Origin of the sequence: Pseudomonas sp. PD9R, assembly GCF_019200975.1 — a bacterium.
Classification (GTDB): Bacteria; Pseudomonadota; Gammaproteobacteria; order Pseudomonadales; family Pseudomonadaceae; genus Aquipseudomonas.
On record NZ_JAHTMR010000023.1, the window covers coordinates 1 to 55,820 of the forward strand.

General features: G+C 58.4%; 54 protein-coding genes and 1 riboswitch (1 of these 55 running past the window's edge). Of the genes, 40 read left to right on the top strand and 14 right to left on the bottom strand.

From position 1 onward, the window contains the following. Positions 1 to 44 precede the first annotated feature (44 nt). On the bottom strand, positions 45 to 1,820 hold the full coding sequence (gcl, locus tag KUF73_RS28370) for a glyoxylate carboligase (protein WP_218441273.1): 1,776 nt from the start codon (positions 1,818 to 1,820) through the stop codon (positions 45 to 47). Between the two features lie 268 nt (positions 1,821 to 2,088). Here gcl and KUF73_RS28375 point away from each other — a divergent pair, with 268 nt between their 5' ends. Further along, a complete protein-coding gene (locus KUF73_RS28375) occupies positions 2,089 to 2,529 on the top strand; it encodes a heme-binding protein (RefSeq protein ID WP_218441274.1) in 441 nt (146 codons plus the stop codon). Between the two features lie 208 nt (positions 2,530 to 2,737). Then, entirely contained in the window at positions 2,738 to 3,196 is a 459-nt protein-coding gene (locus tag KUF73_RS28380) for a transposase (protein ID WP_218441275.1), read from the top strand. 100 nt (positions 3,197 to 3,296) lie between these two features. Here the strand turns inward: KUF73_RS28380 and KUF73_RS28385 are convergent, their stop codons facing one another. Beyond that, positions 3,297 to 3,905, bottom strand: coding sequence for a TetR/AcrR family transcriptional regulator (locus KUF73_RS28385; RefSeq protein ID WP_218441276.1), 609 nt, complete (start codon positions 3,903 to 3,905; stop codon positions 3,297 to 3,299). Positions 3,906 to 4,039: 134 nt separating this feature from the next. Between KUF73_RS28385 and KUF73_RS28390 the strand changes: the two genes are divergently transcribed. Next, entirely contained in the window at positions 4,040 to 4,954 is a 915-nt protein-coding gene (locus KUF73_RS28390) for a DUF808 domain-containing protein (RefSeq protein ID WP_218441277.1), read from the top strand. Positions 4,955 to 5,109: 155 nt separating this feature from the next. On the opposite strand, the gene KUF73_RS28395 is transcribed toward KUF73_RS28390, so the two are convergent. Next, complete coding sequence (locus tag KUF73_RS28395; RefSeq protein WP_218441278.1) at positions 5,110 to 5,898, bottom strand: VacJ family lipoprotein; 789 nt, start codon at positions 5,896 to 5,898, stop codon at positions 5,110 to 5,112. Beyond that, positions 5,891 to 7,189: a serine/threonine protein kinase gene (locus tag KUF73_RS28400; RefSeq protein ID WP_218441279.1), complete on the bottom strand. Its 1,299-nt coding sequence runs from the start codon at positions 7,187 to 7,189 to the stop codon at positions 5,891 to 5,893. The genes KUF73_RS28395 and KUF73_RS28400 overlap by 8 nt, the downstream gene beginning before the upstream one ends. Before the next feature lie 223 nt (positions 7,190 to 7,412). Here KUF73_RS28400 and KUF73_RS28405 point away from each other — a divergent pair, with 223 nt between their 5' ends. After that, positions 7,413 to 7,781, top strand: a complete 369-nt coding sequence (locus tag KUF73_RS28405) for a hypothetical protein (protein WP_218441280.1) — start codon at positions 7,413 to 7,415, stop codon at positions 7,779 to 7,781. A 91-nt stretch (positions 7,782 to 7,872) separates the two neighbouring features. On the opposite strand, the gene KUF73_RS28410 is transcribed toward KUF73_RS28405, so the two are convergent. Continuing rightward, complete coding sequence (locus tag KUF73_RS28410) at positions 7,873 to 9,468, bottom strand: beta (1-6) glucans synthase (RefSeq protein WP_218441281.1); 1,596 nt, start codon at positions 9,466 to 9,468, stop codon at positions 7,873 to 7,875. A 300-nt stretch (positions 9,469 to 9,768) separates the two neighbouring features. Between KUF73_RS28410 and KUF73_RS28415 the strand changes: the two genes are divergently transcribed. From KUF73_RS28415 to KUF73_RS28425, 3 genes are all read left to right on the top strand, one after another. Next, positions 9,769 to 10,620 carry a glycine betaine ABC transporter substrate-binding protein gene (locus tag KUF73_RS28415; RefSeq protein WP_218441282.1) on the top strand — a complete coding sequence of 284 codons (852 nt, stop codon included), beginning with the start codon at positions 9,769 to 9,771 and terminating at the stop codon, positions 10,618 to 10,620. A gap of 253 nt (positions 10,621 to 10,873) precedes the next feature. Beyond that, entirely contained in the window at positions 10,874 to 11,185 is a 312-nt protein-coding gene (locus KUF73_RS28420) for a DUF485 domain-containing protein (RefSeq protein ID WP_201189677.1), read from the top strand. Continuing rightward, a complete protein-coding gene (locus tag KUF73_RS28425) occupies positions 11,182 to 12,840 on the top strand; it encodes a cation acetate symporter (RefSeq protein ID WP_218441283.1) in 1,659 nt (552 codons plus the stop codon). Before KUF73_RS28420 ends, KUF73_RS28425 begins: the two co-directional genes overlap by 4 nt. Before the next feature lie 249 nt (positions 12,841 to 13,089). Here the strand turns inward: KUF73_RS28425 and gltA are convergent, their stop codons facing one another. Then, positions 13,090 to 14,379, bottom strand: a complete 1,290-nt coding sequence (gene gltA, locus KUF73_RS28430; protein WP_201194923.1) for a citrate synthase — start codon at positions 14,377 to 14,379, stop codon at positions 13,090 to 13,092. A gap of 363 nt (positions 14,380 to 14,742) precedes the next feature. Between gltA and sdhC the strand changes: the two genes are divergently transcribed. The 12 genes from sdhC to KUF73_RS28490 all read left to right on the top strand — a co-directional run bounded on the left by sdhC (position 14,743) and on the right by KUF73_RS28490 (position 29,210). Next, complete coding sequence (sdhC, locus tag KUF73_RS28435) at positions 14,743 to 15,117, top strand: succinate dehydrogenase, cytochrome b556 subunit (RefSeq protein WP_017127965.1); 375 nt, start codon at positions 14,743 to 14,745, stop codon at positions 15,115 to 15,117. Further along, positions 15,111 to 15,479: a succinate dehydrogenase, hydrophobic membrane anchor protein gene (sdhD, locus tag KUF73_RS28440; RefSeq protein WP_218441284.1), complete on the top strand. Its 369-nt coding sequence runs from the start codon at positions 15,111 to 15,113 to the stop codon at positions 15,477 to 15,479. Before sdhC ends, sdhD begins: the two co-directional genes overlap by 7 nt. A gap of 3 nt (positions 15,480 to 15,482) precedes the next feature. Then, positions 15,483 to 17,255, top strand: a complete 1,773-nt coding sequence (sdhA, locus tag KUF73_RS28445; protein ID WP_218441285.1) for a succinate dehydrogenase flavoprotein subunit — start codon at positions 15,483 to 15,485, stop codon at positions 17,253 to 17,255. An 11-nt stretch (positions 17,256 to 17,266) separates the two neighbouring features. Beyond that, complete coding sequence (locus KUF73_RS28450) at positions 17,267 to 17,971, top strand: succinate dehydrogenase iron-sulfur subunit (RefSeq protein ID WP_008063297.1); 705 nt, start codon at positions 17,267 to 17,269, stop codon at positions 17,969 to 17,971. Between the two features lie 262 nt (positions 17,972 to 18,233). Next, positions 18,234 to 21,065: a 2-oxoglutarate dehydrogenase E1 component gene (locus KUF73_RS28455; RefSeq protein WP_218441286.1), complete on the top strand. Its 2,832-nt coding sequence runs from the start codon at positions 18,234 to 18,236 to the stop codon at positions 21,063 to 21,065. Between the two features lie 42 nt (positions 21,066 to 21,107). Beyond that, a complete protein-coding gene (gene odhB / locus KUF73_RS28460) occupies positions 21,108 to 22,328 on the top strand; it encodes a 2-oxoglutarate dehydrogenase complex dihydrolipoyllysine-residue succinyltransferase (protein WP_218441287.1) in 1,221 nt (406 codons plus the stop codon). 106 nt (positions 22,329 to 22,434) lie between these two features. After that, a complete protein-coding gene (gene lpdA / locus KUF73_RS28465; protein ID WP_218441288.1) occupies positions 22,435 to 23,871 on the top strand; it encodes a dihydrolipoyl dehydrogenase in 1,437 nt (478 codons plus the stop codon). A 196-nt stretch (positions 23,872 to 24,067) separates the two neighbouring features. Continuing rightward, positions 24,068 to 25,234, top strand: coding sequence for an ADP-forming succinate--CoA ligase subunit beta (sucC, locus tag KUF73_RS28470; protein ID WP_008148602.1), 1,167 nt, complete (start codon positions 24,068 to 24,070; stop codon positions 25,232 to 25,234). Then, positions 25,234 to 26,115, top strand: a complete 882-nt coding sequence (gene sucD, locus KUF73_RS28475) for a succinate--CoA ligase subunit alpha (RefSeq protein ID WP_128608023.1) — start codon at positions 25,234 to 25,236, stop codon at positions 26,113 to 26,115. The genes sucC and sucD overlap by 1 nt, the downstream gene beginning before the upstream one ends. Positions 26,116 to 26,496: 381 nt before the next feature. Beyond that, positions 26,497 to 27,810, top strand: coding sequence for a branched-chain amino acid transport system II carrier protein (brnQ, locus tag KUF73_RS28480; protein WP_218441289.1), 1,314 nt, complete (start codon positions 26,497 to 26,499; stop codon positions 27,808 to 27,810). A 261-nt stretch (positions 27,811 to 28,071) separates the two neighbouring features. Further along, positions 28,072 to 28,809 (top strand): DUF599 domain-containing protein, encoded by a 738-nt coding sequence (locus KUF73_RS28485; RefSeq protein ID WP_218441290.1) that lies wholly within the window; start codon positions 28,072 to 28,074, stop codon positions 28,807 to 28,809. Then, on the top strand, positions 28,809 to 29,210 hold the full coding sequence (locus KUF73_RS28490) for an MAPEG family protein (protein WP_218441291.1): 402 nt from the start codon (positions 28,809 to 28,811) through the stop codon (positions 29,208 to 29,210). The genes KUF73_RS28485 and KUF73_RS28490 overlap by 1 nt, the downstream gene beginning before the upstream one ends. Positions 29,211 to 29,289: 79 nt before the next feature. Here the strand turns inward: KUF73_RS28490 and KUF73_RS28495 are convergent, their stop codons facing one another. After that, complete coding sequence (locus KUF73_RS28495; RefSeq protein ID WP_218441292.1) at positions 29,290 to 29,526, bottom strand: hypothetical protein; 237 nt, start codon at positions 29,524 to 29,526, stop codon at positions 29,290 to 29,292. A gap of 160 nt (positions 29,527 to 29,686) precedes the next feature. On the opposite strand from KUF73_RS28495, the gene KUF73_RS28500 reads away from it, so the two are divergent. The 4 genes from KUF73_RS28500 to KUF73_RS28515 all read left to right on the top strand — a co-directional run bounded on the left by KUF73_RS28500 (position 29,687) and on the right by KUF73_RS28515 (position 33,393). Further along, on the top strand, positions 29,687 to 30,163 hold the full coding sequence (locus KUF73_RS28500; RefSeq protein ID WP_218441293.1) for a PaaI family thioesterase: 477 nt from the start codon (positions 29,687 to 29,689) through the stop codon (positions 30,161 to 30,163). Next, positions 30,160 to 30,612 carry a PaaI family thioesterase gene (locus KUF73_RS28505; RefSeq protein WP_218441294.1) on the top strand — a complete coding sequence of 151 codons (453 nt, stop codon included), beginning with the start codon at positions 30,160 to 30,162 and terminating at the stop codon, positions 30,610 to 30,612. Before KUF73_RS28500 ends, KUF73_RS28505 begins: the two co-directional genes overlap by 4 nt. Before the next feature lie 80 nt (positions 30,613 to 30,692). After that, the gene (gene htpG, locus KUF73_RS28510) at positions 30,693 to 32,597 is read left to right on the top strand and encodes a molecular chaperone HtpG (protein WP_218441295.1); all 1,905 of its coding nucleotides are present in this window, start codon (positions 30,693 to 30,695) and stop codon (positions 32,595 to 32,597) included. Between the two features lie 67 nt (positions 32,598 to 32,664). After that, complete coding sequence (locus tag KUF73_RS28515; protein WP_218441296.1) at positions 32,665 to 33,393, top strand: dienelactone hydrolase family protein; 729 nt, start codon at positions 32,665 to 32,667, stop codon at positions 33,391 to 33,393. Positions 33,394 to 33,509: 116 nt separating this feature from the next. On the opposite strand, the gene KUF73_RS28520 is transcribed toward KUF73_RS28515, so the two are convergent. Together KUF73_RS28520 and KUF73_RS28525 are read right to left on the bottom strand one after the other, a co-directional pair. After that, positions 33,510 to 34,370, bottom strand: a complete 861-nt coding sequence (locus tag KUF73_RS28520; RefSeq protein WP_218441297.1) for a pirin family protein — start codon at positions 34,368 to 34,370, stop codon at positions 33,510 to 33,512. 62 nt (positions 34,371 to 34,432) lie between these two features. Next, positions 34,433 to 34,849, bottom strand: a complete 417-nt coding sequence (locus tag KUF73_RS28525) for an OsmC family protein (RefSeq protein WP_218441298.1) — start codon at positions 34,847 to 34,849, stop codon at positions 34,433 to 34,435. Positions 34,850 to 35,037: 188 nt separating this feature from the next. Here KUF73_RS28525 and KUF73_RS28530 point away from each other — a divergent pair, with 188 nt between their 5' ends. Then, on the top strand, positions 35,038 to 36,663 hold the full coding sequence (locus KUF73_RS28530) for a methyl-accepting chemotaxis protein (protein ID WP_218441299.1): 1,626 nt from the start codon (positions 35,038 to 35,040) through the stop codon (positions 36,661 to 36,663). Positions 36,664 to 36,792: 129 nt separating this feature from the next. On the opposite strand, the gene KUF73_RS28535 is transcribed toward KUF73_RS28530, so the two are convergent. Genes KUF73_RS28535 through purM form a run of 3 tightly spaced genes read right to left on the bottom strand, consistent with a single transcriptional unit; the run spans position 36,793 to position 39,223 of the window. Then, a complete protein-coding gene (locus KUF73_RS28535) occupies positions 36,793 to 37,506 on the bottom strand; it encodes a DUF3108 domain-containing protein (RefSeq protein WP_218441300.1) in 714 nt (237 codons plus the stop codon). A gap of 8 nt (positions 37,507 to 37,514) precedes the next feature. After that, entirely contained in the window at positions 37,515 to 38,165 is a 651-nt protein-coding gene (gene purN / locus KUF73_RS28540) for a phosphoribosylglycinamide formyltransferase (protein WP_218441301.1), read from the bottom strand. Then, positions 38,165 to 39,223 (bottom strand): phosphoribosylformylglycinamidine cyclo-ligase, encoded by a 1,059-nt coding sequence (gene purM / locus KUF73_RS28545; protein WP_218441302.1) that lies wholly within the window; start codon positions 39,221 to 39,223, stop codon positions 38,165 to 38,167. The genes purN and purM overlap by 1 nt, the downstream gene beginning before the upstream one ends. 384 nt (positions 39,224 to 39,607) lie before the next feature. Between purM and KUF73_RS28550 the strand changes: the two genes are divergently transcribed. The 6 genes from KUF73_RS28550 (at position 39,608) to KUF73_RS28575 (ending at position 44,947) form a co-directional block, all read left to right on the top strand. Then, complete coding sequence (locus tag KUF73_RS28550; protein ID WP_218441303.1) at positions 39,608 to 40,675, top strand: DUF2066 domain-containing protein; 1,068 nt, start codon at positions 39,608 to 39,610, stop codon at positions 40,673 to 40,675. A 37-nt stretch (positions 40,676 to 40,712) separates the two neighbouring features. Next, positions 40,713 to 41,786, top strand: a complete 1,074-nt coding sequence (locus KUF73_RS28555) for an AI-2E family transporter (protein ID WP_218441304.1) — start codon at positions 40,713 to 40,715, stop codon at positions 41,784 to 41,786. Between the two features lie 197 nt (positions 41,787 to 41,983). After that, positions 41,984 to 42,688, top strand: coding sequence for a DnaA regulatory inactivator Hda (gene hda, locus KUF73_RS28560; RefSeq protein WP_218441305.1), 705 nt, complete (start codon positions 41,984 to 41,986; stop codon positions 42,686 to 42,688). Between the two features lie 227 nt (positions 42,689 to 42,915). Continuing rightward, the gene (locus KUF73_RS28565) at positions 42,916 to 43,563 is read left to right on the top strand and encodes a C40 family peptidase (protein ID WP_218441306.1); all 648 of its coding nucleotides are present in this window, start codon (positions 42,916 to 42,918) and stop codon (positions 43,561 to 43,563) included. A 166-nt stretch (positions 43,564 to 43,729) separates the two neighbouring features. Beyond that, on the top strand, positions 43,730 to 44,266 hold the full coding sequence (locus KUF73_RS28570) for a C40 family peptidase (RefSeq protein ID WP_218441307.1): 537 nt from the start codon (positions 43,730 to 43,732) through the stop codon (positions 44,264 to 44,266). Positions 44,267 to 44,284: 18 nt separating this feature from the next. Then, complete coding sequence (locus KUF73_RS28575) at positions 44,285 to 44,947, top strand: class I SAM-dependent methyltransferase (RefSeq protein WP_218441308.1); 663 nt, start codon at positions 44,285 to 44,287, stop codon at positions 44,945 to 44,947. Between the two features lie 74 nt (positions 44,948 to 45,021). Here the strand turns inward: KUF73_RS28575 and KUF73_RS28580 are convergent, their stop codons facing one another. After that, positions 45,022 to 46,335, bottom strand: coding sequence for a sorbosone dehydrogenase family protein (locus KUF73_RS28580; RefSeq protein ID WP_218441309.1), 1,314 nt, complete (start codon positions 46,333 to 46,335; stop codon positions 45,022 to 45,024). Between the two features lie 68 nt (positions 46,336 to 46,403). After that, positions 46,404 to 46,988, bottom strand: a complete 585-nt coding sequence (locus KUF73_RS28585; RefSeq protein WP_218441310.1) for a hypothetical protein — start codon at positions 46,986 to 46,988, stop codon at positions 46,404 to 46,406. A 152-nt stretch (positions 46,989 to 47,140) separates the two neighbouring features. Beyond that, positions 47,141 to 47,370, top strand: a riboswitch (cobalamin riboswitch). Between the two features lie 80 nt (positions 47,371 to 47,450). Here KUF73_RS28585 and cobO point away from each other — a divergent pair. The 10 genes from cobO to KUF73_RS28635 all read left to right on the top strand — a co-directional run. Continuing rightward, positions 47,451 to 48,062, top strand: a complete 612-nt coding sequence (cobO, locus tag KUF73_RS28590; RefSeq protein ID WP_077048685.1) for a cob(I)yrinic acid a,c-diamide adenosyltransferase — start codon at positions 47,451 to 47,453, stop codon at positions 48,060 to 48,062. 10 nt (positions 48,063 to 48,072) lie between these two features. Then, positions 48,073 to 49,455 carry a cobyrinate a,c-diamide synthase gene (locus KUF73_RS28595; RefSeq protein ID WP_218441311.1) on the top strand — a complete coding sequence of 461 codons (1,383 nt, stop codon included), beginning with the start codon at positions 48,073 to 48,075 and terminating at the stop codon, positions 49,453 to 49,455. Continuing rightward, complete coding sequence (gene bluB / locus KUF73_RS28600; RefSeq protein ID WP_218441312.1) at positions 49,452 to 50,102, top strand: 5,6-dimethylbenzimidazole synthase; 651 nt, start codon at positions 49,452 to 49,454, stop codon at positions 50,100 to 50,102. The genes KUF73_RS28595 and bluB overlap by 4 nt, the downstream gene beginning before the upstream one ends. Next, positions 50,099 to 51,007 carry an adenosylcobinamide-phosphate synthase CbiB gene (gene cbiB, locus KUF73_RS28605; RefSeq protein WP_218441313.1) on the top strand — a complete coding sequence of 303 codons (909 nt, stop codon included), beginning with the start codon at positions 50,099 to 50,101 and terminating at the stop codon, positions 51,005 to 51,007. The genes bluB and cbiB overlap by 4 nt, the downstream gene beginning before the upstream one ends. Next, positions 51,000 to 51,989: a threonine-phosphate decarboxylase CobD gene (gene cobD / locus KUF73_RS28610; protein WP_218441314.1), complete on the top strand. Its 990-nt coding sequence runs from the start codon at positions 51,000 to 51,002 to the stop codon at positions 51,987 to 51,989. The genes cbiB and cobD overlap by 8 nt, the downstream gene beginning before the upstream one ends. Beyond that, the gene (locus tag KUF73_RS28615; RefSeq protein ID WP_218441315.1) at positions 51,989 to 53,440 is read left to right on the top strand and encodes a cobyric acid synthase; all 1,452 of its coding nucleotides are present in this window, start codon (positions 51,989 to 51,991) and stop codon (positions 53,438 to 53,440) included. The genes cobD and KUF73_RS28615 overlap by 1 nt, the downstream gene beginning before the upstream one ends. A gap of 148 nt (positions 53,441 to 53,588) precedes the next feature. Further along, a complete protein-coding gene (gene cobU, locus KUF73_RS28620; protein WP_218441316.1) occupies positions 53,589 to 54,110 on the top strand; it encodes a bifunctional adenosylcobinamide kinase/adenosylcobinamide-phosphate guanylyltransferase in 522 nt (173 codons plus the stop codon). Next, positions 54,107 to 55,162 carry a nicotinate-nucleotide--dimethylbenzimidazole phosphoribosyltransferase gene (gene cobT, locus KUF73_RS28625; protein WP_218441317.1) on the top strand — a complete coding sequence of 352 codons (1,056 nt, stop codon included), beginning with the start codon at positions 54,107 to 54,109 and terminating at the stop codon, positions 55,160 to 55,162. The genes cobU and cobT overlap by 4 nt, the downstream gene beginning before the upstream one ends. Further along, a complete protein-coding gene (gene cobC, locus KUF73_RS28630) occupies positions 55,159 to 55,734 on the top strand; it encodes an alpha-ribazole phosphatase family protein (RefSeq protein WP_218441318.1) in 576 nt (191 codons plus the stop codon). The genes cobT and cobC overlap by 4 nt, the downstream gene beginning before the upstream one ends. 2 nt (positions 55,735 to 55,736) lie before the next feature. Continuing rightward, positions 55,737 to 55,820, top strand: the 5' end (the start) of a protein-coding gene (locus KUF73_RS28635; protein WP_218441319.1) for an adenosylcobinamide-GDP ribazoletransferase. 648 nt of this gene lie beyond the right edge of the window; the window shows 84 of its 732 coding nt (coding positions 1–84); it begins with the start codon at positions 55,737 to 55,739; its stop codon lies beyond the right edge, outside the window.

Sequence of the window (55,820 nt, forward strand, 5' to 3'; positions counted from 1 at the left end):
ATCGCAGCCTCCGGCAGCTCCTACATGGGCTCAACAATAGTGGATCAATCGAGCAACGAAATCGCAGTCGGTGCGTCGTTGCCGACCAGCGCCAGGTCTTCGAATTCGTTGACGGCGTTGATCTCGGTGCCCATGGAAATATTGGTCACGCGCTCCAGGATAATTTCGACGATCACCGGAACCTTGAACTCTTCGATCAGCTCCTGTGCCTTGCGCAGCGCAGGTTGGATCTCGGACGGTTCGAACACACGCAGTGCTTTACAGCCCAGGCCTTCGGCCACTGCGACGTGATCGACACCGTAACCGTTGAGTTCCGGCGCGTTCAGGTTATCGAAGGACAGCTGCACGCAGTAGTCCATATCGAAACCGCGCTGTGCCTGACGGATCAGACCCAGGTACGAGTTGTTTACCACAACATGGATGTACGGCAGCTTGAACTGCGCGCCTACCGCCAACTCTTCGATCATGAACTGGAAATCATAGTCGCCCGACAGTGCGACGACCTTGCGGTTCGGGTCAGCCTTGACCACACCCAACGCCGCCGGAATGGTCCAGCCCAGCGGACCCGCTTGACCGCAGTTGATCCAGTGACGCGGTTTGTAGACGTGCAGGAACTGCGCGCCGGCAATCTGCGACAGACCGATGGTGCTGACGTAGCAAGTGTCCTTGCCGAACACCTGGTTCATCTCTTCGTAAACGCGCTGCGGCTTGACCGGCACGTTGTCGAAGTGAGTCTTGCGCTGCAAGCTGGCTTTGCGCTGCTGGCAGTCCTGCAACCAGGCGCTGCGGTTTTTCAGCTTGCCGGCGGCTTGCCATTCGCGAGCGACTTCGATGAACACGGTCAGCGCGGCAGCGGCGTCGGAAACGATGCCCAGGTCCGGAGTGAACACACGGCCGATCTGGGTCGGTTCGATATCAACGTGGATGAACTTGCGGCCTTCGGTATAGACATCAACCGAACCGGTGTGGCGGTTAGCCCAACGGTTACCGACGCCCAATACCACGTCGGATTTCAGCATCGTCGCGTTGCCGTAACGGTGCGAAGTCTGCAAGCCCACCATGCCGACCATCAGCGGGTGATCGTCCGGGATGGTGCCCCAGCCCATCAGGGTCGGGATGACCGGGATACCGGTCAACTCGGCGAACTCCACCAGCAACTCGCTGGCGTCGGCGTTGATGATGCCACCGCCGGCGACCAACAGTGGGCGCTCGGCCTGATCCAGCATCGCCAGGGCTTTTTCTGCCTGAACGCGGGTGGCGCTCGGCTTGGCCAATGGCAGTGGCTGGTAGGCGTCGATGTCGAATTCGATTTCGGCCATCTGCACGTCGAACGGCAGGTCGATCAGTACCGGGCCTGGACGGCCGGAGCGCATTTCATAAAAAGCTTTCTGGAACGCGTACGGCACTTGGCCTGGTTCCATGACGGTGGTCGACCATTTGGTCACTGGCTTGACGATGGTGGTGATGTCGACAGCCTGGAAGTCTTCCTTGTGCATACGGGCGCGGGGTGCCTGGCCGGTGATGCAAAGGATCGGGATCGAGTCGGCCGATGCGCTGTAGAGCCCGGTGACCATGTCAGTACCGGCAGGGCCGGAAGTGCCGATGCACACGCCGATGTTGCCGGCCTTGGTGCGGGTGTAACCCTCGGCCATGTGCGACGCGCCTTCAACGTGGCGAGCAAGGACGTGATCGATGCCGCCGACCTTTTGCAGGGCGGAGTACAGCGGGTTGATGGCGGCACCCGGGATGCCAAAAGCGGTATCAACCCCTTCACGGCGCATCACCAGAACGGCGGCTTCGATTGCTCTCATTTTGCTCATGGTTTTGTGCCTCTTTACGTTTTGTAATTGTATACAAGTGGCTTTGCGCTGAGTGTATTCACGGTGGACGGCGCAGGTCAATCCATTTTCTCAAGCGGTCGTTTCATTCGTCGGAAGCCCAATATACTGTGGCTTTTCGTCGCATGTGGCGCTTTTCGATAATTATTGTATACAAAAAAATAATTCATTGTGTTCTATTTGTTGCATCGGGCTGCGGCGCAAGCGCGCAGCTCACCGGCTTTCCGAAAAACAAAATGAGGACGGCACCATGAGCGCTTTAACCTTGAAAGTCGCAGTCAACCTGGTCAACGAGGCCATCACCGCAGGGCGGGCAATTTCCGCCGCGCCCCTGACTATCGCGGTACTGGATGCCGGCGGGCATCTGATCACCCTGCAACGCGAAGACGGCGCCAGCCTGCTACGCCCGCAAATCGCCATTGGCAAAGCCTGGGGCGCCATCGCGCTGGGTAAAGGCTCACGCCTGCTGGCGCTGGACGCACAACAACGACCGGCGTTTATTGCCGCATTGAACAGCCTGGGGCAGGGCAGTGTCGTGCCGGCACCGGGTGGTGTGCTGGTCCGGGATCAGGCGGGCAACTTGCTGGGGGCGGTTGGGATCAGCGGCGATTTGTCGGATGTTGATGAGCAGTGTGCGATCAATGCGATTGAGGCGTTGGGGTTGCGGGCGGATGCGGGGGTGGCGGCTTGATCTTCGGTGACTGATTAACCGCTATCGCGAGCAGGCTCACTCCTACAGGATTCGTGGCTAGACAAAAATTGTCTGCATATCCGAAATCCCTGTAGGAGTGAGCCTGCTCGCGATAGCTATCTTCCAGACACATCCAGCCAACAGTTTGCCCCGTCACTTGAATCCACAGAACTAGCCTTCTCATGACCTGATCATTGGAGGCAAAGGAATGCCGGATTTACCCACTGCGCACCGATTGCGAATCGGGCACCATACCGAAGCAAATCGAATTTATCTGTTAACCACCAACACCCTTCACAGGGCACCGGTTTTCAAAGATTTTTTCTTGGGCAGACTGGTTGTCGATCAATTTCGAAATGCACAGAGTCTAGGACTGGCGAACTCCCTGGCCTGGGTCGTCATGCCAGATCATTTTCATTGGTTGATTGAGTTGCAGAAGGGATCTTTGAGTGAGCTTATGCAAAAGACCAAGTCGATGAGTACCAAAGCGGTAAAACAGGCTAATGGTCGAGGCACGAGTCTCTGGCAGCGAGGCTTTCACGACCGGGCACTGCGGCGGGAGGAGGATTTGGTGAAAGTGGCGCGGTATGTGGTGGCCAATCCAATGCGGGCTGGCTTAGTAGAAAAGCTTGGCGACTATCCGCTGTGGGATGCCGTTTGGGTTTGAGCTGGAACCGTGTCGTCCCCATCGCGAGCAGGCTCACTCCTACAAGGAAACGCATTCCATATGTAGGAGCGAGCCTGCTCGCGATGGCCGCACCTGCGTTTTACTGGTCGGGCTCACACCCCTTGAGCACCAACCGGATAATCGTCTGCGCCGCCGCTTCGTAATCGTCTTCATCCAGCTTGGCCTTGCCGGTGATGGCGGTGATTTGCCAATCGAAGTCGGCGTAGGTCTGGGTGGCGGCCCAGATGCTGAACATCAGGTGGTTGGGGTCGATCGGGGCGATCTCGCCGCGGTCGATCCAGGTCTGGATGCACTCGATGTTGTGCTTGGCCTGGCTGTTGAGCTGTTCGACCAGATCTGGGCTCAGGTGTGGGGCGCCGTGCATGATTTCGCTGGCGAACACCTTGGACGCGAATGGCAGGTCTCGGGAAATGCGGATCTTCGAACGAATGTAGCCACTCAGTACTTCGCTGGGCACACCGTCCGGGTTGAACGGGGTCGAAGCCTGAAGGATCGGCTCGATGATGCTTTCCAGGACCTCGCGATAGAGGTTTTCCTTGGATTTGAAGTAATAGTAGACGTTGGGCTTGGGCAATCCCGCCTTGGCTGCGATATCGCTGGTTTTGGTCGCAGCGAAGCCCTTGTCGGCAAACTCTTCACTGGCGGCACGCAGGATCAGTTGTTTGTTGCGCTCGCGGATTGTGCTCATAAACCAGGTGGTTCCTTGCCTGTTCTGGCGGTTGCGCATGGTAGCACCGGGCTTCAGCGGCGCTCAAGAATGCTCCGCGCGGAGCACGGCCGCGCTATGCTGCGCGCCATTCATTCATTAAGGAAACGTGATTCATGGCAGGAAGCAGTTTGCTGGTACTGATCGACGACATCGCCGCCGTGCTGGACGATGTGGCGCTGATGACCAAAATGGCCGCCAAGAAGACCGCCGGGGTACTGGGCGACGATCTGGCGCTCAATGCCCAGCAGGTCAGCGGCGTGCGCGCCGAGCGCGAAATCCCTGTGGTATGGGCGGTCGCCAAGGGTTCGTTTATCAACAAACTGATCCTGGTGCCGTCGGCGTTGGCCATCAGTGCGTTCATTCCCTGGCTGGTCACACCGTTGTTGATGGTGGGTGGCGCTTACCTGTGTTTTGAAGGGTTCGAAAAACTCGCCCACAAATTCCTGCACAGCAAAGTCGAGGACCACGCCGAACATGCCGAGCGGGTCGAGGCAGTAGCGGACCCGGCAGTCGATCTGGTGGCGTTCGAAAAGGACAAAATCAAGGGAGCGATCCGCACCGACTTTATTCTTTCGGCGGAAATCATCGCCATCACACTCGGCACCGTGGCTGGCGCTACGCTGACCCAGCAAGTGATCGTGCTTTCGGGCATTGCCGTTGTGATGACCATCGGCGTTTATGGATTGGTGGCGGGCATCGTCAAACTCGATGACTTGGGCCTGTGGCTGACCCAAAAGCCAGGGCAAATAGCGAAAAGCATCGGCGGCGGGATTCTGCGGGCGGCACCGTACATGATGAAAAGCCTGTCGGTGATCGGCACCGCGGCAATGTTTCTGGTCGGTGGCGGGATTCTCACTCACGGGATTCCGATGGTGCATCACTGGATTGAGGGTGTAAGTCAGGGGGCCGGCGGACTCTCGTGGCTCTTGTCAAGCCTGCTCAATGCGGTGGCGGGGATTGTGGCGGGGGCGGTGGTGTTGGCGGGTGTTATGGCCGTCAGCAAAATCTGGAAAGCGCTGAAAGGCTGAAAAGATCGCAGCCTGCGGTAGCGCCTACCTGTTTCGGGCCTGCCGCCGCACTGTAGGAGCTGCCGAACGCAGCGATCTTGGCGATGTATGCCAACCAACAAATGAAAAGGCCATTCGACTCGCATCGAATGGCCTTTTTTTCATTGCTGTCGGATTTACTCGGCGATCTGCAACTTACGCGACTCGGTGTACACGTAACGCACCTTCTCGTACTCGAACGGTGAGTTCAGCTGGCCGTAACGGAAACTGGTCTGGTAGCGCTTGTCGATGCCGCGCAGGACCCAGATTTCCGGATGGTTTTCGCTGACCTGGGCAACGTTCAGGAAGTTGATCGCCGACTCGGCACTGAAATCCACCACCAGGCCACCGGTATCGCGGATGTTCGACGGACCGAGGATCGGCAACACAAAGTAGGCGCCACCCGGAACACCGTAGAAGCCGAGGGTCTGGCCAAAGTCTTCGTTCTGGCGTGGCAGGCCCATGGCGGTCGCCGGGTCCCACAGGCCGGCGATGCCGATGGTGGTGTTGAGCAGCAGGCGCGCAGTGGTATCCAGTGAACGCTGGCCCTTGAACTGCAGCAGGCTGTTCAACAGGTTCGGTACATCACCCAGATTGTTGAAGAAGTTGCTGACACCGGTGCGCAAGAAGCTCGGGGTGACGTAGCGGTAGCCATTGACCACTGGCAGGAACACCCATTGGTCGAACCGATAGTTGAAGTGGTAAACGCGACGGTTCCACTCTTCCAGCGGGTCGTAGACGTTCAGTGCGCTGAGCGTTGAGCGCTCGAACTCGCGTTGGTCCATCCCCGGGTTGATCTTGAGTTTGCTCAGTGGCTCCTTGAAGCCGTCACTGTCGACCACGACAGGCGCATTGGCTTTGCTGTTGTCGGCATTGGCGACGGTTGCACAGAGTAACGCGGCGATAAGCAGGAGGTATTTAGCCACGGAAGAACTCCAGCATGGCGTCGCTGTTGACGCGGTAGTTAAGGTTGCCGCAATGGCCGCCGAACGGATAAACGGTCAAGCGATCACCGAAGGTCTTGCGCAGGAAACCGAGGTCGCCCGGGCCGAGAATGACGTCGTCGGCGTTGTGCATGACGGCGATTTTCGGGCTGTCGTGCAGGTAGTCTTTCAGCGCATACAAACTCACCTGGTCAATCAGTTGCAGCAAGCTGCCGCCATCGGTGCGGGCGCGCCACATCGGGATCACCTGTTCGGTGATGTAGCAGTCGAAATCGCATTGCAGCGCACGTTTGAGGAACGGCGTGAGGCTGGTGCCCTCAGTGATCGGGTACTTCGGCGGCGTGATCAGGCCGCGGCGGTTGATCAGGTCCGAGGTGAAGGCGATGTCGGCAGCGGAGAAGCGGAACGACGTGCCGATCAGCATGGCCATCTGTTCGTTGGTCAGGTGCTGCTTGGACTGCTGGAAGTCGTAGAGCAAGGCATCGTTGAGGTCGATGTAGCCCTTTTGCTGGAAGTAGCGGGTCAGTTTGTTGAGCACCAACTCATAGAAGGTGGTGGTGTTGTTGATGCCCTTGACCTCCGTTTGTACAAGCTTGTCGAGGTTGGTGATCGAGGTGTAGAGGTTGACTGGCGGGTTGAGCAGCAGGACTTTCTTGAAGTTGAAGCTGCGACGGGTTTCGTCCAGGTGCGCGACGAAGGCTGCATCGAGTGCGCCCAGGCTGTAGCCGGTCAGGTAGTAATCGGTAACAGGCACGCTGGGGTTTTGCGCGCGCACGGCCTGCATCACACGGTACATGTCTTCCGCGTCTTCCTTGGTGATGCCCGGCGTAGCGAAGCGTGAAGCGGCGCTGATGAAGTCGAAGCTGGTGGGCGACGACAGTTGCACCACATGGTAACCGGCCTTGTAGTAGAGCTTTTTCAGGTATTCGTTGAGGCTGCTGTCATAGCGTGCGCCGGTGCCGGCGATCAGGAAGATCAATGGTGCGGCTTTATCTTGTGTGGCGATGCGATAGGTGAGCTTCTTCACTGCCCAGAAATTGTCCGGCAGGTTGAATGCCCGCTCCGGCCGCAAAGTGATGCTGCGGTCCGACTGATGGATGTCATCGTCCAGCGGCAACTCCGGACGCAAATCCGGTGGTGTCGTGGCAATGGTTGCCTCGAACGGGTTGGTCAAGGGATAGCCATAGCTGGCGGCGTCGATATCGACCGCCAGTGCGGACGCACTCAAGATAAGGCCGCCAAACAGGGCGGCGAAGCGCAACGAACGGAGCATGACTAAATCCCTTAGAAAAGGTGCCGAATGAAATACGCAGGCTATGACCACCCGATTTGCGCCAAAGTGCCATGCATCGGCACCAAACAGGCTTAATTTCGAAGTAATAGTAGCTGGACGATACACTTTGCAGCGATTGAATGACCAGTTAACAGTTGTTAGCGCTTGCGAAAGCCTGTTAGGCGATTAAGCTGGCCGCCGTTTTTGCATATTGGAGTGCTTCATGTCCCGCCGACTGCCCGTGGTTCTGCTGCTTGTTTTGCTGCCTTTATGGCTGGCCGCCAGTTATGGCGCGCGTTATGGCTTCATGGAGGATGTGCAATGGGTCGGCATCTGCGTGGATGAGGCGAGCCGCTGGGAATGCCAGGTCCGTTCGAATCTGGGCCTGATGATTCACTTCGCTGTATTGGGCTGGGGGGCGGTGGCTGCTGCCGTGATCGGCTTTGTGTTGCCGGGGCGGGCAGGGTGGTGGCTGGCGGTGCTGGCGCTGGTGCTCGGGTTTCCGGCGCTGGCGTTGTACAACACGACGTTGGCGGTGTTTGCGGTGGTGATAGCGGGGCTGCGGTTGGTCCGAGAAAACCGCACCGCCTGAAAAAAGATCGCAGCCTGCGGCAGCTTCTACATGGTTCGAATTTTCATGTAGGAGCTGCCGAAGGCTGCGATCTCTTGAACTTGCTCTTTTTTCAGCCCTTGCGAACCCGCAAACTGCGCCACAACGCTGCAACCATCAACACACTCACCAGCGCCCAACCCCAGGCCTGCTGGTTCTGCAAACCTTCGCGGTACAGTTGCGGCGCAATGCCGGCGCCGATGATGAAGGCCAGCAGGGCGATTTCCCGGCGCGGCACGCTCACCGGGCGGCATAGATAGACCAGTGCCGGAACGATGAACGCGACGCTAGGGAAGCTGCGATAGCGCGGGTCGAACACCATCTCCAGCATCATCACTGTTGCCGCGAACCCGGCCCCAGCCAACAACCAGCCAGCACGACGCTCCAGCGCATTGAACGCCGATCTACGCCAGCCATGGCGAGGGCTCAATGTCAGTGCAGCGTGAGCCAGCACCAGCAGATTCAACGCTGTCAGCAAAGCAACCCACAGCCATTCACTGGCAAATCGGGTGGTGATCCGTGCCAGATCGCCCCACGCGCCAATCGAGCAAGCAGCGAGGGCCGCCAACAGCGGCAGGACCAGCGCCGCGCGAGTGGTGCGTACTTGACCGCCAAGGATCAGCGTGCCGAGGAAGATCAAGCCACCCACCACCAGCCACTGCGACCAGTACGGCACGTTGGACACCGGCCCGGCCAGCACGCCTTTGTCCTGACGGTCGGCATCGAACAGCCCCCAATAACCACCGACCGCACCCTCACTGGCGCGTTTCCACGGTTGGTCGAAGGCTTCAATCAGGTTGTAGTGCCAGCCATGCTGCTCGGCCATCGCGACAAAACCACGAATGAATTTGGCTTCGTTGACGCGGCTCGGTAGCGCGGTTACTCGCTGGCGACCTTCGCTAGGCCAGCCGGTTTCGCCAATCATCACGTCTTTAGGGGCGAACATTTTGCCAAATGACTCACGCACTGCAGCTACCTGCAGCAGGGCAACGTCAATGTTCGAAGGGTGATCTTCCCAGTATGGCAATAAGTGGATAGTGATGAAGTCCACTGCCGGGGCGACATCCGGGTGCTTCTGCCAGAATTCCCAGACGTCGGCATAAGTGACAGGCTGTTTGACCTGGCTTTTGACCTTATCAATGAGCTTCACCAGCTGCGCGCCGGTAACTTCCTTGCGCAGCAGGGTTTCGTTGCCAACGATCACCGAGGTCACCACATCCGGGTTGGCATTGGCCGAAGCGATGAGCAGGTCGATTTCCTTGGCGGTATCTACCGGGTTGCTGTTGACCCAGGCGCCAATCATCATTTTCAACCCGTGCTTGCGCGCGAGGTCGGGCAACGCTTCGAGGCCGGTCATGGAATAGGTGCGGATACATTCGAAGCGGGTCGCGAGCAGTGCTAGGTCGGCGTCCATGCGCTCGGGGCGCAACTTGAACGGCTGGTCGAACGGCGATTGATCCTTGTCGAACGGCGTATAGGACGCGCATTGCAGCTTGTGCGACGCGCTGGCCACGTCCGGCAGGATCACCGGTTTGCCGAGGCCGTACCAGAAGCCGCAGAGCGCAAAAATCCCTAGCAGGCAGGCGAATAGATAAGCAAAAAAAGGAAAGCGGGATGTCGCGGGCATGGTCAGGCCGTCTGGGAGCAAAGCGGCGCATGTTACCTGCATTTGCCACGTGCTTGGTGGCCTGCATGATTTTGACATGCAAAGTTCGGGCGGATTGCCCGGAGCATTGGCTGTGCTCGGGATTAATGGCGTTGTGATGTCGTTTCTCGATGCCTTGAGGTCGCTGATAGAGCAGGTCGCACTGTGCGTCAGGTTGATTATCGGAGGCGTCAGTACCCTCGTTGATAATCGCGCTGATGATCGAACGAGTTCGCGGTGGGCGTGATGAGGGCGCTGTGCACCATAACAATACGTTGACGCGACTCGGCATCCGTCGAGCGCAGCACTTTCGGGGAAGTAACGATGAAGATGCGACGACTTTTAGGCGCAAGTGCCGCTCTGGTACTTGCGATTGGCTCCACATTCGCCAATGCCGAGAGCAAGACCCTGAGCATCGGTTACGTTGACGGCTGGTCCGACAGCGTCGCGACTACTCACGTCGCGGCTGAGGTGATCAAGCAGAAACTCGGTTATGACGTGAAGCTGCAAGCCGTCGCGACCGGGATCATGTGGCAGGGCGTGGCCACCGGCAAACTTGACGCCATGCTGTCGGCCTGGCTGCCGGTGACTCACGGTGAATATTGGGCCAAGAACAAAGATCAGGTCGTCGACTACGGCCCGAACTTCAAGGACGCGAAAATCGGCCTGATCGTGCCGGAGTACGTAAAAGCCAAGTCGCTTGAGGATCTGAAGACCGACGAGAGCTTTAAAAACCGCATTGTTGGTATCGACGCCGGTTCAGGCGTGATGCTCAAAACCGAGCAGGCGATCAAGGATTACGACCTGACCGGATATCAACTCAAAGCCAGTTCCGGCGCCGGCATGATTGCCGAACTGACCCGAGCCGAGAAGAAAAACGAATCCATTGCCGTAACCGGTTGGGTGCCACACTGGATGTTCGCCAAGTGGAAACTGCGTTTCCTGGATGACCCGAAAGGCGTATATGGCGCGGCAGAAACCGTTAACAGCATTGGCAGCAAAGAACTGGCAACTAAAGCACCGGAAGTGGCCAAGTTCCTGAAGAACTTCCAGTGGGCTTCGAAAGACGAAATCGGTGAAGTCATGCTGGCGATTCAAGATGGTGCCAAGCCAGAAGCAGCAGCGAAGGATTGGGTGGCCAAACACCCTGAGCGCGTAGCTGAGTGGACCAAATAATCTGAGTTCAGGCCTGCATGCCCTGTAGGAGTTGCCGCAGGCTGCGATCTTTTGATTTGGCTTTCAAAGCGAAGATCAAGAGATCGCAGCCTGCTGCAGCTCCTACAGTCATGTTTAAGGTGGGGAAACTGTTTCCTGCTGATTATTGGCGAAAACGTCATGTCGTTCTAATACTAAGGTCGTCTGGAACCTGTCCTTGAGCCGCATAGAGTGAGTACGTTCCAACTAAATCTGTGCTGCGAGGATAAAAACAATGAACGACAGCATTTACCTCTCGATTCAAAACAGCCCGCGATTCAAGGAGCTGGTTAGCAAGAGAGAACGATTCGCCTGGATTCTTTCGGCGATCATGCTAGGGCTTTACTCCGGATTCATCCTTTTGATTGCTTACGGGCCGCATGTACTGGGGGCGAAAATCAGCCCTGAGTCATCGATTACCTGGGGCATACCCATCGGAGTCGGGCTGATTCTTTCGGCCTTCGTCCTGACCGGTATTTACGTACGACGCGCCAATGGCGAATTCGACGACCTGAACAATGCGATTCTCAAGGAGGCTCAGCAATGATCCGGCGTCTAATGGCTCTATTGAGCATTGCAGCCTTTGCACCTGGCGCCTGGGCAGCTGAAGCCCTGACCGGCGAAGTGCACAAACAACCGCTCAACGTTGCCGCGATCCTGATGTTTGTGGTGTTCGTCGGTGCGACCCTTTGCATTACCTATTGGGCTTCCAAGCGCAACAAGTCGGCGGCCGACTACTATGCGGCAGGCGGCAAAATCACCGGTTTCCAGAATGGCTTGGCAATTGCTGGTGACTACATGTCGGCGGCGTCTTTCCTGGGTATTTCCGCGCTGGTGTTCACCTCCGGCTACGATGGTCTGATCTACTCGATCGGCTTCCTGGTGGGCTGGCCGATCATTCTGTTCCTGATCGCCGAACGTCTGCGTAACCTGGGTAAATACACCTTTGCCGACGTGGCGTCGTATCGCCTTGGGCAAACCCAGATCCGTTCGCTGTCCGCCTGCGGTTCGCTGGTGGTGGTAGCGTTCTACCTGATCGCGCAAATGGTCGGTGCCGGCAAGCTTATCCAGCTGTTGTTTGGTCTCGATTACCATGTTGCGGTGATTCTGGTCGGTATCCTGATGTGCATGTACGTGCTGTTCGGCGGCATGCTGGCGACCACTTGGGTGCAAATCATCAAGGCTGTCCTGTTGCTGTCCGGTGCTTCCTTCATGGCGCTGATGGTGATGAAGCACGTGAACTTCGACTTCAACATGCTGTTCTCCGAGGCGATCAAGGTTCACCCTAAAGGTGAAGCGATCATGAGCCCGGGTGGCTTGGTTAAAGATCCTGTCTCGGCGTTCTCCCTCGGCCTGGCACTGATGTTCGGTACCGCTGGCCTGCCACACATCCTGATGCGCTTCTTCACCGTGAGTGATGCGAAAGAAGCTCGTAAGAGCGTGCTGTACGCAACCGGCTTCATTGGCTACTTCTACATCCTGACCTTCATCATCGGCTTCGGCGCGATTCTGCTGGTCAGCACCAATCCGGCCTTCAAAGATGCGGCTGGCGCGCTGTTGGGCGGTAACAACATGGCGGCGGTGCACCTGGCTAACGCAGTGGGTGGCAGTATTTTCCTCGGCTTCATCTCGGCGGTGGCGTTCGCGACCATTCTGGCAGTGGTTGCCGGTCTGACCCTGGCCGGCGCTTCGGCGGTGTCTCACGACCTGTACGCCAGCGTGATCAAGAAGGGCAAGGCCAACGAGAAGGATGAGATCCGCGTTTCGAAAATCACCACCATCGCTCTGGCAGTGCTGGCGATCGGTCTGGGTATTCTCTTCGAAAGCCAGAACATCGCGTTCATGGTGGGCCTGGCGTTCTCCATCGCGGCGAGCTGCAACTTCCCGGTCCTGCTGCTCTCCATGTACTGGAAGAAGCTGACCACCCGCGGTGCAATGATCGGCGGCTGGATGGGGCTGATCAGTGCGGTGGGCTTGATGGTGCTTGGTCCGACCATTTGGGTGCAGATCCTGCACCATGAGAAGGCGATCTTCCCGTATGAGTACCCGGCGCTGTTCTCGATGATCATTGCCTTTATCGGGATCTGGTTCTTCTCGATCACCGACAAGTCGACTGCAGCTGACAATGAGCGGGCGCTGTTCTTCCCGCAATTCGTTCGTTCGCAGACTGGTTTGGGCGCGAGTGGTGCTGTTTCGCACTAACGGTAGTTAGAGCTGCAAGTTGTAAGCTGCGAGATAATGCCCCGGTCGAGAGATCGGGGCATTTTTGTTTGGCTGCGTTAAACGGAAGATCAAAGGATCGCAGCCTTCGGCAGCTCCTACATGAGATCGCATTGCAACTGAACTGACCCCCAAATGTTGGACGATCTTTTGATCTTGCAAACAAAAACGGCCTCTATCTAAATAGAGGCCGTTTCCAGTGCAACTTAAGACGTTATCGCAAGACAGGTCTTACTTGCGGTCTTCCAGCTTGGTGATGTCACGCGACTCGTAGCCGGTGTACAGCTGGCGCGGGCGGCCAATCTTGTAAGGGCTGGAGAGCATTTCTTTCCAGTGGGAGATCCAGCCGACGGTCCGCGCCAGGGCGAAGATCACGGTGAACATGCTGGTTGGAATGCCGATCGCCTTGAGGATGATCCCCGAGTAGAAGTCGACGTTCGGGTACAACGAGCGTTCGATGAAGTACGGGTCGGTCAGGGCGATCTCTTCCAGGCGCATGGCCAGTTCGAGTTGTGGATCGTTCTTGATGCCCAGTTCTTTCAATACTTCGTCGCAGGTCTTCTTCATGACGGTAGCGCGAGGGTCGCGGTTTTTGTAAACACGGTGACCGAAGCCCATCAGCTTGAACGGATCGTTCTTGTCTTTGGCCTTGGCGATGTACTTGTCGATGTTGGAAACATCGCCAATTTCATCGAGCATGGTCAGGACGGCTTCGTTGGCGCCGCCGTGGGCAGGGCCCCACAGTGCAGCGATACCGGCGGCGATACAGGCGAACGGGTTGGCCCCCGACGAACCTGCCAGACGAACGGTGGAAGTCGATGCGTTTTGCTCGTGGTCGGCGTGGAGGATGAAGATCCGGTCCATGGCCTTGGCGAGTACCGGGCTGATCGGTTTGATCTCGCACGGCGTGTTGAACATCATGTGCAGGAAGTTTTCCGCGTACGTCAGGTCGTTGCGCGGGTACATCATGGGTTGGCCCATGGAGTACTTGTAAACCATCGCTGCCAGGGTTGGCATCTTGGCAACCAGGCGGATCGCGGAGATTTCGCGATGCTGCGGGTTATTGATGTCCAGGGAGTCGTGGTAGAAGGCCGAGAGGGCGCCGACTACGCCGCACATGACGGCCATTGGGTGGGCGTCGCGACGGAAACCGTTGAAGAAGGTCTTCAGCTGCTCGTGAACCATGGTGTGGTTCTTGACGGTGCTGACGAACTGGGCCTTCTGTTCTGCGGTCGGCAATTCGCCGTTGAGCAGCAGATAGCAGGTTTCCAGGTAGTCCGACTTTTCAGCCAGCTGTTCGATCGGGTAGCCGCGGTGCAGCAGAATGCCGTTGTCGCCGTCGATATAGGTGATCTTCGACTCGCAAGAAGCGGTCGACATGAAACCAGGGTCAAAGGTGAAACGGCCCGTGGCCGTCAGGCCCCGAACATCGATAACATCGGGACCAACGGTGCCGGTTAAAATGGGCAGCTCGACGGGGGCTGCGCCCTCGATGATCAACTGCGCTTTTTTGTCAGCCATGTGGCCTCCTATTTATGCTTGAAATCATCAGACAGACCCCCCACGCAGGGCCCGCACCACTATAGTGAGATAAATTCGAATGTCAATTTGCCTAAAGTCTTGCTCCAGAAGGCTTTAACCGGACTTTTTCCTCGAAATTGACTGCCATTTACGCCTTTTATGTGACTTGCGCAATCAGCAGTTTGGGTTAGGCGTTTGCGTTGTCATTAGTAGCCTAACTGTCTATACTCGGCCACCGACCGCCAAGGGCTTTTGGGCTTGCGTTATTGGGGGTCGCCTCCCTGGGTGGTGGTTACCTGACCAGTGCACTCCCCAACAACTTTGCCCTGATTGTTAGGGGCTCTTCAGTGTGAAAAAAAAGCCGTGAAAAGCCAACGACCTGTAAACCTAGACCTAAGGACCATCAAACTCCCAGTCACTGCTTACACGTCCATTCTTCACCGTATCTCCGGTGTCATTCTCTTTGTCAGCCTGGCCATCATGCTTTATGCATTGGACAAGTCGCTGAGCTCCGAGGAAGGCTTCGGTCAGGTGAAAGCGTGTCTGACCAGTCCGCTAGCCAAGCTAGTGATTTGGGGCATCCTGTCCGCCTTGCTGTATCACTTGGTAGCCGGTGTGCGCCACTTGATCATGGACATGGGCATCGGTGAGACGCTGGAAGGCGGCAAACTGGGCTCGAAAATCGTTATCGCCGTTTCCGTGGTGGTAATCGTTCTGGCAGGAGTTTGGATATGGTAACTAACGTCACGAACCTGTCGCGTTCGGGCCTCTATGACTGGATGGCGCAACGTGTGTCTGCGGTCGTTCTCGCGGCTTACTTCATTTTCCTGATCGGATACGTCGTCGCCCATCCTGGCCTCGGCTATACCCAATGGCATGAACTGTTCGCCCATAACGGGATGCGTATTTTCAGTCTCCTGGCTCTCGTTGCCCTCGGCGCTCACGCCTGGGTCGGCATGTGGACCATCGCGACCGACTACCTGACGCCAATGGCGTTCGGCAAGTCCGCGACTGCAATACGTTTCCTTTTCCAGGCAGTATGCGGCGTTGCGATGTTCGCTTACTTCGTCTGGGGTGTGCAGATTCTCTGGGGTATCTGAGTCATGGCTAACATTCCAACGATTTCTTTCGACGCCATCATCATTGGTGGTGGCGGTGCCGGCATGCGTGCAGCGCTGCAACTGGCCCAAGGCGGTCACAAGACTGCCGTAATCACCAAGGTATTCCCGACTCGTTCGCACACCGTGTCCGCACAAGGTGGCATCACTTGCGCCATCGCGTCCGCTGACCCGAACGATGACTGGCGCTGGCACATGTACGATACCGTCAAGGGTTCCGACTACATCGGTGACCAGGACGCTATCGAGTACATGTGTCAGGAAGGCCCGGCCGCTGTCTACGAGTTGGACCACATGGGTATGCCGTTCTCGCGTACCGAGCAGGGTCGTATCTACCAGCGTCCATTCGGCGGTCAGTCGAAGGATTACGGTAAAGGCGGCCAGGCTGCCCGTACTTGCGCCGCTTCCGACCGTACCGGTCACGCGCTGCTGCACACCCTTTATCAGGGCAACCTGAAAGCCGGTACCGTGTTCCTGAACGAGTACTACGCTGTTGACCTGGTCAAGAACGGTCAAGGCGATTTCGTCGGTGTGATCGCGATCTGCATCGAAACTGGCGAAACCACCTACATCCGCGCCAAGGCTACTGTTCTGGCAACCGGCGGTGCGGGTCGCATCTACGCGTCCACCACCAATGCCCTGATCAACACCGGTGACGGCGTCGGTATGGCTCTGCGTGCTGGCGTACCGGTACAAGACATCGAAATGTGGCAGTTCCACCCGACCGGCATCGCCGGCGCCGGTGTACTGGTAACCGAAGGTTGCCGTGGTGAAGGTGGCTACCTGATCAACAAGCACGGCGAGCGTTTCATGGAGCGTTATGCTCCGAACGCCAAAGACCTTGCCGGTCGTGACGTTGTTGCTCGCTCGATGGTTAAAGAAATCATCGCTGGCAACGGTTGCGGTCCGAATGGCGACCACGTAATGCTCAAACTCGACCACTTGGGCGAGGAAGTGCTGCACAGCCGTCTGCCAGGTATCTGCGAACTGTCGAAAACGTTTGCGCACGTTGACCCGGTTGTTGCGCCGGTTCCGGTTGTGCCGACTTGCCACTATATGATGGGCGGCGTTCCGACCAACATTCACGGCCAGGCGATCACCCAGAACGACGAAGGCGTGGATCAGATCATTCCTGGTCTGTTCGCGGTGGGCGAAGTGGCTTGCGTATCGGTTCACGGTGCCAACCGCCTGGGTGGCAACTCGCTGCTCGACCTGGTGGTATTCGGTCGTGCTGCCGGCCTGCACCTTGAAAAGGCGCTGACTGACGGTATCGAATACGACGACGCCACCGACGCCAACATCAATGCGGCCCTGTCGCGTCTGAACGCTCTGAACGAGCGTACTGATGGCGAAGACGTGGCTACCCTGCGTCGCGAGCTGCAAAACTGCATGCAGAACTACTTCGGTGTATTCCGTACCGGCGAATACATGCAGAAGGGTATCGCCCAGTTGGCCGACCTGCGCGTGCGCATCGCCAACGTCAAGATCAACGACAAGTCGCAGGCGTTCAACACTGCGCGTATCGAAGCTCTGGAACTGCAGAACTTGCTGGAAGTGGCTGAAGCTACCGCCATCGCTGCCGAAGTGCGTAAAGAATCCCGCGGTGCTCACGCCCGTGAAGACTTCGAAGACCGTGACGACGAAAACTGGCTGTGCCACACCCTGTACTTCCCGGGTGACAAGCGCGTAACCAAGCGTGCTGTGAACTTCTCGCCGAAGACTGTTCCGACTTTTGAACCTAAGATTCGGACTTATTAAGGGTGGCCGCCATGTTGCAAGTCAGCGTTTATCGTTACAACCCTGATCAGGACGCCGCGCCGTTCATGCAGGAATTCCAGGTCGATACCGGTGGTAAAGACCTGATGGTGCTGGACGTGCTGGCCCTGATCAAAGAGCAGGACGAAGGTTTCTCCTATCGTCGCTCTTGCCGTGAAGGTGTTTGCGGTTCCGACGGCATGAACATCAACGGCAAAAACGGCCTGGCGTGCGTCACGCCGCTGTCCGCCGTCGTAAAAGGTAACAAGTTGATCGTTCGTCCGCTGCCAGGTTTGCCGGTTATCCGTGACCTGGTCGTCGATATGAGCATCTTCTACAAGCAATACGAGAAGGTTAAGCCTTACCTGCAGAACGACACGCCGGCTCCGGCCATCGAGCGTCTGCAGTCCCCTGAAGAGCGTGAAAAGCTCGACGGTCTGTACGAGTGCATCCTGTGCGCTTGCTGCTCGACCTCTTGCCCGTCCTTCTGGTGGAACCCGGACAAATTCCTGGGTCCAGCTGCTCTGCTGCAAGCGTACCGCTTCCTGGCAGACAGCCGTGATACCAAGACGTCCGAGCGTCTGGCTTCGCTGGATGACCCGTTCAGCGTATTCCGCTGCCGCGGGATCATGAACTGCGTCAACGTATGTCCGAAAGGCCTGAACCCGACTAAGGCCATCGGTCACATCCGTAACATGCTGCTTTCGAGCGGCGTGTGATTCAGCTGCTGTACCCGTAGAACCGCTGTACCCGTAGATGCTACGGCGCAGGCTTCAACCGGCGCCGTAGTTTTAACCTGAGCAGTAGCCCATAAGGCTGCCGCTCTTATTTTGAAGAAATGAGACAAGCAGGGGCATCCGGGCTGGTACCCGGACTATCAGCGTGATCCTAAGTGGCTTGTTTTGGTCGCTGCATTCGGACTTCTGCAAGTTTGCTCGGTGTCGACGCCGGTGGTGTTCCCCTAACCGAGGGTGACCAAGCATGCAAGAAAGCGTGATGCAGCGCATGTGGAACAGCGCCTACCTGTCCGGTAGTAACGCTGCCTATGTGGAAGAGCTCTACGAGCTCTACCTGCACGACCCTAACGCTGTGCCAGAAGAGTGGCGCACCTACTTCCAGAAGTTGCCTGCTGACGGCAACTCTGCCACCGATGTTTCGCACTCGACAATTCGCGATCATTTCGTGCTGCTGGCAAAGAACCAGCGCCGCGCTCAACCGGTTTCGGCCGGCAGCGTGAGCAGTGAGCACGAGAAGAAGCAAGTTGAAGTGCTGCGATTGATCCAGGCCTACCGTATGCGTGGCCACCAGGCAGCCCAGCTTGACCCGCTGGGACTGTGGCAGCGTCCTGCACCTGCAGACCTGTCGATCAATCATTACGGCTTGACCAATGCCGATCTTGATACGACCTTCCGTGCCGGCGACCTGTTCATCGGCAAAGAGGAAGCGAGCCTACGCGAAATTCACGAAGCGTTGCAGCAGACATATTGCCGCACCATCGGCGCTGAATTTACGCACATCACCGATTCCGAGCAGCGCCAGTGGTTCCAGCAGCGTCTGGAAAGCGTGCGCGGTCGTCCGACGTACTCCGCCGACATCAAGAGCCACTTGCTCGAGCGTGTTACCGCGGGTGAAGGCCTGGAGAAATACCTGGGCACCAAGTACCCGGGTACCAAGCGTTTCGGTCTGGAAGGCGGCGAGAGCCTGATTCCAATGCTCGACGAGCTGATCCAGCGTTCCGGTTCCTACGGCACCAAGGAAATCGTCATCGGCATGGCCCACCGTGGCCGTCTGAACGTGCTGGTCAACACCTTCGGCAAGAACCCGCGCGAGCTGTTCGACGAGTTCGAAGGCAAGAAGAAGGTCGAGCTCGGTTCCGGTGACGTTAAATACCACCAGGGCTTCTCGTCCAACGTCATGACCACCGGCGGTGAAGTTCACCTGGCCATGGCCTTCAACCCGTCTCACCTGGAAATCGTTTCTCCAGTGGTCGAGGGTTCGGTGCGTGCCCGTCAGGATCGTCGTAACGACCCTACCGGTGAAAAGGTTCTGCCGATCTCCATCCACGGTGACGCGGCATTCGCCGGTCAGGGCGTGGTCATGGAAACCTTCCAGATGTCGCAGACCCGCGGTTTCAAAACCGGCGGCACCGTGCACATCGTGATCAACAACCAGGTTGGTTTCACCATCAGCAACCCGCTGGACGCCCGCTCTACCGAGTACGCGACCGACGTGGCGAAAATGATCCAGGCGCCGATCCTCCATGTGAATGGCGATGATCCGGAAGCCGTATTGTTCGTGACCCAGCTGGCTATCGACTACCGCATGCAGTTCAAGCGTGACGTGGTGATCGATATGTTCTGCTACCGTCGTCGTGGCCACAACGAGGCCGACGAGCCAAGCGGTACTCAGCCTCTGATGTATCAGCAGATCGCCAAGCAGCGCACTACCCGTGAACTGTATGCCGATCGTCTGACCCAGAGCGGTGTGCTGGATGTTGAGCGTGTTCAAGCGAAAATCGATGAATATCGCAACGCGCTGGACAACGGTCTGCACGTAGTGAAAAGCCTGGTCAAAGAACCGAACAAAGAGCTGTTCGTGGACTGGCGTCCGTACCTGGGTCACGCCTGGACTGCACGTCACGACACTCGTTTCGATCTGAAAACCTTGCAGGAACTGTCTGCCAAGCTGCTGGAAATTCCGGAAGGCTTCGTGGTTCAGCGCCAGGTTGCCAAGATCTACGAAGACCGTCAGAAGATGCAAGCCGGTGGCCTGCCGATCAACTGGGGTTACGCTGAAACCATGGCGTACGCGACCCTGGCGTTCGAAGGTCACCCGATTCGCATGACCGGCCAGGACATCGGCCGCGGTACGTTCTCGCACCGTCATGCGGTCTTGCACAACCAGAAAGACGCGGGCACCTACATCCCGCTGCAGCACCTGTACGACGGTCAGCCACGTTTCGACCTGTACGATTCGTTCCTGTCCGAAGAAGCCGTACTGGCGTTCGAATACGGCTACTCGACCACCACGCCGGATGCGCTGGTGATCTGGGAAGCCCAGTTCGGCGACTTCGCCAACGGTGCCCAAGTGGTTATCGACCAGTTCATCACCAGTGGCGAGCACAAGTGGGGCCGTCTGTGCGGTCTGACCATGCTGCTGCCGCACGGTTATGAAGGTCAGGGGCCGGAGCACTCCTCGGCTCGTCTGGAGCGTTACCTGCAGCTGTGCGCCGAGCACAATATTCAGGTGTGCTTGCCAACGACGCCAGCTCAGATCTACCACTTGCTGCGCCGTCAGGTGATTCGCCCGCTGCGCAAACCACTGGTAGTCCTGACTCCGAAGTCGTTGCTGCGTCACAAGCTGGCCATCTCGACTCTGGAAGATCTGGCCGAAGGTTCCTTCCAGACCGTTATTCCGGAAATCGATGCCCAAGACCCGAAAAAGGTCGAGCGCATTGTTCTGTGTAGCGGCAAGGTCTACTACGACCTGCTGGAAAAACGCCGTGCCGAAGGCCGTGACGATATCGCCATCGTGCGTATCGAGCAGTTGTATCCGTTCCCTGAGGACGACTTGAACGAAGTCCTGGCTCCTTATACCAACCTCAAACATATCGTTTGGTGTCAGGAAGAGCCGATGAACCAGGGCGCCTGGTACTGCAGTCAGCACCACATGCGTCGCATCGTTGGTAATCACAACAAGTCTCTCGTACTCGAGTACGCGGGCCGTGATGCCTCTGCTGCACCTGCATGCGGTTACGCATCGATGCACGCCGAGCAGCAGGAAAAACTGCTGCAAGACGCCTTTACTGTTTAACGCCTTCGCGCACCTGAAACCGAATTTAAGGACCCACAGATAATGGCTATCGAAATCAAAGCCCCCACTTTCCCGGAATCGGTTGCCGATGGCACCGTTGCCACCTGGCACAAAAAACCAGGCGACGCCGTCAAGCGTGATGAGCTGATCGTCGACATCGAGACCGATAAAGTCGTACTGGAAGTGTTGGCCACCGCTGACGGCGTGCTGGGCGCTATCGTCAAGAACGAAGGCGACACCGTTCTGTCCGACGAACTCCTGGGCTCCATCGAAGCCGGCAGTGCTGCTGCCGCTCCAGCCGCTGCTGCTCCGGCCGCCGCTGCTCAAGCTGCTGCGCCTGCGGCTGAAGGCGAAGACGATCCTGTTGCTGCACCGGCTGCTCGCAAGCTGGCTGAAGAAAACGGCATCAACATCGCTTCCGTTGCCGGTACCGGCAAAGGCGGCCGTGTGACCAAGGAAGACGTGGTTGCAGCCGTTGCTGCCAAGAAAGCCGCTCCGACTGCCGCGCCTGCCAAGGCTGCTGCTCCTGCCGCTGCTGCTCCGGTATTCGCTGCCGGCGACCGCGTTGAAAAACGCGTTCCGATGACTCGCCTGCGTGCCAAGGTTGCCGAGCGTCTGGTTGAAGCTCAGTCGAACATGGCGATGCTGACCACTTTCAACGAAGTCGACATGACTGAAGTCATGGCCCTGCGTTCGAAGTACAAGGACCTGTTCGAGAAGTCCCACAATGGCGTGCGCCTGGGCTTCATGTCGTTCTTCGTGAAAGCGGCCACCGAAGCGCTGAAACGCTTCCCGGCTGTGAACGCGTCGATCGACGGTGCTGACATCGTTTACCACGGCTACGCTGACGTCGGTGTAGCGGTTTCCAGCGATCGCGGTCTGGTTGTACCGGTTCTGCGTAACGCCGAACTGATGAGCCTGGCTGAAATCGAAGGCGGCATCGCCACTTTCGGCAAGAAAGCCCGTGACGGCAAACTGTCGATGGAAGATATGACCGGTGGTACGTTCACCATCACCAACGGTGGTACCTTCGGTTCGATGATGTCGACTCCGATCGTCAACCCGCCGCAAGCGGCCATCCTGGGCATGCACAACATTCTGCAGCGTCCTATGGCGATCAACGGTCAGGTCGTTATCCGTCCGATGATGTACCTGGCACTGTCCTACGATCACCGCCTGATCGATGGCAAAGAAGCTGTGACCTTCCTGGTTACCATCAAGAACCTGCTGGAAGACCCGGCTCGTCTTCTTCTGGATATCTAAAAAGCAGCGGCAAGCTGCAAGCTGCAAGCCCCTAGCTCAAAGCGAGCGAGCGGGTTTCATGCTTGCAGCTTGCGGCTTGTAGCTTGTTGCTAAAAGGAAACCTTTTATGACTCAGAAATTTGACGTAGTAGTGATCGGCGCGGGCCCTGGCGGCTACGTAGCTGCCATCAAAGCAGCGCAACTGGGCCTCACCACTGCCTGCATCGAGAAGTACACCGACAAGGAAGACAAACTGGCCCTTGGCGGTACTTGCCTGAACGTCGGCTGCATTCCTTCCAAGGCGCTGCTGGACAGCTCCTGGAAATACAAGGAAGCCAAAGAAGGCTTCGCGATCCACGGTATCAACCACGCTGGCGTGACCATGGACGTGCCAGCAATGGTCGGCCGTAAAGCCAACATCGTCAAAGGCCTGACTTCCGGCGTTGCGACCTTGTTCAAGGCCAACGGCGTTACTTCGATCCAGGGCCACGGCAAATTGCTGGCCGGCAAGAAAGTCGAAGTCACCAAGCCTGACGGTTCGGTTGAAATCATCGAAGCCGAAAACGTTATCCTGGCCCCAGGTTCGCGTCCGATCGACATTCCACCGGCTCCGGTCGACCAGAATGTGATCGTCGATTCCACCGGCGCGCTGGAATTCCAAACCGTACCAAAACGTCTGGGCGTTATCGGCGCTGGCGTGATCGGTCTGGAACTGGGTTCGGTCTGGTCCCGTCTGGGCGCAGAAGTGACTGTTCTGGAAGCCCTGGACACGTTCCTGATGGCCGCCGACGCAGCTGTTTCCAAGGAAGCGCTGAAAACCCTGACCAAACAGGGTCTGGACATCAAGCTGGGCGCTCGTGTGACCGGTTCCAAAGTGAACGGCGACGAAGTCGTTGTGAACTACACCGATGCCAACGGCGAACAGAACATCACTTTCGACAAGCTGATCGTAGCCGTTGGTCGCCGTCCGGTGACCACTGATCTGCTGGCTGCCGATTGCGGCGTGACCCTCGACGAGCGTGGTTTCGTGCACGTTGACGACCACTGCGCGACCACCGTACCGGGCGTCTACGCCATTGGTGACGTGGTTCGTGGCATGATGCTGGCGCACAAAGCCTCGGAAGAGGGCATCATGGTTGTCGAGCGCATCAAGGGCCACAAAGCCCAGATGAACTATGACTTGATCCCTTCGGTTATTTATACTCACCCGGAAATCGCGTGGGTTGGTAAAACCGAGCAGACCTTGAAAGCTGAAGGTGTAGAAGTTAACGTCGGCACCTTCCCGTTCGCAGCTTCCGGCCGCGCCATGGCCGCCAACGATACCGGTGGTTTCGTCAAGGTCATCGCAGATGCCAAGACTGACCGTGTATTGGGCGTCCACGTGATTGGCCCGAGCGCTGCAGAACTGGTACAGCAGGGCGCAATCGGTATGGAATTCGGCACTAGTGCTGAAGACCTGGGCATGATGGTTTTCTCCCATCCGACCCTGTCCGAAGCCTTGCACGAAGCAGCTCTGGCAGTGAATGGCGGCGCCATTCACATCGCCAACCGCAAGAAGCGTTAAGACAATAAGAAACCACGGCGGTATGGCCCGTCGTGAGCCTTGCATGCAAGACTCACCGCGGAATATCCGCTGGACGCAGTCTTGCGTAGCTGCACCGGTTGTCCGGAAAGGCTACGCAAGCAGCAGTCACAGGTGGTGCGGCACTTGAACAAGTGCAGCACCGAATGCGCAGTACCTAACGAAGACGGTAATAAGCATGAATCTTCACGAGTATCAGGGTAAGCAGCTGTTCGCTGAGTACGGCCTGCCAGTATCCCAGGGTTTCGCCGTAGACACCCCGGAAGCAGCAGCAGAAGCTTGCGACAAAATCGGTGGCACCGAGTGGGTTGTCAAAGCCCAGGTCCACGCTGGTGGTCGCGGTAAAGCGGGCGGCGTTAAGCTGGTTCGCAGCAAAGAAGACGCCAAAGCATTCGCTCAACAGTGGTTGGGCAAGCGTCTGGTGACTTACCAGACTGATGCCAATGGTCAGCCAGTCACCAAGATCCTGGTTGAATCGTGCACTGATATCGCTAAAGAGCTGTACCTGGGCGCTGTCGTTGACCGTTCGAGCCGTCGCATCGTGTTCATGGCTTCCACCGAAGGTGGCGTGGACATCGAGAAAATCGCTCACGACACTCCAGAAAAAATTCTGAAAGCCACTATCGATCCACTGGTTGGCGCTCAGCCATTCCAGGGGCGCGAGCTGGCATTCCAGCTGGGCCTGGAAGGCAAGCAAGTTGCTCAGTTCGCCAAGATCTTCGTAGGTCTGGCCAAACTGTTCAAGGATCACGACCTGGCTCTGCTGGAAGTGAACCCGCTGGTGATCAAGGCTGACGGCGATCTGCACTGCCTCGACGCCAAGATCAACATCGACGCCAACGCCATGTACCGTCAGCCTAAGCTGAAGACTTTCCACGATCCGTCGCAAGACGATCCGCGCGAAGCGCACGCTGCCAAGTTCGAACTGAACTACGTAGCTCTGGAAGGCAACATCGGTTGCATGGTCAACGGTGCTGGCCTGGCCATGGGTACCATGGACATCGTCAACCTGCATGGCGGTAAACCAGCCAACTTCCTCGACGTGGGCGGCGGTGCTACCAAAGAACGCGTTACCGAAGCGTTCAAGATCATCCTGTCCGACACTAACGTCGCTGCAGTATTGGTCAACATCTTCGGCGGCATCGTTCGTTGCGACATGATTGCCGAAGGCATCATCGGCGCTGTGAAAGAAGTCGGCGTGAAAATCCCGGTTGTTGTTCGTCTTGAAGGCAACAACGCTGAACTGGGCGCTAAAGTACTGGCAGAAAGCGGTTTGAACATCATCGCTGCTACCAGCCTGACCGACGCTGCTCAACAAGTTGTTAAAGCTGCGGAGGGCAAGTAATGAGCGTCCTGATCAATAAAGACACCAAAGTTATCTGCCAGGGTATTACCGGTTCGCAAGGTAGTTTCCACACCCAGCAAGCCATCGAATACGGCACCAAGATGGTTGGTGGCGTTACTCCTGGTAAAGGCGGTACCGAGCACCTGGGTCTGCCAGTGTTCAACACCGTGAAAGACGCTGTAGCTGCCACTGGCGCTACCGCCAGCGTGATCTACGTTCCGGCTCCTTTCTGCAAAGACTCGATCCTGGAAGCTGCTTTCGGCGGCATCAAGCTGATCGTCTGCATCACCGAAGGCATTCCTACCCTGGACATGCTGGATGCCAAAGTAGTTTGCGACGAGCTGGGCATTGTCCTGATCGGCCCTAACTGCCCAGGCGTGATCACTCCAGGCGAATGCAAGATCGGCATCATGCCAGGTCACATTCACCTGCCAGGCAAGGTCGGTATCGTTTCCCGTTCCGGCACCCTGACCTACGAAGCTGTTAAGCAGACTACTGACGCCGGTTTCGGTCAGTCGACTTGCGTCGGCATCGGCGGTGACCCGATCCCGGGTTCGAACTTCATCGACATCCTGAAGCTGTTCCAGGAAGACCCGAAGACTGAAGCGATCGTCATGATCGGCGAGATCGGCGGTTCGGCTGAAGAAGAAGCGGCTGCCTACATCAAGGCACACGTGACCAAGCCGGTTGTTTCCTACATCGCTGGTGTGACTGCTCCTCCGGGCAAGCGCATGGGCCATGCTGGCGCAATCATCTCTGGCGGCAAAGGCACTGCAGACGAGAAATTCGCTGCTCTGCAAGACGCAGGCGTTAAAACCGTGCGTTCGCTGGCAGACATCGGCAAGGCCCTGGCCGAGCTGACTGGTTGGGCTGTCAAGTAAGCCTCGCGCTTAGCTGACGCTTTACCAAACAAAGGCCACCTTCGGGTGGCCTTTGTCGTTTCCGAAGATAAAAAGATCAAAAGATCGCAGCCTGCGGCAGCTCCTACATGAAACACGGTCTCATGTAGGAGCTGCCGCAGGCTGCGATCTTTTGATTTTCTATTATGTAAACGCGACACGGAAATGTCGTAGATCGGAATGTTCGCCCTCTAACAGTGCGTTATCAGGCCAAATTCGTTAGTCTACGCACCATTTTTGCGTCCGCAGCCCACAAGGTTGCTACGCGCTAAACGGGTCAGTCCTATACGGACCGGCAGCATTTCCCTCACCCATAGGGAAATCCCTCTCTAAATTCCGATTCAGTAGTGTGGTATTTCCTTAATGAAAGTGTTGAAAGGTCAGGACATCCTGGCACTTGGTTTTATGACGTTTGCCCTGTTCGTCGGGGCCGGCAACATCATCTTCCCGCCTATCGTCGGGTTGCAGTCCGGGCCTCACGTCTGGATGGCGGCGCTAGGCTTCCTGATCACTGCTGTCGGTCTGCCGGTGGTCACTGTCGTGGCGCTGGCCAAGGTCGGTGGTGCGATGGATGCGCTGAGCAGCCCGATCGGCAAGATCGCCGGTGGCTTGCTGGCAGCTGCGTGCTACCTCGCTGTCGGCCCGCTGTTCGCGACTCCGCGCACTGCAACCGTGTCGTTCGAAGTAGGTCTGGCACCATTGACCGGCGAAAGCCCACTGGCACTGTTCCTTTATAGCTCGGTGTACTTCCTGCTGGTGTTCTTCATCTCGCTTTATCCAGGCCGTTTGCTGGATACGGTAGGACGTTTCCTCGCACCGCTGAAGATTATCGCCCTGGCCGCTCTCGGCATCGCCGCGTTTGCCTTGCCGGCCGGTGACATCGGTCATGCAACGCCTGAGTACGTGGCGGCACCGTTCTCCCAGGGCTTCATCAATGGTTACCTGACCATGGATACCCTTGGCGCACTGGTGTTCGGCATCGTCATCGTCAACGCCATTCGTTCTCGTGGCGTCGAGTCACCAGCGCTGATCACCCGTTACGCGATCATTGCCGGTCTTATCGCTGGTGTGGGCCTGGCGCTGGTTTACGTCAGCCTGTTCCGTCTTGGTTCGGGCAGCCATGAAGTGGCCGCCGGCGCCACCAACGGCGCAGCGGTGCTGCACGCCTACGTACAACACACCTTCGGTTCGCTGGGCAGCGGTTTTCTTGCGGTGCTGATTTCTCTGGCATGCCTGGTCACGGCGGTCGGCCTCACCTGTGCCTGCGCCGAATACTTCAGCCGTGTGCTGCCACTGTCCTACAAGACTCTGGTCATTATCCTGGCCGCGTTTTCCTTGCTGGTGTCCAATCTGGGCCTCACCAAGCTGATTGCGTTCTCGATCCCGGTGCTGACCGCGATTTACCCGCCGTGCATTGCCCTGGTGGCTCTGAGCTTCTGTAAAGACTTCTGGCATGAGCAGGGCCGCATCGTTGGTCCGGTGATGCTTGTGTCGTTCATCTTCGGTCTGATCGATGCCCTCAAGGGAGCGGGTCTGGCAGAGTGGATGCCGGCCCAAATGTCCCACCTGCCACTGAGCGAGCAAGGGTTGGCGTGGCTTGTGCCGTCGGTGATGACCTTGGTGGTCGCTGTGGTTTGCGATCGCTTGCTGGGTAAGCGGGCCGAAGCGCTGGCTTAACGCTGTCGGCCCGCCATAAGCGGCCCGGACAGGCAGAAACAGAAATGCCCCGTATCAATCGATACGGGGCATTTTTCATGGGCATGAGGCAGTGTCTTTTTCCTTGAACTAACGTCGAAGCACTGCCTGTAGGAGCGAGCTTGCTCGCGATGAACGTTAGTGCGATATGTTCATCCAGGCAGCACGCTTGATCGTTTACGACCTTCGCGAGCAAGCTCGCTCCTACAGGTTTACCTTCGCCAACGTCTCACAAGGTCCTGCATGTCGTTCATTCAAGCCAACCTGATCCATCTCCTTGCCGCACTCTGGTTCGTCATCTGCTGGGGCGGTTACACCCGTTATGCGACATGGAAGGGCCGCGACACCGCATGCCTTGCCAGCGTATTGCACCTGTACCGTGAGGACTGGATGCGTCGCATGCTGCTGCGCGATAACCGCATCGCCGACGCCAGCGTAATTGGCAACCTTGAGCGCAACGCTTCATTCTTCGCCTCCAGCACGTTGATCATCCTGGCCGGTATCCTCACGGTACTCGGGGCATCGGAGAGGGCGGTGTCGTTGTTGGCGGATATCCCGATGGTGCAACAGGCTTCCCAAGGGATGTCGGAAATCAAGTTGCTGTGCCTGGCGCTGGTATTTGTCTACGCGTTCTTCACGTTCAGTTGGTGCATGCGTCAGTACAACTTTGCGGCCATTCTGGTCGGTTCGGCACCGATGGTCGGTGAGCGTCATGTCTCCGAGCAGGAGCGTAAAGCCTTTGCAGCCCGGGCGGCTCGGGTCATCTCCATGGCGGCCAACCAGTTCAACTTTGGCCTGCGCTCCTATTACTTCGGCATGACCATGCTGGCCTGGTTCGTCAGCCCCTGGCTGTTCATGTTGATGAGTACGGGTGTGGTGCTGGTGTTGTATCGCCGTGAGTTTCACTCCGACGTACTCGACGTAATGGTCTATACCCCTACAGAGGCGCCGTTGCCTGAGGTGATCAAAGAGGTCGCTTGATGAGTATTCCGTTCTGGTGTGTGTTTATCAGTGCTGTGCTGATTTACGTAGCTCGCATGCCCGTGAGCACAGCGATGAAAGAGCAGGGGGGCTACAACAATCACCTGCCGCGCCAACAGCAGGCGCAACTTACCGGATTAGGCGCCCGCGCGGTGGCCGCACATCAGAACAGTTTTGAAGCCTTCATATTATTTTCGGTGGGTGTGTTGATGGCGCACACCACGCAGACGGCGGGATGGCTCATTGATTTGCTGGCGATCATCTTCGTGATTTCGCGAATTATCTATTTGCTGTGTTACTGGAAAGATCTGACCTGGCAACGCAGTCTGGTCTGGCTGGTGGGTTTAATCTGTTCGCTGTTGCTGATGATTAGTCCGACTTTTCGAACGATTTTGCTCTAACGCTGAAAGGCCGATCAAAACGGCAGATAAAAGAAAACCCGCACTTGGCGGGTTTTCTTTTATTGCGCTAAAAACCGTCTTAGTTTTTAGGTGCGGCTTCTTTTGCCGCAGCTTCGTTCGATTCAGCCTGATCTTTGGCGGCTTCGGCGTTTTCTTTCGCCGCGTCGTTCACTTTATCCTGAGCTTTGCTCATGTCTTGCTGAGCTTGCTCAGCATGTTTGGTAGCATCTTGAGCTTTGTCCTCGGATTTTTTATCGCAGGCTGCGAGACCGAGGGAAGCGGTCAACATCAAGGCAATAGCTAAAGTCTTACGCATGGGGTGTTTCTCCTGATGGAAAATATCTTACTGGCCTTTCGAGCGCAGCCGTCAGGGTTAAGTTCCTCAAATCGTTCAGATATATAAGTTTGTTCTAAGGCGGAACTTTTTCCGGGATGGCTACTGCATTACTTAGATATTAAATAAGAGTTTTTATCAAATGGCTGAAAACCCCGTTTTTGAGCGTGCAACGCGATTTCTCTCAGCATTACGCCATTGTCAGGTGCTAGGGCTGCGGGTTCACAGCGCCAGCAGCGAAGGGCTGACCGTCGTTTTGCCCTACAGCCTGGCGATCGTCGGCAACCCGCAAACTGGTGTGATTCACGGCGGTGCACTGACTTCACTGATGGACACCGCCTGTGGCATGTCCACCCTCTGCGTGCTGCCGGAGTTCGAAGTCTGCCCGACCCTCGACTTGCGCATCGACTACATGCATGCCGCCGAACCCCATAAAGATGTCTACGGTTTCGCCCAGTGCTACCGCGTGACCACCGATGTGATCTTCGCCCGTGGTTTTGCCTATCAGGACGATCCTGAGCAACCCATCGCTCACGTGGTGGGCACATTCATGCGCATGGGCAAGGGCGTCAAGGGCACCAAAGGCTTTGGTGGCGTCATCGCCGGAGGCGGGAAATGACCGATTCGATCCAGGACCGACTGCAACAGGCCCATGAGCGGGGCGACTACGCCGCGCTGCTGGATTTGATTCCTTATGCCAAATTGATTGGCGTCGAATGTTCGCGAGTGGGAGACGAGTTGCTGTTTCGTTTGCCAGCCAACAAGGACAACATCGGTAACCCCTTACTGCCGGCCATCCATGGCGGCGTGATTGCCGGTTTCATGGAGCTGGCCGCGGCAATGCACCTGCTGGTCTCCACCGGTTCGCCGAGCGTGCCGAAGATTATCGACTTCTCCCTCGACTACCTGCGTGCCGGGCAATTCCGCGATACCTGGGCTCGATGCCAGGTTTGCCGGCAGGGACGGCGGGTCGCCAACGTGGCGATTACAGCCTGGCAAAGCACCGAAGGTGAGCCCATTGCCACCGCCCGGGCGCATTTCAAACTTGAGGAGCCCTTGAAATCCTGAACGCAGCCCCCAACTCTGATGACATCCCGCCGTCGACCCTTAAGGTCGTGGCTTAGCCATCTGATTGGAGTTTGATGACCATGAGTGTGGAAACTCAAAAGGAAACCCTGGGCTTCCAGACCGAGGTGAAGCAACTGCTGCACCTCATGATCCATTCGCTGTATTCCAACAAGGAAATTTTCCTTCGCGAATTGATCTCGAACGCCTCTGACGCTGTTGATAAATTACGTTTCGAAGCCTTGGCCAAGCCAGAGCTGCTGGAAGGTGGCGCCGAACTTAAAATCCGTGTGAGCTTCGACAAGGACGCGAAAACCGTCACCCTCGAAGACAACGGCATCGGCATGAACCGCGAAGAGGCGATCACCCATCTGGGCACCATCGCCAAGTCCGGCACCGCCGACTTCATGAAGCACCTGTCGGGCGATCAGAAGAAGGATTCGCACCTGATCGGTCAGTTCGGTGTCGGTTTCTATTCCGCATTCATCGTTGCGGACAAAGTCGACGTGTTCAGCCGTCGTGCCGGCGATGCGGCGAGCGAAGGCGTGCACTGGTCGTCCAAGGGTGAAGGTGATTTCGAAGTTGCCACCGTTGAAAAAGCCGACCGCGGCACGCGCATTGTCCTGCACCTGAAGTCGGGTGAAGACGAATTCGCCGATGGCTGGCGCCTGCGTAACATCATCAAGAAGTACTCGGACCACATCGCTTTGCCGATCGAGTTGCCGAAAGAAGTGGCCGCCGCTGAAGGCGAAGAGCAACCGGCCGTCGAATGGGAAACCGTCAACCGTGCCAGTGCCCTGTGGACTCGCCCTCGCACTGAAGTGAAGGACGAGGAATACCAGGAGTTCTACAAGCACATCGCCCATGATTTCGAAAACCCGCTGAGCTGGAGCCACAACAAGGTCGAAGGCAAGCTGGAATACAGCTCGCTGTTGTACGTGCCGGCCCGTGCTCCGTTCGACCTGTATCAGCGTGAAGCGCCGAAAGGCCTGAAGCTGTACGTGCAGCGTGTGTTCGTCATGGACCAGGCCGAGTCGTTCCTGCCGCTGTACTTGCGCTTCATCAAAGGCGTGGTCGATTCCAACGACCTGTCGCTGAACGTGTCGCGGGAAATCCTGCAGAAAGACCCGATCATCGACTCCATGAAGTCGGCGCTGACCAAGCGCGTTCTGGACATGCTGGAAAAACTGGCGAAGAACGAGCCTGAGCAATACAAAGGCTTCTGGAAAAACTTCGGTCAGGTCATGAAAGAAGGCCCGGCAGAAGATTTCGCCAACAAAGAGAAAATTGCCGGCCTGCTGCGTTTCGCATCGACCAACGGTGACGAAGGCGAGCAAGTTGTCGGTCTGACCGAATACCTGGCTCGCGCCAAGGAAGGTCAGGACAAGATCTACTTCCTGACTGGCGAAACCTACGCGCAAGTCAAAAACAGCCCGCACCTGGAAGTCTTCCGCAAGAAAGGCATCGAAGTGCTGCTGCTGACCGACCGCATCGACGAGTGGCTGATGAGCTACCTCAACGATTTCGACGGCAAGAGCTTTGTCGACGTGGCACGCGGTGACCTGGACCTGGGCAACCTGGACTCGGAAGAGGACAAGAAAGCCGCTGAAGAAGTCGCCAAGTCCAAAGAAGGTTTGGTCGAACGCCTGAAAACTGCACTGGGCGAATCTGTTGCTGAAGTACGGGTTTCCCATCGTCTGACCGACTCCCCGGCGATTCTGGCTATCGGTGAGCAGGACCTGGGTCTGCAAATGCGCCAGATCCTCGAGGCCAGCGGGCAGAAGGTTCCGGATTCGAAGCCGATTTTCGAATTCAACCCGGCTCACCCACTGATCGAGAAGCTCGACAACGAGCAGAGCGACGAGCGCTTCGGCGACCTGTCGCACATCCTCTTCGATCAAGCGGCCCTGGCCGCCGGCGACAGCTTGAAGGACCCAGCGGCGTATGTTCGTCGTCTGAACAAGCTATTGGTTGAGCTCTCGGCTTAACTGCGTTGTAGAAAAACCCGCTTCGGCGGGTTTTTTCATTCTGGTGTTTAAAAATCAGGAGTCAGAAATGAGCCAAATCACCGTACGTTCCGTTGCCTATCAAATCGACGGCCAGTCCTACGAAAGCCGTCTGGCCTTCGATGCCGACCATAAAGGCCCGCGTCCGGGTTTGTTGATGGCGCCCAACTGGATGGGTGTCAGCGCGGGTGCCGAGGAGATCGCCAAGTCGGTGGCAGCCAAGGGCTACGTCGTGTTGATCGCCGACCTCTACGGGCAATCGGTTCGTCCACAGAACAACGATGAAGCCGGCGCAGCAATGATGCCGTTGAAGAATGACCGCCCGTTGCTGCGCAAGCGCATGCAAGTGGCGTTTGAGCAACTGCAAAGCCAAGGCGAAGTGGCGGTTGATACCAACAAGCTGGCGACATTCGGTTTCTGTTTCGGTGGTTGCTGCGCGCTGGAGTTCGCTCGTACCGGTGCACCGTTGAAGGCGGCTGTGTCGTTCCACGGCACACTCGATACACCGAATCCGGCCGATGCGAAAAACATCAAAGGCTCGGTGCTGGTGCTGCACGGCGCCTCCGATCCGTTGGTGCCGAAAGAGCAACTGCCGGCGTTCGAAGATGAGATGAATGTGGCGGGTGTGGATTGGCAATTGCTGAGCTACGGCGGTGCGTTCCACTCGTTCACGGATCCGCATGCGAACGTGCCGGGCATGATGATGTACGACGCGAAGGTGGCTGCGCGGGCGTTTACGTCGATGCATAACTTGCTGGATGAAGTGTTCAAGGGCTGATTGTCCTCAAGATCAAAAGATCGCAGCCTCGTTGCACTCGACAGCTCCTACAGAAAAATGCGTTTCCCTGTAGGCGCTGTCGAGTGCAACGAGGCTGCGATCTTTTGATTTCTGCCCTAAGGCAATTCAATCCGCTCGCTTTCCCCCGGCACCGTCGGCCAATCCCCGGCCGCCCAGCGCCGGCGGGCTTCATCGATTGCTGCCGGATCGCTTGCCACAAAATTCCAGTTGATCCGTCGCGGGCCATCCAGTGCTGCGCCGCCAAACAGCACGGCATGACAATCGCTGTCGGCGAACAAGGTCATTTCCTTCCCGGCCGGCAGTACCACCAGTGAATGTGGCTCTATCGACTCACCATCCAGTTGCACCTCGCCGCTCAAGACGTACAACGCCCGTTCTTCATGTTCGGTGGGAATCAGCAAGGTCGTTGCCGTTTGCAGGTTCAATTCCGCGTACAACGTAGGCGAAAGCACTGGCACTGGCGATTTGAGGCAAAAGCCGGACCCGGCAATCATCCGGATCTTCACTCCAAGGTTTTCGCTGACTGGCAACGTGCTCGCAGGATGGTGGCTGTAGTGTCCTGGACTTTGCTCATGTTCTTTGGGTGACGCCAGCCAGATCTGCAAACCATGCATTGTGAAACCGCTTTCTTTAAGCGCTTCTGGCGTGCGCTCGACGTGGGCAATTGCGCTGCCGGCGGTCATCCAGCTGACGTCACCGGTGTTTACCACCTGATCGGAGCCGAGGCTGTCCTTGTGCTGGATCTGCCCCTGGAACAGATAAGTCAAGGTCGAAAGACCGATGTGCGGATGTTGGCGAATATTCATGCCTTTGCCCGCCGGATAGCGGGTTTCCAGCATGTGATCGAAAAACACGAATGGCCCGACGCTGCGGCATTTGGCTGACGGCAACGGGCGAAGAATCGGCTGGCCTTCGACATCTTCGGCGCGGGGGCGAATCACGAGCGGAGTGTTCATGGTGCATTCCAGGCTGAGCGGGTGATGCGTTCGAGCATAACCCGCCTGCGTAAGCCTTGCCGCTATTGGCTGAAGGCGCCTTCGGACAAATGGGTTTCGATGCTGACTTCGCTGGTGGTCATCAATTTGTGGATGGGGCAACGGTCGGCCACGCGATGCAACTCGTCACGCTGGGCATCGGTGAGTACGCCCTTGAGGGTGAGTTTAACGTGCAGTGCGTACTTACCTTTCTGTTCCTGGCTGTTGTCGCGTTTAACCTCGACGCCCACGCCGGTCAGCGGGATGTCTTTCTTCTTCGCATACATCTTCAGGGTAAGCGCTTTGCAGGCACCCAGTGCAGCGTCGAAATAGTCGTGAGGTTCTGGCGCGCTGCCTTCGCCGCCAGCAGAGATCGGGGCGTCGGCAAATAATTCATGGTCATCGATCTGGACGGTGTGACGAAGACCTTCGGCGGAAACGGTGTTGACGGTAACAGTCATGGGAAACCTCGCAGGCAGCAGGAAAAATCGTTCGGTCAAAAAAGACCTTGAAGGTATAGAGCATTGCGCCGGTTGCGCGTTCCACCTTTGTGTCTCGTAGCGTTTTAATATCATTTTTTCGTCTTACAATCCCCAAGGAGAACCCGCTGCAGGGTAGATGCAGCTTTTTGTTGGAAGGAACCGAGCACATGAGTATCAGAAGTCTGAATATCGCGCCGCGTGCGAGCCTGGGTTTTGGCCTGCTGGCATTGATGGTGTTTGCTCTGGGGGCATTCGCCCTGCTGCAAATGTCGAACATGCGTGCCCAGGCCGATCAGGTTGATGACAACTGGCTGCCCAGTGTCATGGCGGTTGGGGAAATGAATCAGGACATGTTGCGGTTGCGGGCCCTGACCATGCGCCTGCTGATCAATCGCGACTCACAGGCGCAGGCGCAAAACGTCAGCAAACTCAACGAGCTCAAAAGCGTCCTTGGTGACGCTCAGCACCGTTACGACGCGCTGATCGTGTTGCCCGAGGAACGCGTGCTGTTCGATCGTTTCAAGGCCCAGGAGCAGCAGTACCTGCAATTGCAGAGTCAGGTCATGACGTCGGCCACCCAAGGACGGGTGGATGAGGCGGCTGCCGTTCTGAATGGCGAGATGAACCCCTTGGCCGATGAGATCACCGTGACCCTCAAGGCGTTGGTCGAGCTGAATAAGCACAACGCCAACCTGGCGACCGAGGCGGGCCGGCAGGTGTTCAACCAGTCACGAGTCTGGGTTGGAGTCATGGTCGGTTTGACGGCGCTGATTACCATCGGCCTGGCGCTATTGCTGACCCGCAGCATCGTGGTGCCGCTGTCGCAATCGCTGAGCGTGGCGGAGGTGGTCGCGGGTGGCGATCTGACCGGCGTTATCAACATCACCGGCAGCGATGAGCCGGCGCGGCTGTTGCACGCGCTCAAGAGCATGCAGCAGAGTCTGCGCGAAACCATTCAACGCATTTCCGACTCGTCCAGCCAATTGGCTTCAGCCTCGGAAGAACTCAGTTGCGTGACCGAAGACGCGACGCGTGGTTTGCATCAGCAGAGCATGGAAATCGATCAGGCGGCCACGGCGGTCAATCAGATGACGGCGGCAGTGGAGGAAGTGGCAAGCAATGCCGTGGCCACGTCCGAAGCGTCGCGCGAATCTGACCGCATCGCCCAGCATGGTCGCGAGCAAGTACATCAGACCGTTCTTTCCATTGAGTCGCTGGCCGATGATGTCACCGCCAATGCCTCGCAGGTCGAAGACCTGGCGCAAAAGGTGTATGGCATCAGCAAGGTGCTGGACGTGATCCGCTCGATTGCCGAGCAGACCAATCTGCTGGCGTTGAATGCCGCCATTGAAGCAGCAAGAGCCGGGGATGCCGGCCGCGGGTTTGCGGTGGTAGCCGATGAAGTGCGCGCCCTGGCATACCGGACTCAGCAGTCGACCCGGGAAATCGAACAGATGATTGCGGGCATCCAGCAGGGCACCGATTCGGCGGTCAGCTCGATGCAGCAGAGCAACACACGGGCCCGTTCGACTCTGGAAGTGGCGAAGGCCGCAGGTATTGCACTGGAGGACATCGCGTCTGCGTTCACCTTGATCAACGAGCGCAACACGGTGATCGCCAGTGCCTCCGAGGAGCAGGCGGCGGTAGCGCGGGAAGTGGATCGCAACCTGACCAATATCCGTGACCTGGCGTTGCAAAGCTCGGCCGGGGCGAATCAGACCAGTGCGGCGAGTCAGGAATTGTCGCGGTTGGCGGTGGACCTGAACACGCTGGTGGCGCGCTTCTCGGTCTGATTGACGATTTTCAGTTTTAAGATCAAAAGATCGCAGCCTACGGCAGCTCCTACATGAGGTGCTGCTGCAGGCTGCGATCTTTTGATGCAAAAAAAGCCCCGCAATTGCGGGGCTTCTTCGTGTTGCAGATCAGCTGCCTTTAACGGCTTTGCCGTTGACCTTGCCGTCAAGGAGCATGATGTTGTACTCCTTGCCGTCGTTTTCGACCTGTTGCAGACGGACCAGCAGATAATCCCAATCCTTGGCGAACCACAGCACAGTGGTGCGCTTGCTTTGTGTCGGGTCGCGCACGCGCTCGACCTTGATCGCGTCGATCTGGCCAGCCTTGGTGTCGACTTTTTCGGAGCCCAGCACACGGAAGTCGTAGGTATCGACTTCGCCATCATCGACGACCTGATAGCTCATGCTTTTCTTGCCGGCGGCGACATCATGCTGGAGCGCCAGTTGATAGGTGGATTTGTCGACCATGCCGCGATTGAGCGGGATATTGACTGCATCGCCGCGGTCGGTGCCGGTGACCTTTTTGGCGGCCCAGTCGAAGTCCAGATCAGCCTTCTTGGCTTTGCCCAGACCACCCCGTTCGAAGTGATAGGACTGTGGCAGCAGAGTGTCTTTGTCGACGGTCAGGGTGCTTTCTTCAGTGAGGCTGGCGATCATCATCGAAGCCTTGAAGCTGAGCTTCCAGACACCGTTCGCTTCCTTGGTCAGGCTGCGTTCGGCGGTGCCGCTCATGGGCAATTGCTTCCAGTCGGCGGTGTAGCTGGCGGAGAACGGTTGAAGGTCCGCGGCCTGCGCGAATGGCAAGGCGAGCAGAGCGCAAGCGAAGAGCAGGGCACGACGCATAAAATCTCCTAGGTTCGAATCAAGTGGCCGCTGGCCGCGAGTAACTGTCCATCCAGTAAAGCACCTTGATCACCGAGTGATAACCGGCCTTCGGCAAACCAGCGTACGGCCATCGGGTAGATCAGGTGTTCCTGAACATGGACCCGCTGCGCCAGACTCTGCGGCGAGTCGTGCAACTCTACCGGTATTACTGCCTGTACGACCAGTGGTCCGCCATCGAGTTCCTCGGTGACGAAGTGCACGGAGCAGCCGTGTTCGGCGTCGCCGGCCTCCAGCGCCCGCTGATGAGTGTGTAACCCTTTGTATTTGGGCAGCAGCGAGGGATGGATGTTGAGCAGGCGGCCCTGGTAATGACGCACGAAGTCAGCGCTGAGAATGCGCATGAAACCGGCCAATACCACGAGTTTGGGGTTGAAAGCGTCGATCAGTTCGATCAGCGCGGCATCGAAAGCCTCGCGGCCTTCGAAAGCCTTGTGATCCAGGGAGCGGGTGTCGATACCCGCGTCCCTGGCGCGTTGCAGGCCGTAGGCATCGGCGCGGTTGGAAATCACCGCAGCGATGCGGACCGGGCTGTCGCCGGTCCGCGTGCTGTCGATCAAGGCCTGCAAGTTACTGCCGGTGCCGGACAGCAGCACCACGACATCACAGGTCTTAGGCATCAGTGAGCCTTGAGGTTCTTCAGTTCGACCTGAGCCGCGCCTTCGGCTGCGGTGGAGATCTGACCGATGACCCAAGGCTGCTCGCCGGCTTCGCGCAGAACGTTAAGGGCAGTTTCCACGTGCTCTTGAGCAACGCAGATGACCATGCCTACGCCGCAGTTCAGGACGCGGTGCATTTCGTTCTCGTCGACGTTGCCTTTCTCTTGCAGCCAGTCGAACACCGCCGGGCGGGTCCAGCTCGCGACGTCAACCACGGCTTGAGCGCCTTTTGGCAGAACGCGCGGGATGTTGTCCAGCAGGCCGCCACCAGTGATGTGCGCCATGGCTTTGACCGCGCCGGTTTCCTTGATCAGCTTGAGCAGTGGCTTCACATAGATGCGGGTTGGAGCCATCAGCAGGTCGGTCAGCAGTTTGCCGTCGAGCTGGGTGTTTTCGATGTCGGCACCGGACACTTCGATGATCTTGCGGATCAGCGAGTAGCCGTTGGAGTGCGGACCGGAAGACGGCAGGGCGAGCAGGGCATCGCCGGCAGCCACTTTGGAGCCGTCGATGATTTCCGATTTTTCCACGACGCCAACGCAGAAGCCGGCCAGGTCGTAGTCTTCGCCTTCGTACATGCCAGGCATTTCAGCGGTTTCGCCGCCGACCAGGGAGCAGCCGGACAGTTCACAGCCAGCGCCGATGCCGGTCACGACCTGGGTCGCGGTTTCGACGTTCAGTTTGCCGGTGGCGTAGTAGTCGAGGAAGAACAGCGGCTCGGCGCCACACACCACCAGGTCGTTGACGCACATGGCAACCAGGTCGATGCCGATGCTGTCGTGCTTGTTCAGGTTCAGTGCCAGGCGCAGCTTGGTGCCGACGCCGTCAGTACCGGAGACCAGCACAGGCTGCTTGTAGCCGGCCGGGATTTCGCAGAGGGCGCCAAAACCGCCCAGGCCGCCCATGACTTCCGGGCGCGCAGTGCGCTTGGCGACGCTCTTGATGCGTTCGACCAATGCTTCACCGGCGTCGATGTCTACACCGGCGTCCTTGTAGCTCAGGGAGGGTTGCTTGCTCATGATCCAGGCCTTTAGGGGGGATTTCTGGGTAACGACCGAGTTCAGCGGGACCGCCGAAATCGACGTGGGCGATTGCCTCACGCGAAATTCGTAGGTGCCCGGCTGTTGCCGGTCTGCGAAGGCGCGCGATTTTATCAGGCTTGAAGGGCAGCGGCCATCCTCAGGCCGACGGCAGGGGCATATCCGCCTAAAAAAACCGTATTTGGCCTGTGTTGATGGCATCCTGCTCGCCTGTGCAGGGTATCGCCATTAAGCGTCTATCGTTATGACAGTGCGAAAACTTACTCAGGACGTGTGAATGTTTTGCGCCGGGCGATGGTCACAGCCTTGCTCGATCGTCTTCATGCGGTCTGTTCCAGCCGCTCTTGTCGTCAGGAATCTTCCATGCGTTTTTGTAAATTCTTGTTTGTGGGCTGTTTGTCATTGGTCAGTCTGGCCAGCCATGCCGAAACCGTCAAAGGCCTTTATCAAGTGCGTGAGCCTGTCAGCAGCCAGACGCAGGAGGAGCGCGATCAAGCGACCCAGCGTGCGCTGGATACGCTGGTGTTACGCCTGACGGGCGATCCCAAGGCGCCGCAAAATCCGGGACTGGCCGCCATTCGCAAAGACCCGCAACAAATCATCAGCCAGTACGGATTTGATGCCGGGCCGCCGGAAGTGCTGAAAGTCGATTTCGACCCGACGTCCACCGAGCAGGCGTTGCGTCGTGCCGGACTGGCCATGTGGGGCGCCAATCGGCCGTCGATCCTGGGCTGGTGGTTGAACGACTCTACCGAAGGTTCAAGCCTGGTGGGCGATGGCCAGGCCAGTGCTACAGCGTTGCGTCGTGCCGCTCAACACCGTGGAATGCCGCTGCGTCTGCCGCTGGCAGACCTCGGCGAACAGGGCATCGCCACTGCGCCGAATATTGAAAGTGCCGACCCGGCACCGCTGCGTGCCGCATCGGAACGTTACAATGCCGACGCTGTGCTGGCGGTGCATGCCCGTGAAGAGGGTGGCCAGTGGCAAGCCAAGTGGCGGTTGTGGTTGGGCGATCAGAAAGAAGCCGGCAGCGTGCAGGGCGCCGATCAGGCTGCCGTGGCTGACGCAGTAATGCTGGCGGTCAACGAGCGACTGGCACCGCGATTCGTCGCCAAGCCAGGGGCTTCGTCGGCGCAGTTGCTCGAAGTGCAAGGCATGAATCTTGAGCGTTACGCGACGCTCGGGCGTTTGCTGGAGCCGTTTAGCGGGCGTCCGCAAAGTGTCGATGGCGACCGGATCGTGTATCGGGTCAATGGCAGCACCGATCAATTGCGTGCGCAGTTGTCGCTGGCGAAGTTGCAGGAGGTAGCGGCGGCGCCAAGCCCAGCCCCGGCGGCACCGGTTCAGCCAGCGGTCGACGGTTCGACCCCGGCCGTAACGCCAGCTCCGGCAGCTCCGGCAGCGACACCGCAGTTGCATTTCCGCTGGTAGGTTTTTCTTTCTTTATATAGAAGCAATGGAGTGGTTCATGGCCGATTCGCGGCGTTGGTTCTGGTTGGGTGGAGTGGTCCTGCTCTGCGCGTTTGTCTGGCTGTTACACCCGATACTCACGCCGTTTTTGGTGGCGTTGCTATTGGCTTATCTGTTTGACCCGCTGGTGGATCGGCTGGAGAAAGTCGGGCTGTCACGGACCTGGGGCGTGGTGGCGGTCTTCGCCTTGTTCACTTTGATTTTCACCACGCTATTGCTGGTGTTGGTGCCGTTGCTCGCCAAGCAACTGTTTCGTTTGTATGAATTGATGCCGCAGATGCTTGATTGGCTGCAGCACACCGCGCTGCCGTGGGCGCAATCGAAATTTGGTTTGTCTGAGGGTTTCTGGAAATTCGACAAACTCAAGGCGGCGATCAGCGAGCACATGGGGCAGACCACCGACATTGTCAGCGTGGTATTGAGCCAGGCAACGGCTTCAGGGCTGGCGTTGATTGGCTGGCTGGCGAATCTGGTGTTAATCCCGGTGGTGAGTTTTTATCTGCTGCGGGATTGGGACCTGATGATGGCCAAGATTCGCAGCCTGCTTCCCCGTGATCGTGAAGAGCGTGTGGTGTCGCTCGCTGGTGAATGCCATGAGGTGCTCGGGGCGTTCGTTCGTGGGCAGTTGCTGGTGATGGTGGCGTTGGGCGTGATCTACGCGGCAGGCCTGATGCTGGTGGGGTTGGAGTTGGGGCTGTTGATCGGCCTGATTGCCGGTCTGGCGGCGATCGTGCCGTACATGGGGTTTGTGATTGGTATTGGCGCCGCATTAATAGCGGGCCTGTTCCAGTTTGGTGGTGACCTGTATCCCATGATCGGTATCGTTGCGGTGTTTATGGTGGGGCAGGCGCTGGAAGGCATGGTGCTGACGCCATTGCTGGTAGGTGACAGGATTGGTCTGCACCCGGTGGCAGTGATCTTCGCCATTCTCGCTGGTGGTGAGCTGTTCGGTTTTACCGGCGTTTTACTGGCGCTGCCGGTGGCGGCAGTGATTATGGTGCTTGTTCGCCATGTACATGATTTGTATAAGGATTCAGAAATGTACAGTGGTGTCGACGAGCCCGAGCTCTAGACCTTGTACCAGACAGCCCGGATCGGCGCCGGGTTGTCGCCCGCGCCGCCAAAGAAACTGTCATAAAACCGGGGCGCCAACGCAAACCTTTGATTTTGCTTGTGGTCTGTCGCATTGTGCGGTCGGCTTCACGGGTATAAACTTCGCAAACTTTACACAGAGGCCACTAACGGTTCCTTTGGAACTGTTCAGTCAGCATGAAACCGATTCAGCTGCCCCTAGGTGTGCGTCTGCGTGATGACGCCACCTTTATCAACTACTACCCAGGCGCCAATGCCGCTGCACTCGGCTATGTCGAGCGGCTATGCGAAGCCGACGCCGGCTGGACCGAAAGCCTCATTTATCTGTGGGGCAAGGATGGGGTAGGGCGTACGCACCTGTTACAGGCGGCTTGCTTGCGCTTCGAACAGATGGGTGAGCCGGCGGTGTACTTGCCGTTGGCAGAACTGCTGGACCGTGGTATCGGAATTCTCGACAACCTCGAACAGTACGAGTTGGTCTGCCTGGATGATTTGCAGGCGGTTGCCGGCAAGGCTGATTGGGAAGAGGCGCTGTTCCATCTGTTCAACCGCCTGCGGGACAGTGGTCGACGTTTGCTGATTGCCGCGTCAACCTCGCCGCGTGAATTGCCGGTGAAGCTGGCGGACCTCAAATCCCGCCTGACCCTGGCGCTGATTTTTCAGATGCGCCCGCTCTCCGACGAAGACAAATTGCGAGCGCTGCAGCTGCGCGCATCCCGTCGTGGCCTGCACCTGACCGACGAAGTCGGGCATTTTATTTTGACTCGCGGCACCCGCAGCATGAGCGCGCTTTTCGAACTGCTTGAGCGTCTCGATCAGGCCTCTCTGCAAGCTCAGCGCAAGTTGACGATCCCTTTCCTGAAAGAAACGCTGGGCTGGTAATAAAAACCTGTCTTAAAGCCCCGCCCTACGGGCTTTTGGCATATTTCAGGCGCCAGAAAATCCGCTTTTCTAAAGGCTAAAGAAAGCGCAATGCTCTAAATGGGGCTTAAGCGCTTAGATGTTAACGAGAAACCGATAAGTCACAAAAAGTTCGATTGAATTTGCAAATGAGGTTGATAGCGGGCATAGTCTCGGCTTCTTTACAACTATCAGCCACGGTCGTGCCCATGCTAAAGCGCTTCGCACCCCTCGTGCCTCTCGCACTCGTCACCCTGTTGTTCGGTTGCGCTGCTCACTCTCCAGTGTCCCAGCAAGCACAACAGCAGGTTCAAAATTCTGCCACCGCCCAATCTTCCGCTCGTTATCAGGAAGCTCTTTACCAGGACGAAGTGGCTACGGAAAAAGAACTGGCAGACTTCGCCGACGGCAAGTCTTACAAGCTTCCTGTTCTTGCCGACAGCATCCTCGAACGCGGCATGTCCCTGATCGGCACCCGTTACCGTTTCGGCGGTACTTCTGAAGCCGGTTTCGATTGCAGTGGCTTCATCGGTTATCTGTTCCGCGAAGAAGCCGGCATGAACTTGCCGCGCTCCACCCGCGAAATGATCAACGTGGACGCACCACTGGTCTCGCGCAGTAAGCTGCAACCCGGCGACCTGCTGTTTTTCGCTACCAATGGTCGTCGCGGTCGCGTCAGTCACGCCGGGATCTACCTGGGTGACAACCAGTTCATCCATTCCAGCAGCCGCAAAAGCGGTGGTGTACGGATCGATAACCTGGGTGACAGCTACTGGAGCAAAACCTTCATCGAAGCCAAGCGCGCACTCGCGATGGCACCCGCTGCGACCCCGTCAATCGTCACAGCACGCAAATAAGCAGACATTTTGTAAGGTGAACTTAAAGTCTTACTTGAAGTTTGCTGTGTAGCAGCTAGAATTCTGATCTATTAATGATGGCAAACCGCCTGCGTCACGCGCAGGCGGTTTTCTTTTCTGCGCTTCCAGCAGAAAAAAGCCGCAGCCAGATCAGGATGTTCTGCTTATGTCGACGTCGGCCCGCCTCACAATCATGTTCTTCGCAGCGCTGCTCAGCGCCTGCGCCAGTCGCACACCGCCCCCGGCGCCGGTGGTTCGCGCCCCCATCGTTTTCGGTTCGTCCCAAGCTTTTTCGCCTGAAGCGGAAGACGTGCTGTTTCGCGCGTTGGGCCTGGTAGGCACACCGTATCGCTGGGGCGGCAACACACCGGATTCCGGATTTGATTGCAGCGGCCTGATCGGCTACGTGTACCGTGATGTCGCGGGCATTTCCCTGCCACGCACCACGCGCGAGATGATCACCATGCAAGCTGCCAATGTCGGCAAGGAAGGCCTGCAGACCGGTGATCTGATCTTCTTCGCCACCAATGGCGGTTCTCAGGTCAGTCATGCGGGCATCTACGTGGGTGAAGGCCGCTTCGTCCATGCGCCGGCGACCGGTGGCACGGTGAAGCTCGATAGCTTGTCCAAGGCGTATTGGCAGAAAGCCTATCTGAGCGCCAAGCGTGTCCTGCAGCCGGAGCACCTGGCGCGCAACCCGTAACAGCCAGAGGTTGTTGTCATGACCGCTCGCACGCTCAACCTCGACGATTCGCTCTATCACTACCTGCTCGACGTTTCCCTGCGCGAAACGCCGTTGCTCAAGCGCTTGCGTGACGAAACCCAGGCGTTGCCCATGGCGCGCTGGCAGGTGGCGCCGGAGCAGGGGCAGTTTCTTGCGCTGCTGGTGAAGCTCACTGGTGCCAGACGTCTGCTGGAAGTCGGCACCTACACCGGCTACAGCGCCTTGTGCATGGCGGCGGCATTGCCGGATGACGGTTCATTAATCTGCTGTGACATTCCCGGCGACTACAACGCCACCGCACGCCGTTACTGGCAGGAGGCCGGTCTGGCCGGACGAATCGATTTGCGCCTCGCACCTGCGCTGGACACTCTCGGGGAACTGGAGCGGCAGAAGCAGGGCGGGCAGTTCGATTTGGTATTCATCGATGCCGACAAAGCTAACTATCCGACTTACCTTGAGCACGCGCTGCGGTTGTTGCGGGTTGGTGGGCTGGCGGTGTTCGATAACACGCTATGGAGCGGACGGGTACTGGAAGACAATCCCGAAAGTGCAGATACCCGAGCGATCCAGGCACTCAATCGCGCCTTGAAGGATGACGCTCGGGTAGATCTGTCGCTGTTGCCGTTGGGGGATGGCCTGACCCTTTGCCGTAAAAAGTAGGCGTTGGTTGGAAAAAGATCGCAGCCTGCGGCAGCTCCTACATGAGCTGCCGCAGGCTGTGATCTTTTTGACCTTTATTTAACCGCCGACACCCGCCATACCTTGTTCCCCACATCATCCGCCACCAGCAAATCACCCTGCTGGTCAATCACCACGCCCACCGGCCGGCCCATGGCTTTTTCCTCGTCATTGAGAAAACCGGTAAGCACATCCACCGGTTGCCCGGTCGGTTTGCCGGCATTGAACGGTACGAAAATCACCTTGTAGCCGCTGTGCGGCTTGCGGTTCCACGAGCCATGCTGGCCGATGAATGCGCCCTCCTTGAACTGCGCCGGGAGTGTATTGCCTTCGGCAAACGCCAGGCCCAGTGAGGCGGTGTGTGGGCCGACCGCATAATCCGGCGCGATGGCCTTGGCCACCAGGTCCGGGTTTTGCGGCTCGACGCGAATATCGACATGCTGGCCGTAATAGCTGAATGGCCAGCCGTAGAACGCACCGTCCTTGACCGAGGTGATGTAGTCCGGCACCAGGTCGCTGCCGATTTCATCCCGCTCGTTGACGGCAGTCCACAGCGCGCCGCTCTGCGGTTCCCAGGCCATACCGTTAGGATTGCGCAAGCCCGAGGCGAAGATCCGGTGATTGCCGGTGGCGCGGTCCACTTCCCAGATCGCCGCACGACCTTCTTCCTTGTCCAGGCCGTTTTCACCGACGTTACTGTTCGAGCCCACCGTGACGTACAACTTGCTCCCGTCCTTGCTGGCGATGACGTTTTTGGTCCAGTGGTGATTCAGCGTCCCGCCCGGCAAGTCCGCCACTTTGATCGGCTGCGACTTGATCGCCGTGTCGCCGGTTTCATAGTGGAAACGCAGCAGGCGATCGGTGTCGGCCACGTACAGATCATTGCCAACCAGGGTCATGCCGAAAGGCGAGTTGAGATTTTCCAGAAATACCGTGCGGGTTTCCGCGATGCCGTCGTGATCCTTGTCTCGCAGCAGGGTGATGCGGTTCGGGCTCGGTACAGCGGCACCGGCACGGCCCATGACTTTTTTCATGACCCAGCCCTTGATGCCTTTGCCGTCATCAGGCTTGGGTGGCGCGTTGGTTTCGGCGACCAGTACATCGCCATTGGGTAGCACATAAAGCCAGCGTGGATGATCGAGACCCTCGGCAAACGCCGCGACCTGGGTGCCGTCAGCGGCGACGGGTTTGGCACCGTCCGGCCAGCCAATCGCCGGTGCGATGTTCACCGTCGGCATCAGCGTCTTGTTCGGCTCTGGCAGTTTGGGGGACGGGCCGGTGCCGTCGGAGACTTGCAGGCTGGAGGTTTCACCGCATGCGGCGAGCCCTCCGGCGAGCGCGATAACGAAAACGATCGGAGTCGTGCGCATTGCTGAGCTTCCCTATGAATGCCGTGTATCTACCATAGAGAAGTCAGGAGGTTCGATGGTTCAACCCTTCAACCTCGAGCTTCCTTGAACAGCACGGCAATACCGGGGTGATAATTGCCACCTTCGTTGCGCAACTTGCGATAGGCGTAGGGGAAATACCAGGCCACGGCGCAGGTGTGTTCCTTTTGCAGATCGTCGACCATGTCCTGCAGTTCTTCTGGAGTTGCCCCGTGTTGTGCCTTTTGCGGAGACACGAACAGGCAGCCAAGTTTCAGGTCGCTGACGTAACTGATTTGTTTTGCATCGCTGGTGATATCGAGCAGGGCCTGGGTAAGGTGCAGGCTGTTCACCCGTGGCCAGCGCTGTGTGGCCTGAATCCAGGCGCGTTGTTCGGGGGTGGCGATAAATAGATCGGCGCGGCCGTTGCGTTCGCCTTCTTCGATTTGTTTACGGGTGGGCGACTGTTGCAGGGTGACCATCTCGGCCATCCACGCGGCGGCGGAAAGCAGGCCGAGATTGGCTTTTTCATCGAGCCAGTAGGGCGTCTCGTTATCGCCGCGCACGGCGTTGTAGCGGTCGATACAGTCAAACCAGCGTTCCAGCGCCGGTCGCAGGAATTCCAGCTTCGGATTGCTGATGATCATGCCTTGCATGGGGCTCACCCTTGTTATTGTGTTGTGAGGTTGTGGCTCTTTGATATCACTGCTGAGAGTGTGGCACAAGATTGACGTCAGCTTTTTGATCGGCGGTAGTTATTCGCTGACGCACCCCGTCTTCAATTGACGCTCCACCCCCAACCCTCTAACCTTCGCGGCTTGTTTCAGGTGCTCTGTGGCTTGGGTCGACAGAGTGAAACAGGGAAGCCGGTGAGCGGTCGCTTTGATGCCTGAAGCCCCGCGATCCCGGCGCTGCCCCCGCAACGGTAAATGAGTGAAGATTGCGCCTTGGCCACTGTGTCGCGAGATATGGGAAGGCGCGCAATCGGGCCTGCGCCGCTCATGAGTCCGGAGACCGGCCTGATCCATCCAAGCGGCATCACGGTGGGCGATGCCAGGCTTCTTGCCGTCTTTTCTTGTGCCTGCCCGCCGTTATCCAGCCTCAACGGAGAGCTCCCCATGACTGATACCCCTGATCGTGACGAACGTCATCTGGCGCGCATGCTGCGCAAAAAAGCCGTGATCGACGAACGCATCGCCAATTCCCCGAATGAGTGCGGCCTGCTGCTGGTGCTGACTGGCAACGGCAAAGGCAAGAGCAGCTCGGCATTCGGCATGCTCGCGCGGTCGATGGGCCACGGCATGCAGTGCGGCGTGGTGCAATTTATCAAGGGCCGCAACAGCACCGGTGAAGAGTTGTTTTTCCGGCGCTTTCCCGAGCAGGTGCGTTTTCATGTGATGGGCGAGGGCTTCACCTGGGAAACCCAGGATCGCCAGCGTGACATCGCTGCCGCCGAAGCGGCGTGGGCGGTGTCGCAGCAATTATTGCGCGACCCTTCCATCGGCCTCGTAGTGCTGGATGAATTGAACATCGCCCTCAAGCACGGCTACCTCGATCTCGATCAGGTGCTCAGCGATTTGCAGGCGCGTCCGCCGATGCAGCATGTGGTGGTCACCGGTCGTGGTGCCAAGCCGGAGATGATCGAGCTGGCCGACACTGTCACCGAAATGGGCATGATCAAGCACGCCTTTCAGGCCGGTATCAAAGCGCAAAAAGGCGTCGAGCTGTGAAAACTACATTATGAAAAACAGTCGTCACTGCCCGGCGGTACTGATTGCCGCGCCGGCCTCCGGTCAGGGCAAGACCACCGTCACTGCCGCGCTGGCCCGTTTGCATCGCAATCAAGGGCGCAAGGTTCGCGTGTTCAAATGCGGCCCGGACTTTCTCGACCCGATGATTCTCGAGCGTGCCAGCGGTGCGCCGGTGTATCAGCTGGACATGTGGATGGTCGGCGAGCAGGAAAGTCGTCGACTGTTGTGGGAAGCCGCCGGTGAAGCCGACCTGATTCTGATCGAAGGCGTCATGGGGCTGTTCGACGGCACGCCGTCCAGCGCGGACCTGGCCCGGCATTTTGGCGTGCCGGTGCTTGGCGTGATCGACGGCACCGCCATGGCCCAGACGTTTGGCGCATTGGCCTTGGGGCTGGCGCGCTATCAGCCCGACTTGCCATTTGCCGGTGTCCTGGCCAACCGCGTCGGCACCCTGCGTCACGCGCAATTGCTTGAAGGCAGCCTCACTGAAGGCCTGCGCTGGTACGGTGCCTTGTCCCGGGAAACCGGGATAGAGTTGCCAAGTCGCCATCTCGGTCTGGTGCAGGCCAGTGAGTTGAACGACCTCGACGTGCGCCTCGACGCGGCGGCCGAAGCCTTGGCCAGCAGTTGCGAAGTCGCGCTGCCGCCAGCCGTGGAATTCGCCGCGCCCGATGTTACTACCGCCGAACCATTGCTGGCCGGTGTGCGTATTGCCGTGGCCCGTGACGAAGCGTTTGCTTTTACCTATGGCGCGAGCCTGGATTTGCTGCGGGCCATGGGCGCCGAGTTGTCGTTCTTCTCGCCGATCCGCGACACCGTTTTACCAGAGGCAGACAGCCTCTATCTGCCGGGCGGCTACCCCGAGTTGCATCATGTCGCACTGTCGCAGAACACCTCGATGCTCAGCGCGATTCGCGCTCACCATGAGGCCGGAAAACCCTTGCTGGCCGAGTGCGGCGGCATGCTTTATTTGCTCGATTCGCTGACTGATGTCGAAGGCGTTCGGGCAGGTTTGGTCGGCTTGCTGGCGGGGGATGCGGTGATGCAAAAACGTCTCGCCGCGTTGGCGTTGCAGGCGGTTGAATTGCCGGAAGGCTCGTTGCGCGGACACACCTATCACCATTCGTTGACCACGACCGAACTTGAGCCGATTGCCCGTGGCCTGAGCCCTAACGGCGGGCGTGGCGCGGAGGCGGTTTATCGTGAGGGGCGGATGACGGCTTCTTATGTGCACTTTTATTTTCCGTCCAATCCGTCGGCGATTGCCGCGTTGTTCGCGCCTGACTTCCAGACCGCCATCGCGAGCGAGCTTGCTCCCACAATGGATCACCCAAACCCTGTGGGAGCGGGCTTGCCCGCGAAGAGGCCATGACCGACAACGCATTTTCTGAAGCCGAACGCGCAGCGGTTTACCGAGCCATCGGCGAACGCCGCGACATGCGTCACTTCAGCGGCGGCACGGTCGAGCCCGAGTTGTTGCGACGCTTGCTCGAAGCCGCGCACCAGGCACCGAGTGTCGGCCTGATGCAGCCCTGGCGCTTCATCCGCATCAGTGACCGTGGGTTGCGCGGCAAGATCCAGGGGCTGGTGGAAGAAGAACGCATCCGCACCGCCGAAGCCCTTGGCGAACGTACCGACGAATTCATGCAGCTCAAGGTCGAAGGCATCAACGATTGCGCCGAAGTGCTGGTAGCTGCGCTGATGGACGATCGCGAGCGGCATATTTTCGGCCGGCGCACCTTGCCGGAAATGGACATGGCCTCGCTGTCCTGCGCGATCCAGAACCTTTGGCTGGCATCCCGGGCCGAAGGGTTGGGCATGGGCTGGGTGTCATTGTTCGAGCCGCAAGCCCTGGCGGATTTGCTGGGGCTGCCGACCGGCGCCAAGCCATTGGCCATTTTGTGCCTGGGGCCGGTCAAGGAATTCTATCCGGCGCCGATGTTGGTTCTCGAAGGCTGGGCGCAGGCGCGTCCGCTGAGCGAATTGTTGTATGAAAATTATTGGGGAGTGCGTCCATGAGTGTGGCGTTGTTGAGTGTCGCCGCCGTGGCGCTGGATGCGCTGCTGGGTGAACCCAAACGCTGGCATCCGCTGGTGGCGTTCGGACGTTTTGCCGATCGCATCGAGCAACGTTTCAATGGAGAAGGGCGCGGCTGGCGCAGTCACGGAGTCACGGCTTGGGTGATTGCGGTGTTGCCGCTGACCTTATTGGCCACGGCATTTTCCTGGGCGCCTTATGTGGGCTGGATCGTCGAGATCCTCGCGCTGTATTGCGCCCTCGGTATGCGTAGCCTCGGCGAACACGTCGAGCCCGTGGCCAAGGCCCTGCGCAGCGATGATCTGGAGCAGGCGCGTACGCGTGTCGGTTATCTGGTCAGCCGCCAAACCAGTGAACTGGACAAAACCGAAGTCGCCCGCGCCGCCACCGAATCGGTGCTGGAGAACGGCAGCGACGCGGTGTTCGCTGCGTTGTTCTGGTTTGCCGTGGCCGGTGCGCCGGGCGTGGTGCTCTACCGATTGAGCAACACCCTGGACGCGATGTGGGGTTATCGCAACGAACGCTTCGAGCGTTTCGGTTGGGCGGCGGCGAAGATCGACGACATCCTCAATTACATTCCTGCACGTTTGGTCGCACTCACTTACGCGCTGCTGGGTAAAACCCGCCTGGCCCTGAAATGCTGGCGCACTCAGGGCCCGACCTGGGACAGTCCGAACGCCGGGCCGGTGATGGCCGCTGGTGCTGGTGCACTGGGCGTCGAGTTGGGCGGTGCGGCGATCTATCACGGTGAACTGCATGTGCGTCCGCAACTGGGCGAAGGCGTGCCGGCGGATGCCGACTCGATTGATCGCGGCTGGCAATTGGTGCAGCGCGGGGTATGGTTATGGCTGCTGATTCTCTGCGTAGGGGCTGAATTTTATGCTTGAGCACGGTGGACGGTTGCGCAAGGCCGCGCTCGAATACGGCATCGAGGAAGCCGATTGGCTTGACCTGTCCAGCGGCCTCGCGCCCTGGCCGTTTCCCATTCCGGATATACCAATGCGCGCCTGGGCGCGCTTGCCGGAAACCGACGACGGGTTGGAGCAGGCCGCTTGCGATTACTACGGCACCTTGCAAGCGTTGCCGGTGGCCGGTTCGCAGATGGCCATCCAGTTACTGCCGCGCCTGCGTCGGGCCGGCAAGGTCGGCGTGCTGTCACCGTGTTACGCCGAGCACGCGGAAGCGTGGCGTCGCAATGGCTACATCGTGCGTGAAGTGCTGGAACAGGAAGTCGACTTCTTCGTCGACAGCCTCGATGTGCTGGTGGTGGTCAACCCGAACAATCCCACAGGTCTGAACTTGACCCCTGCGCGATTGCTCGACTGGCATGGACGACTGGCCCAGCGCGGTGGCTGGCTGGTGGTGGATGAAGCGTTCATGGACAACACACCGCACTTGAGCCTGGCGGCATTTTCGCATCAGGTTGGCCTGATCGTACTGCGATCATTCGGCAAGTTCTTCGGTCTGGCCGGGGTGCGCCTTGGCTTTGTCCTGGCCGAACGCAAGCTGCTCAAGTTGCTCGCCGAGCAAGTCGGCCCATGGGCGGTCAGCGGCCCGACTCGCTTACTGGGTCAGGCTTGCTTGCGGGATACTGAAGGGCATGCCCGGCAACGTGTTCGCGCCGAAGTCGCCAGCGAGCGATTGGCCTCACTGTTGGAGCAGCACGGTTTCACACCCCAGGGTGGTTGCGCGTTGTTCCAGTGGCTGATCACCGAGCGCGCTGAAGAACTGCACGAGTTCATGGCCCGCCGCGGCATTCTGCTGCGCTTGTTTACGCAAAACAGCAGCCTGCGTTTTGGCTTGCCTGCCGATGATGTCGACTGGGCGCGTCTTGGCGCGGCATTCGAAGATTTCGCCAAGGAAAGCTGATGACCACGTTGATGGTACAAGGCACTACCTCCGACGCCGGTAAAAGCACGCTGGTGACCGCGCTCTGCCGCTGGGTCACTCGTCAAGGCGTCAGCGTGGTGCCGTTCAAACCGCAGAACATGGCGCTCAACAGCGCGGTGACTGCCGACGGTGGCGAGATCGGTCGCGCGCAAGCGGTGCAGGCCCAGGCGGCTTACCTCGAACCGCACACTGACATGAACCCGGTGCTGCTCAAACCCAACAGCGACACCGGCGCCCAAGTGATCATCCATGGTCGCGCCGTCACGACGATGAACGCCGTTGCTTATCACGACTACAAAGCCATCGCCATGCAAGCGGTGCTCGCCTCCCATGCGCGATTGAGCGCGGCGTATCCGGTGGTGATGGTCGAAGGCGCGGGCTCGCCGGCCGAGATCAATCTGCGTGCCGGCGACATCGCCAACATGGGCTTCGCCGAAGCGGTGGATTGCCCGGTAATACTGATCGCCGACATCAATCGTGGCGGGGTGTTCGCGCATTTGGTGGGCACGCTGGAATTGCTGTCGCCGAGCGAACAGGCGCGGGTCAAGGGCTTCATCATCAACCGTTTTCGCGGCGACATCGCCTTGCTCCAGCCCGGTCTTGACTGGCTGGAAGAGCGCACCGGCAAACCGGTGATCGGCGTGCTGCCGTATGTCATGGACCTGCACCTGGAGGCCGAGGACGGCATCGATCAGCGCCAGACCGACAAGGCCGAACAGGTGCTCAAAGTCGTGGTGCCGGTGCTGCCGCGCATCAGCAATCACACTGATTTCGACCCTCTGCGCCTGCACCCGCAAGTGGACCTGCAATTCATCGGTCCCGGCCAGGCGATTCCGCCGGCGGACCTGATCATCCTGCCCGGTTCAAAAAGCGTGCGCGCCGACCTCGCGTATCTACGCGCCAACGGCTGGGAAACCGCAATTTCCCGACACCTGCGCTACGGCGGAAAAGTGTTGGGCATCTGCGGTGGCCTGCAAATGCTCGGTGAGCAAGTGCATGACCCGCTAGGCCTCGAAGGTGCGCCGGGATCGAGCCCAGGCTTGGGGCTGCTGGCGTTTGAAACCCGGCTCGAAGAAGACAAACAACTGCGCAATGTGCGCGGGCATCTGGCGCTGGAGAATGCGGAAGTCAGCGGTTATGAAATTCATGCCGGCGTAACCACCGGGCCGGCGCTGGAAAACGCAGCCGTGCAGCTCGATGACGGTCGATGCGATGGCGCGCAAAGTGTTGACGGGCAGATTTTTGGCACTTACCTGCATGGCCTTTTCGAGTCGCCAGCGGCGTGCAGCGCGCTATTGCGCTGGGCGGGGTTGCAAGCCGTGCAGGATGTCGATTACCACGGGTTGCGCGAGCGCGATATCGAGCGGCTGGCGGATCTGGTGGAGAAGCATCTGGATACCGGGCTGTTGCGGGAACTCTGTGGGTTCTAGAGTGGTTTTGCTGGCCTCATCGCGGGCAAGCCCGCTCCCACAGGGTTGTGGGATGTACTCAAAAATCATGACTCACCGCACTAACTGTGGGAGCTGGCTTGCCAGCGAAGGGGCCCGCCGCCACACCGCCTATTTTAAGGAATGAACCATGCTCCAACTGATCCTCGGCGGCGCCCGCTCCGGTAAAAGTCGCCTGGCTGAAAAACTCGCCGCCGACAGTGGTCTGGCGGTGACCTACATCGCCACCAGCCAACCCCTGGACGGCGAAATGAATGAACGGGTCGCCCATCACCGTGCTCGTCGCCCAAGCGAGTGGGCGTTGATCGAAGAGCCGCTGGAACTTGCCCGAGTGCTGCGGGAATCCGCCAACGCCGATCGATGCCTGCTGGTGGATTGCCTGACCTTGTGGCTGACCAATCTGCTGATGCTCGAAGATCCAGAGCGCCTGACGGCCCAGCGCGATGCCCTGCTGGACTGCCTGGCCTCGTTGCCGGGTGAAATCATTTTTGTCAGCAACGAGACCGGAATGGGTGTCGTTCCGCTGGGCGAATTGACTCGCCGTTATGTCGATGAAGCCGGTTGGCTGCATCAAGCTCTGGCCGAGCGTTGTCAGCGTGTTGTCCTGACCGTCGCCGGCCTGCCCCTGACTTTGAAAGGAACTGCGTTATGACCCAATCCTGGTGGCTGAACCCGTGCAAACCGATCGACGCGCAAGCGGTCGAGCAGGCGCAAGCCCGACAACGGCAACTGACCAAGCCGGCCGGTTCCCTCGGCCAACTTGAATCGGTCGCGGTGCAACTGGCGGGGTTGCAGGGCCAGGTCAAGCCGAACCTGGATCAGCTGTGGATCTCGATTTTTGCCGGTGACCATGGAGTTGTGGCCGAAGGCGTATCGGCGTTTCCCCAGGAAGTCACCGGGCAGATGCTGCACAACTTTGTCAGCGGCGGTGCAGCGATCAGCGTGTTGGCGCGGCAGTTGGGCGCTTCTCTGGAAGTGGTCGATCTGGGCACGGTTACACCGTCGTTGAAACTGCCGGGCGTGCGCCATCTGAATATCGGCGCGGGCACGGCGAATTTTGTGCAAGGTCCGGCAATGTCTCAGGCGCAGGGTGAGCTTGCCCTGCAGGCCGGTCGTGACAGTGTGCTGCGCGCGCGCGCGGCGGGCGCGCAACTGTTCATCGGTGGCGAGATGGGCATTGGCAACACCACGGCGGCCAGTGCTTTGGCCTGTGCCCTGACGCAGTGCCCGGTGGGGCATCTGACCGGGCCGGGCACTGGATTGAATGCGGCAGGCGTCAGCCATAAGGCTCAGGTGATCGAGCGTGCGTTGGCCTTGCACGCAGCTCAGCGAAGCGATGCATTGCAGACGCTGTTCAATCTCGGCGGTTTTGAAATTGCGGCACTGGTTGGCGCGTATCTGGCCTGTGCCCAGGAAGGCGTCGCGGTGTTGGTCGATGGCTTTATTTGCAGCGTCGCCGCGTTGGTGGCAGTGCGTTTGAATCCGCAGAGTCGTCAGTGGCTATTGTTTGGTCATCGTGGTGCCGAGCCGGGTCATCGCCATGTTTTGGAAGCCTTGGGCGCGGAACCCTTGCTTGATCTCGGTTTGCGTCTGGGTGAGGGCAGCGGCGCGGCGCTGGCGGTGCCGTTGCTGCGGCTGGCCTGCGACCTGCACGGGCAGATGGCGACGTTCGCTGAAGCGGCGGTGGCGGATCGTCCGGTATGACGTTGCGACTGGATCTGCTGCGCCATGGCGAAACCGAGCTCGGTGGCGGTTTGCGTGGCAGCCTGGATGATGCGCTGACCGAAAAAGGTTGGCGGCAGATGCGCGAGGCGGTGCTAGCGCAAGGGCCTTGGGATCGTCTGGTCAGTTCGCCGTTGCAGCGCTGTGCACGGTTCGCTGAAGAGCTAGCTGCGCAACTGGGTTTGCCGGTCGAGTTGGATAAGGACCTGCAAGAACTGCACTTCGGCGCCTGGGAGGGGCAGAGTGCTGCTGCGCTAATGGAAACAGATGCCGAGGCCTTGGGATCGTTTTGGGCTGATCCTTATTCGTTCACACCACCGCAAGGCGAGCCGGTCGTGGAGTTTTCAACGCGGGTGTTGGCGGCGGTGGCGCGTTTGCATGTCGCGTACGCAGGCGAGCGCGTGCTGCTGATCAGCCATGGCGGCGTCATGCGCTTGTTGCTGGCGCAGGCGCGAGGCTTGCCGCGAGAGCAGTTGCTCAACGTTGAAGTCGGTCATGGTGCGTTATTCTCGCTGTCCGTCGAGTCCGACGGCCTGTTAAGGGAATCGACCTGACCATGCTGCCTTTCTGGATCGCCCTGCAATTCCTCAGCAGCCTGCCGATTCGTCTGCCGGGTATGCCCGCACCGCAGGAGATGGGG

Bases quoted from the DNA above. Each gene is read 5' to 3' on its own strand.
- gcl (WP_218441273.1), bottom strand. From the start codon at position 1,820: ATGAGCAAAATGAGAGCAATCGAAGCCGCCGTTCTGGTGATGCGCCGT.
- KUF73_RS28375 (WP_218441274.1), top strand. From the start codon at position 2,089: ATGAGCGCTTTAACCTTGAAAGTCGCAGTCAACCTGGTCAACGAGGCC.
- KUF73_RS28380 (WP_218441275.1), top strand. From the start codon at position 2,738: ATGCCGGATTTACCCACTGCGCACCGATTGCGAATCGGGCACCATACC.
- KUF73_RS28385 (WP_218441276.1), bottom strand. From the start codon at position 3,905: ATGAGCACAATCCGCGAGCGCAACAAACAACTGATCCTGCGTGCCGCC.
- KUF73_RS28390 (WP_218441277.1), top strand. From the start codon at position 4,040: ATGGCAGGAAGCAGTTTGCTGGTACTGATCGACGACATCGCCGCCGTG.
- KUF73_RS28400 (WP_218441279.1), bottom strand. From the start codon at position 7,189: ATGCTCCGTTCGTTGCGCTTCGCCGCCCTGTTTGGCGGCCTTATCTTG.
- KUF73_RS28405 (WP_218441280.1), top strand. From the start codon at position 7,413: ATGTCCCGCCGACTGCCCGTGGTTCTGCTGCTTGTTTTGCTGCCTTTA.
- KUF73_RS28410 (WP_218441281.1), bottom strand. From the start codon at position 9,468: ATGCAGGTAACATGCGCCGCTTTGCTCCCAGACGGCCTGACCATGCCC.
- KUF73_RS28415 (WP_218441282.1), top strand. From the start codon at position 9,769: ATGAAGATGCGACGACTTTTAGGCGCAAGTGCCGCTCTGGTACTTGCG.
- KUF73_RS28420 (WP_201189677.1), top strand. From the start codon at position 10,874: ATGAACGACAGCATTTACCTCTCGATTCAAAACAGCCCGCGATTCAAG.
- KUF73_RS28425 (WP_218441283.1), top strand. From the start codon at position 11,182: ATGATCCGGCGTCTAATGGCTCTATTGAGCATTGCAGCCTTTGCACCT.
- gltA (WP_201194923.1), bottom strand. From the start codon at position 14,379: ATGGCTGACAAAAAAGCGCAGTTGATCATCGAGGGCGCAGCCCCCGTC.
- sdhD (WP_218441284.1), top strand. From the start codon at position 15,111: ATGGTAACTAACGTCACGAACCTGTCGCGTTCGGGCCTCTATGACTGG.
- sdhA (WP_218441285.1), top strand. From the start codon at position 15,483: ATGGCTAACATTCCAACGATTTCTTTCGACGCCATCATCATTGGTGGT.
- KUF73_RS28450 (WP_008063297.1), top strand. From the start codon at position 17,267: ATGTTGCAAGTCAGCGTTTATCGTTACAACCCTGATCAGGACGCCGCG.
- KUF73_RS28455 (WP_218441286.1), top strand. From the start codon at position 18,234: ATGCAAGAAAGCGTGATGCAGCGCATGTGGAACAGCGCCTACCTGTCC.
- odhB (WP_218441287.1), top strand. From the start codon at position 21,108: ATGGCTATCGAAATCAAAGCCCCCACTTTCCCGGAATCGGTTGCCGAT.
- lpdA (WP_218441288.1), top strand. From the start codon at position 22,435: ATGACTCAGAAATTTGACGTAGTAGTGATCGGCGCGGGCCCTGGCGGC.
- sucC (WP_008148602.1), top strand. From the start codon at position 24,068: ATGAATCTTCACGAGTATCAGGGTAAGCAGCTGTTCGCTGAGTACGGC.
- sucD (WP_128608023.1), top strand. From the start codon at position 25,234: ATGAGCGTCCTGATCAATAAAGACACCAAAGTTATCTGCCAGGGTATT.
- brnQ (WP_218441289.1), top strand. From the start codon at position 26,497: ATGAAAGTGTTGAAAGGTCAGGACATCCTGGCACTTGGTTTTATGACG.
- KUF73_RS28485 (WP_218441290.1), top strand. From the start codon at position 28,072: ATGTCGTTCATTCAAGCCAACCTGATCCATCTCCTTGCCGCACTCTGG.
- KUF73_RS28490 (WP_218441291.1), top strand. From the start codon at position 28,809: ATGAGTATTCCGTTCTGGTGTGTGTTTATCAGTGCTGTGCTGATTTAC.
- KUF73_RS28495 (WP_218441292.1), bottom strand. From the start codon at position 29,526: ATGCGTAAGACTTTAGCTATTGCCTTGATGTTGACCGCTTCCCTCGGT.
- KUF73_RS28500 (WP_218441293.1), top strand. From the start codon at position 29,687: ATGGCTGAAAACCCCGTTTTTGAGCGTGCAACGCGATTTCTCTCAGCA.
- KUF73_RS28505 (WP_218441294.1), top strand. From the start codon at position 30,160: ATGACCGATTCGATCCAGGACCGACTGCAACAGGCCCATGAGCGGGGC.
- htpG (WP_218441295.1), top strand. From the start codon at position 30,693: ATGAGTGTGGAAACTCAAAAGGAAACCCTGGGCTTCCAGACCGAGGTG.
- KUF73_RS28515 (WP_218441296.1), top strand. From the start codon at position 32,665: ATGAGCCAAATCACCGTACGTTCCGTTGCCTATCAAATCGACGGCCAG.
- KUF73_RS28520 (WP_218441297.1), bottom strand. From the start codon at position 34,370: ATGAACACTCCGCTCGTGATTCGCCCCCGCGCCGAAGATGTCGAAGGC.
- KUF73_RS28525 (WP_218441298.1), bottom strand. From the start codon at position 34,849: ATGACTGTTACCGTCAACACCGTTTCCGCCGAAGGTCTTCGTCACACC.
- KUF73_RS28530 (WP_218441299.1), top strand. From the start codon at position 35,038: ATGAGTATCAGAAGTCTGAATATCGCGCCGCGTGCGAGCCTGGGTTTT.
- KUF73_RS28535 (WP_218441300.1), bottom strand. From the start codon at position 37,506: ATGCGTCGTGCCCTGCTCTTCGCTTGCGCTCTGCTCGCCTTGCCATTC.
- purN (WP_218441301.1), bottom strand. From the start codon at position 38,165: ATGCCTAAGACCTGTGATGTCGTGGTGCTGCTGTCCGGCACCGGCAGT.
- purM (WP_218441302.1), bottom strand. From the start codon at position 39,223: ATGAGCAAGCAACCCTCCCTGAGCTACAAGGACGCCGGTGTAGACATC.
- KUF73_RS28550 (WP_218441303.1), top strand. From the start codon at position 39,608: ATGCGTTTTTGTAAATTCTTGTTTGTGGGCTGTTTGTCATTGGTCAGT.
- KUF73_RS28555 (WP_218441304.1), top strand. From the start codon at position 40,713: ATGGCCGATTCGCGGCGTTGGTTCTGGTTGGGTGGAGTGGTCCTGCTC.
- hda (WP_218441305.1), top strand. From the start codon at position 41,984: ATGAAACCGATTCAGCTGCCCCTAGGTGTGCGTCTGCGTGATGACGCC.
- KUF73_RS28565 (WP_218441306.1), top strand. From the start codon at position 42,916: ATGCTAAAGCGCTTCGCACCCCTCGTGCCTCTCGCACTCGTCACCCTG.
- KUF73_RS28570 (WP_218441307.1), top strand. From the start codon at position 43,730: ATGTCGACGTCGGCCCGCCTCACAATCATGTTCTTCGCAGCGCTGCTC.
- KUF73_RS28575 (WP_218441308.1), top strand. From the start codon at position 44,285: ATGACCGCTCGCACGCTCAACCTCGACGATTCGCTCTATCACTACCTG.
- KUF73_RS28580 (WP_218441309.1), bottom strand. From the start codon at position 46,335: ATGCGCACGACTCCGATCGTTTTCGTTATCGCGCTCGCCGGAGGGCTC.
- KUF73_RS28585 (WP_218441310.1), bottom strand. From the start codon at position 46,988: ATGCAAGGCATGATCATCAGCAATCCGAAGCTGGAATTCCTGCGACCG.
- cobO (WP_077048685.1), top strand. From the start codon at position 47,451: ATGACTGATACCCCTGATCGTGACGAACGTCATCTGGCGCGCATGCTG.
- KUF73_RS28595 (WP_218441311.1), top strand. From the start codon at position 48,073: ATGAAAAACAGTCGTCACTGCCCGGCGGTACTGATTGCCGCGCCGGCC.
- bluB (WP_218441312.1), top strand. From the start codon at position 49,452: ATGACCGACAACGCATTTTCTGAAGCCGAACGCGCAGCGGTTTACCGA.
- cbiB (WP_218441313.1), top strand. From the start codon at position 50,099: ATGAGTGTGGCGTTGTTGAGTGTCGCCGCCGTGGCGCTGGATGCGCTG.
- cobD (WP_218441314.1), top strand. From the start codon at position 51,000: ATGCTTGAGCACGGTGGACGGTTGCGCAAGGCCGCGCTCGAATACGGC.
- KUF73_RS28615 (WP_218441315.1), top strand. From the start codon at position 51,989: ATGACCACGTTGATGGTACAAGGCACTACCTCCGACGCCGGTAAAAGC.
- cobU (WP_218441316.1), top strand. From the start codon at position 53,589: ATGCTCCAACTGATCCTCGGCGGCGCCCGCTCCGGTAAAAGTCGCCTG.
- cobT (WP_218441317.1), top strand. From the start codon at position 54,107: ATGACCCAATCCTGGTGGCTGAACCCGTGCAAACCGATCGACGCGCAA.
- cobC (WP_218441318.1), top strand. From the start codon at position 55,159: ATGACGTTGCGACTGGATCTGCTGCGCCATGGCGAAACCGAGCTCGGT.